The sequence below is a fragment of the Lysinibacillus sp. FSL P4-0201 genome (assembly GCF_038593425.1).
GTDB lineage: Bacteria > Bacillota > Bacilli > Bacillales_A > Planococcaceae > Lysinibacillus > Lysinibacillus capsici.
The window spans coordinates 3,051,017-3,108,687 of record NZ_CP151995.1; the positions used below are offsets into that span (position 1 = coordinate 3,051,017).

The 57,671-nt window shown below is 37.6% G+C and carries 54 protein-coding genes and 1 riboswitch (1 of these 55 cut by a window edge); of the genes, 13 read left to right on the forward strand and 41 right to left on the reverse strand.

Annotation, left to right across the window (positions count from 1 at the left end; genetic code table 11):
* On the reverse strand, window positions 1–1,430 hold the 5' portion of the coding sequence (gene kdpB / locus MKY76_RS15365; protein WP_257960670.1) for a potassium-transporting ATPase subunit KdpB. Its footprint begins 634 nt before the window's first position; the window shows 1,430 of its 2,064 coding nt (coding positions 1–1,430); its start codon is at window positions 1,428–1,430; the stop codon falls past the left edge of the window.
* Window positions 1,431–1,445: 15 nt separating this feature from the next.
* Window positions 1,446–3,140, reverse strand: a complete 1,695-nt coding sequence (kdpA, locus tag MKY76_RS15370; protein WP_257960669.1) for a potassium-transporting ATPase subunit KdpA — start codon at window positions 3,138–3,140, stop codon at window positions 1,446–1,448.
* Between the two features lie 373 nt (window positions 3,141–3,513).
* Between kdpA and MKY76_RS15375 the strand changes: the two genes are divergently transcribed.
* The 4 genes from MKY76_RS15375 (at window position 3,514) to MKY76_RS15390 (ending at window position 8,620) form a co-directional block, all read left to right on the forward strand.
* Entirely contained in the window at window positions 3,514–6,219 is a 2,706-nt protein-coding gene (locus MKY76_RS15375; RefSeq protein WP_342556820.1) for a sensor histidine kinase KdpD, read from the forward strand.
* Window positions 6,212–6,919 (forward strand): response regulator transcription factor, encoded by a 708-nt coding sequence (locus MKY76_RS15380; protein WP_004227221.1) that lies wholly within the window; start codon window positions 6,212–6,214, stop codon window positions 6,917–6,919. The genes MKY76_RS15375 and MKY76_RS15380 overlap by 8 nt, the downstream gene beginning before the upstream one ends.
* 161 nt (window positions 6,920–7,080) lie before the next feature.
* Window positions 7,081–7,575: a VrrA/YqfQ family protein gene (gene vrrA / locus MKY76_RS15385; protein ID WP_004227219.1), complete on the forward strand. Its 495-nt coding sequence runs from the start codon at window positions 7,081–7,083 to the stop codon at window positions 7,573–7,575.
* A gap of 76 nt (window positions 7,576–7,651) precedes the next feature.
* Window positions 7,652–8,620: a 4-hydroxy-3-methylbut-2-enyl diphosphate reductase gene (locus MKY76_RS15390; protein ID WP_257960666.1), complete on the forward strand. Its 969-nt coding sequence runs from the start codon at window positions 7,652–7,654 to the stop codon at window positions 8,618–8,620.
* A gap of 47 nt (window positions 8,621–8,667) precedes the next feature.
* Here MKY76_RS15390 and MKY76_RS15395 read toward each other — a convergent pair whose 3' ends face one another.
* Complete coding sequence (locus MKY76_RS15395; protein ID WP_112118225.1) at window positions 8,668–9,369, reverse strand: response regulator; 702 nt, start codon at window positions 9,367–9,369, stop codon at window positions 8,668–8,670.
* Between the two features lie 18 nt (window positions 9,370–9,387).
* On the reverse strand, window positions 9,388–10,929 hold the full coding sequence (locus MKY76_RS15400) for a sensor histidine kinase (protein WP_167444839.1): 1,542 nt from the start codon (window positions 10,927–10,929) through the stop codon (window positions 9,388–9,390).
* A 150-nt stretch (window positions 10,930–11,079) separates the two neighbouring features.
* Here MKY76_RS15400 and MKY76_RS15405 point away from each other — a divergent pair, with 150 nt between their 5' ends.
* The 3 genes from MKY76_RS15405 to MKY76_RS15415 all read left to right on the forward strand — a co-directional run bounded on the left by MKY76_RS15405 (window position 11,080) and on the right by MKY76_RS15415 (window position 14,343).
* Window positions 11,080–12,129: a TRAP transporter substrate-binding protein gene (locus MKY76_RS15405; protein ID WP_016993522.1), complete on the forward strand. Its 1,050-nt coding sequence runs from the start codon at window positions 11,080–11,082 to the stop codon at window positions 12,127–12,129.
* Window positions 12,130–12,392: 263 nt separating this feature from the next.
* Window positions 12,393–13,652 carry a dicarboxylate/amino acid:cation symporter gene (locus tag MKY76_RS15410; RefSeq protein ID WP_048392206.1) on the forward strand — a complete coding sequence of 420 codons (1,260 nt, stop codon included), beginning with the start codon at window positions 12,393–12,395 and terminating at the stop codon, window positions 13,650–13,652.
* Window positions 13,653–13,806: 154 nt separating this feature from the next.
* Entirely contained in the window at window positions 13,807–14,343 is a 537-nt protein-coding gene (locus MKY76_RS15415; RefSeq protein WP_279495604.1) for a hypothetical protein, read from the forward strand.
* 73 nt (window positions 14,344–14,416) lie between these two features.
* Here MKY76_RS15415 and MKY76_RS15420 read toward each other — a convergent pair whose 3' ends face one another.
* A complete protein-coding gene (locus MKY76_RS15420) occupies window positions 14,417–15,043 on the reverse strand; it encodes a hypothetical protein (RefSeq protein WP_112118222.1) in 627 nt (208 codons plus the stop codon).
* Between the two features lie 261 nt (window positions 15,044–15,304).
* On the opposite strand from MKY76_RS15420, the gene MKY76_RS15425 reads away from it, so the two are divergent.
* Window positions 15,305–15,484, forward strand: a complete 180-nt coding sequence (locus tag MKY76_RS15425) for a hypothetical protein (protein WP_054550103.1) — start codon at window positions 15,305–15,307, stop codon at window positions 15,482–15,484.
* Window positions 15,485–15,549: 65 nt separating this feature from the next.
* Here the strand turns inward: MKY76_RS15425 and MKY76_RS15430 are convergent, their stop codons facing one another.
* The 11 genes from MKY76_RS15430 to MKY76_RS15480 form a co-directional block, all read right to left on the reverse strand.
* Complete coding sequence (locus MKY76_RS15430; RefSeq protein WP_048392202.1) at window positions 15,550–16,089, reverse strand: NADPH-dependent FMN reductase; 540 nt, start codon at window positions 16,087–16,089, stop codon at window positions 15,550–15,552.
* A gap of 214 nt (window positions 16,090–16,303) precedes the next feature.
* On the reverse strand, window positions 16,304–16,552 hold the full coding sequence (locus MKY76_RS15435) for a DUF2164 domain-containing protein (RefSeq protein ID WP_048392201.1): 249 nt from the start codon (window positions 16,550–16,552) through the stop codon (window positions 16,304–16,306).
* A 112-nt stretch (window positions 16,553–16,664) separates the two neighbouring features.
* Window positions 16,665–16,889, reverse strand: coding sequence for a hypothetical protein (locus MKY76_RS15440; protein WP_048392200.1), 225 nt, complete (start codon window positions 16,887–16,889; stop codon window positions 16,665–16,667).
* Window positions 16,890–16,903: 14 nt separating this feature from the next.
* The gene (locus MKY76_RS15445; protein ID WP_342556821.1) at window positions 16,904–18,025 is read right to left on the reverse strand and encodes a Nif3-like dinuclear metal center hexameric protein; all 1,122 of its coding nucleotides are present in this window, start codon (window positions 18,023–18,025) and stop codon (window positions 16,904–16,906) included.
* A gap of 1 nt (window position 18,026) precedes the next feature.
* Window positions 18,027–18,719, reverse strand: a complete 693-nt coding sequence (locus MKY76_RS15450; RefSeq protein ID WP_342556822.1) for a tRNA (adenine(22)-N(1))-methyltransferase TrmK — start codon at window positions 18,717–18,719, stop codon at window positions 18,027–18,029.
* Between the two features lie 164 nt (window positions 18,720–18,883).
* A complete protein-coding gene (gene cccA / locus MKY76_RS15455) occupies window positions 18,884–19,246 on the reverse strand; it encodes a cytochrome c550 (protein ID WP_016993532.1) in 363 nt (120 codons plus the stop codon).
* Window positions 19,247–19,707: 461 nt separating this feature from the next.
* Window positions 19,708–20,274: a hypothetical protein gene (locus MKY76_RS15460; RefSeq protein WP_004227167.1), complete on the reverse strand. Its 567-nt coding sequence runs from the start codon at window positions 20,272–20,274 to the stop codon at window positions 19,708–19,710.
* Window positions 20,275–20,519: 245 nt separating this feature from the next.
* Window positions 20,520–21,647, reverse strand: coding sequence for an RNA polymerase sigma factor RpoD (rpoD, locus tag MKY76_RS15465; protein WP_004227165.1), 1,128 nt, complete (start codon window positions 21,645–21,647; stop codon window positions 20,520–20,522).
* A 32-nt stretch (window positions 21,648–21,679) separates the two neighbouring features.
* Window positions 21,680–23,512, reverse strand: coding sequence for a DNA primase (gene dnaG, locus MKY76_RS15470; RefSeq protein WP_082148142.1), 1,833 nt, complete (start codon window positions 23,510–23,512; stop codon window positions 21,680–21,682).
* Window positions 23,513–23,718: 206 nt separating this feature from the next.
* Window positions 23,719–24,531: a pyruvate, water dikinase regulatory protein gene (locus MKY76_RS15475; protein ID WP_342556823.1), complete on the reverse strand. Its 813-nt coding sequence runs from the start codon at window positions 24,529–24,531 to the stop codon at window positions 23,719–23,721.
* A gap of 15 nt (window positions 24,532–24,546) precedes the next feature.
* Window positions 24,547–25,179, reverse strand: coding sequence for a helix-turn-helix transcriptional regulator (locus MKY76_RS15480; protein WP_004227151.1), 633 nt, complete (start codon window positions 25,177–25,179; stop codon window positions 24,547–24,549).
* A 427-nt stretch (window positions 25,180–25,606) separates the two neighbouring features.
* On the opposite strand from MKY76_RS15480, the gene MKY76_RS15485 reads away from it, so the two are divergent.
* Entirely contained in the window at window positions 25,607–26,992 is a 1,386-nt protein-coding gene (locus MKY76_RS15485) for a glycine--tRNA ligase (protein ID WP_004227145.1), read from the forward strand.
* A gap of 45 nt (window positions 26,993–27,037) precedes the next feature.
* Here the strand turns inward: MKY76_RS15485 and MKY76_RS15490 are convergent, their stop codons facing one another.
* Window positions 27,038–28,756, reverse strand: a complete 1,719-nt coding sequence (locus tag MKY76_RS15490) for an HD domain-containing phosphohydrolase (RefSeq protein ID WP_342556824.1) — start codon at window positions 28,754–28,756, stop codon at window positions 27,038–27,040.
* An 839-nt stretch (window positions 28,757–29,595) separates the two neighbouring features.
* Between MKY76_RS15490 and MKY76_RS15495 the strand changes: the two genes are divergently transcribed.
* Window positions 29,596–30,996: an S-layer homology domain-containing protein gene (locus MKY76_RS15495; RefSeq protein WP_342556825.1), complete on the forward strand. Its 1,401-nt coding sequence runs from the start codon at window positions 29,596–29,598 to the stop codon at window positions 30,994–30,996.
* A gap of 24 nt (window positions 30,997–31,020) precedes the next feature.
* Here the strand turns inward: MKY76_RS15495 and recO are convergent, their stop codons facing one another.
* From recO to rpsU, 13 genes are all read right to left on the reverse strand, one after another.
* Window positions 31,021–31,806: a DNA repair protein RecO gene (gene recO, locus MKY76_RS15500; protein WP_048392194.1), complete on the reverse strand. Its 786-nt coding sequence runs from the start codon at window positions 31,804–31,806 to the stop codon at window positions 31,021–31,023.
* A 218-nt stretch (window positions 31,807–32,024) separates the two neighbouring features.
* A complete protein-coding gene (gene era, locus MKY76_RS15505; protein WP_004227129.1) occupies window positions 32,025–32,942 on the reverse strand; it encodes a GTPase Era in 918 nt (305 codons plus the stop codon).
* Window positions 32,929–33,342 (reverse strand): cytidine deaminase, encoded by a 414-nt coding sequence (locus MKY76_RS15510; protein ID WP_081011012.1) that lies wholly within the window; start codon window positions 33,340–33,342, stop codon window positions 32,929–32,931. Before MKY76_RS15510 ends, era begins: the two co-directional genes overlap by 14 nt.
* Window positions 33,343–33,401: 59 nt before the next feature.
* Window positions 33,402–33,752 carry a diacylglycerol kinase family protein gene (locus MKY76_RS15515; RefSeq protein ID WP_048392193.1) on the reverse strand — a complete coding sequence of 117 codons (351 nt, stop codon included), beginning with the start codon at window positions 33,750–33,752 and terminating at the stop codon, window positions 33,402–33,404.
* Window positions 33,753–34,226, reverse strand: a complete 474-nt coding sequence (gene ybeY, locus MKY76_RS15520) for an rRNA maturation RNase YbeY (RefSeq protein ID WP_048392192.1) — start codon at window positions 34,224–34,226, stop codon at window positions 33,753–33,755. It lies immediately after the preceding gene.
* 8 nt (window positions 34,227–34,234) lie between these two features.
* The gene (locus MKY76_RS15525; RefSeq protein WP_004227107.1) at window positions 34,235–36,355 is read right to left on the reverse strand and encodes an HD family phosphohydrolase; all 2,121 of its coding nucleotides are present in this window, start codon (window positions 36,353–36,355) and stop codon (window positions 34,235–34,237) included.
* A gap of 518 nt (window positions 36,356–36,873) precedes the next feature.
* Window positions 36,874–37,830 carry a PhoH family protein gene (locus MKY76_RS15530; protein ID WP_016994096.1) on the reverse strand — a complete coding sequence of 319 codons (957 nt, stop codon included), beginning with the start codon at window positions 37,828–37,830 and terminating at the stop codon, window positions 36,874–36,876.
* 2 nt (window positions 37,831–37,832) lie between these two features.
* Entirely contained in the window at window positions 37,833–38,945 is a 1,113-nt protein-coding gene (locus tag MKY76_RS15535; RefSeq protein WP_342556826.1) for a sporulation protein YqfD, read from the reverse strand.
* A complete protein-coding gene (locus tag MKY76_RS15540; RefSeq protein WP_048392190.1) occupies window positions 38,935–39,195 on the reverse strand; it encodes a hypothetical protein in 261 nt (86 codons plus the stop codon). Before MKY76_RS15540 ends, MKY76_RS15535 begins: the two co-directional genes overlap by 11 nt.
* Before the next feature lie 54 nt (window positions 39,196–39,249).
* Window positions 39,250–39,726, reverse strand: coding sequence for a hypothetical protein (locus tag MKY76_RS15545; protein WP_054550098.1), 477 nt, complete (start codon window positions 39,724–39,726; stop codon window positions 39,250–39,252).
* Between the two features lie 25 nt (window positions 39,727–39,751).
* On the reverse strand, window positions 39,752–40,756 hold the full coding sequence (floA, locus tag MKY76_RS15550; RefSeq protein ID WP_016994103.1) for a flotillin-like protein FloA: 1,005 nt from the start codon (window positions 40,754–40,756) through the stop codon (window positions 39,752–39,754).
* A 3-nt stretch (window positions 40,757–40,759) separates the two neighbouring features.
* Entirely contained in the window at window positions 40,760–42,088 is a 1,329-nt protein-coding gene (locus tag MKY76_RS15555; protein WP_048392188.1) for a nodulation protein NfeD, read from the reverse strand.
* A gap of 312 nt (window positions 42,089–42,400) precedes the next feature.
* Window positions 42,401–42,574 (reverse strand): 30S ribosomal protein S21, encoded by a 174-nt coding sequence (rpsU, locus tag MKY76_RS15560; RefSeq protein WP_004227078.1) that lies wholly within the window; start codon window positions 42,572–42,574, stop codon window positions 42,401–42,403.
* Between the two features lie 252 nt (window positions 42,575–42,826).
* Window positions 42,827–42,968: riboswitch (cyclic di-AMP (ydaO/yuaA leader) on the forward strand.
* A 116-nt stretch (window positions 42,969–43,084) separates the two neighbouring features.
* Here rpsU and MKY76_RS15565 point away from each other — a divergent pair.
* Window positions 43,085–44,422, forward strand: a complete 1,338-nt coding sequence (locus tag MKY76_RS15565; protein WP_342556827.1) for a TrkH family potassium uptake protein — start codon at window positions 43,085–43,087, stop codon at window positions 44,420–44,422.
* 25 nt (window positions 44,423–44,447) lie between these two features.
* Window positions 44,448–45,104 carry a TrkA family potassium uptake protein gene (locus tag MKY76_RS15570; RefSeq protein WP_004227067.1) on the forward strand — a complete coding sequence of 219 codons (657 nt, stop codon included), beginning with the start codon at window positions 44,448–44,450 and terminating at the stop codon, window positions 45,102–45,104.
* Between the two features lie 51 nt (window positions 45,105–45,155).
* Here MKY76_RS15570 and MKY76_RS15575 read toward each other — a convergent pair whose 3' ends face one another.
* The 4 genes from MKY76_RS15575 to deoC all read right to left on the reverse strand — a co-directional run bounded on the left by MKY76_RS15575 (window position 45,156) and on the right by deoC (window position 47,040).
* Complete coding sequence (locus tag MKY76_RS15575; protein ID WP_004227065.1) at window positions 45,156–45,725, reverse strand: manganese catalase family protein; 570 nt, start codon at window positions 45,723–45,725, stop codon at window positions 45,156–45,158.
* A 24-nt stretch (window positions 45,726–45,749) separates the two neighbouring features.
* Window positions 45,750–46,013 carry a spore coat protein CotJB gene (locus tag MKY76_RS15580; RefSeq protein ID WP_016994107.1) on the reverse strand — a complete coding sequence of 88 codons (264 nt, stop codon included), beginning with the start codon at window positions 46,011–46,013 and terminating at the stop codon, window positions 45,750–45,752.
* Window positions 46,006–46,233 carry a spore coat associated protein CotJA gene (locus MKY76_RS15585; RefSeq protein WP_004227061.1) on the reverse strand — a complete coding sequence of 76 codons (228 nt, stop codon included), beginning with the start codon at window positions 46,231–46,233 and terminating at the stop codon, window positions 46,006–46,008. Before MKY76_RS15585 ends, MKY76_RS15580 begins: the two co-directional genes overlap by 8 nt.
* 135 nt (window positions 46,234–46,368) lie before the next feature.
* Window positions 46,369–47,040 (reverse strand): deoxyribose-phosphate aldolase, encoded by a 672-nt coding sequence (gene deoC, locus MKY76_RS15590; protein WP_048392186.1) that lies wholly within the window; start codon window positions 47,038–47,040, stop codon window positions 46,369–46,371.
* 313 nt (window positions 47,041–47,353) lie between these two features.
* On the opposite strand from deoC, the gene mtaB reads away from it, so the two are divergent.
* Complete coding sequence (gene mtaB / locus MKY76_RS15595; RefSeq protein WP_048392185.1) at window positions 47,354–48,703, forward strand: tRNA (N(6)-L-threonylcarbamoyladenosine(37)-C(2))-methylthiotransferase MtaB; 1,350 nt, start codon at window positions 47,354–47,356, stop codon at window positions 48,701–48,703.
* A 216-nt stretch (window positions 48,704–48,919) separates the two neighbouring features.
* On the opposite strand, the gene MKY76_RS15600 is transcribed toward mtaB, so the two are convergent.
* The 7 genes from MKY76_RS15600 to dnaK form a co-directional block, all read right to left on the reverse strand.
* On the reverse strand, window positions 48,920–49,687 hold the full coding sequence (locus MKY76_RS15600; protein ID WP_054550096.1) for a CsxC family protein: 768 nt from the start codon (window positions 49,685–49,687) through the stop codon (window positions 48,920–48,922).
* Window positions 49,688–49,812: 125 nt separating this feature from the next.
* Window positions 49,813–51,294 (reverse strand): BC_2427 family protein, encoded by a 1,482-nt coding sequence (locus MKY76_RS15605; protein ID WP_257960656.1) that lies wholly within the window; start codon window positions 51,292–51,294, stop codon window positions 49,813–49,815.
* 310 nt (window positions 51,295–51,604) lie between these two features.
* On the reverse strand, window positions 51,605–52,405 hold the full coding sequence (locus tag MKY76_RS15610; protein WP_257960655.1) for a CsxC family protein: 801 nt from the start codon (window positions 52,403–52,405) through the stop codon (window positions 51,605–51,607).
* A gap of 279 nt (window positions 52,406–52,684) precedes the next feature.
* Window positions 52,685–53,422 (reverse strand): 16S rRNA (uracil(1498)-N(3))-methyltransferase, encoded by a 738-nt coding sequence (locus MKY76_RS15615; RefSeq protein WP_342556828.1) that lies wholly within the window; start codon window positions 53,420–53,422, stop codon window positions 52,685–52,687.
* 81 nt (window positions 53,423–53,503) lie between these two features.
* Window positions 53,504–54,445: a 50S ribosomal protein L11 methyltransferase gene (prmA, locus tag MKY76_RS15620; protein WP_004227050.1), complete on the reverse strand. Its 942-nt coding sequence runs from the start codon at window positions 54,443–54,445 to the stop codon at window positions 53,504–53,506.
* 21 nt (window positions 54,446–54,466) lie between these two features.
* Window positions 54,467–55,585, reverse strand: a complete 1,119-nt coding sequence (dnaJ, locus tag MKY76_RS15625; protein WP_016995416.1) for a molecular chaperone DnaJ — start codon at window positions 55,583–55,585, stop codon at window positions 54,467–54,469.
* A 233-nt stretch (window positions 55,586–55,818) separates the two neighbouring features.
* Window positions 55,819–57,660: a molecular chaperone DnaK gene (gene dnaK / locus MKY76_RS15630; protein WP_048392179.1), complete on the reverse strand. Its 1,842-nt coding sequence runs from the start codon at window positions 57,658–57,660 to the stop codon at window positions 55,819–55,821.
* Window positions 57,661–57,671: the final 11 nt, after the last annotated feature.

Sequence of the window (57,671 nt, forward strand, 5' to 3'; positions counted from 1 at the left end):
GGATTATCTCCCGTACACATAATGGTTTTAATCCCCATTTCACGAAGCTGTTCAAAACGTTCCTTTAGTCCAGCCTTGACAATATCCTTTAGATAAATAACGCCTAAAATTTTATCATTCAGTGCTACGACCAGAGGCGTCCCCCCTACTGTAGATACTTGTTGAACCAGCAACTCTAGATTTGAAGGAATACTGTACCCTGCCTTCAAACTCTCTCTTTTTATCGTATCATAGGCACCTTTTCGAATTTTTGTGCCATCCACCCTATCCAAGCCACTCATTCGTGTTTGTGCAGTAAAGGGAATATGTTTACTTGTCTGGATAATGCTTTTTTCACCGTCCGTATTCACCCCTAATTCGCAAGCAAGCGATAAGATAGATTTTCCCTCAGGTGTATCATCTGTTAGAGAACTAAGCCATGCAGCTTGCATTAACTCTTCCCTGGCAACTCCTTTTACTGGTAGAAACTCAGCTGCCATTCGATTGCCATATGTTATCGTGCCAGTCTTATCTAAGATTAATGTATCCACATCTCCACAGGCTTCCACCGCTCTCCCAGACATTGCGATGACGTTAAATTGTGTTACCCTATCCATACCTGCAATACCAATTGCGGATAATAATCCACCAATCGTTGTAGGAATTAAACAAACTGTAAGTGCTATTAATGTTGCGATAGAAATTGGCACATTCAAATAAATAGTCATTGGATAGAGGGACACTACCACTAACAGAAAGATAATTGTTAAACTTACTAGAAGTGTATTAAGGGCTATTTCATTTGGTGTTTTCTTACGGCTAGCCCCTTCAATTAGCGTAATCATTTTATCCAGAAATGATTCGCCAGGCAATGAAGTAATTTCAATCATCAACCAATCACTCGTAACCGTCGTACCACCCGTAACGGATGAAAAATCGCCACCTCGTTCTTTTACAACAGGGGCAGATTCACCTGTTATTGCCGATTCATCCACAGTAGCAATGCCATCAATGACTTCTCCATCATTTGGAATTACCTCTCCAGCTTGAACTAATACAATATCTCCTTTTTTTAGGTCATGGGCCTGTTTAAGGATTTCCGTACCATCATGAAGCAACACACGAGCCTTTGTCACTGTCTTTGTTTTTTTTAAAGTTTGAACTTGTGCTTTACCTCTTCCTTCTGCAATTGACTCTGCAAAATTAGCAAATAGAATTGTAACAAAAAGTAGGATAGCAACTATTCCATTGTATAATCGAGCATGTTCTTCTACTACACTCCCAAACATATTTGGAAAAAGAACTAATAGCAGCACAAACAAAAATCCTACTTCTACAACAAACATAACAGGATTTTTTAGCATATAAGTGGGACTAAACTTTTTTAAAGCGTCTATCATTGCATTTTTTAGCATCTTACTTGTCAAAAAACTCTTTCTTACTGTTTCCATATGCTCTCTCCTCCATTAAGAATAAAGTTGTAAATGCTCTGTGATTGGACCAAGTGCTAAAGCTGGTAAAAATGTTAATGCACCAATCATTAAAACGATAGCCACTAGTAAAAAAGTAAAAGTAGTATTATCCGTTTTTAATGTTCCTATTGAATCACTGTGCCAAAATTTTTTGGCAAGTAGTGACGCAATCGCAAGTTGAATGATAATGGTTAAATATCGTCCAAAGAACATTGCAAGTCCTGTTGTTACGTTCCAAAATGTGGAGTTATCTGCTAACCCTTCGAACCCTGAGCCGTTGTTGGCAGAGGCTGAAGCAAATTCATATAAAACCTGTGATAATCCGTGAGCACCTGGATTCGTTATTCCTGCTATTCCTGTTGGTGTTACAACTGCTAGTGCTGAAAATAGCAAAATAATAGCCGGATGAATTAAAATGCATAGAGCAATTAATTTCATTTCTTTCTCTTCAATCTTTTTACCTAAAAACTGAGGAGATCGCCCAATCATTAAACAGGCAATAAAAATTGTTAGTAGAACATACATCATCATGTTCATCAGGCCGACCCCTTTACCACCAAACACAACATTTAGCATCATATTAAACATCGGTACTAGACCCCCAAGAGGCGTCAATGTATCGTGCATATTGTTAACAGATCCTGTTGTAAACGCAGTAGTGACAGTGGTAAATAATGCTGATTGTACTACACCAAAACGCATTTCTTTTCCTTCCATGCTCCCTAGCTCCTGTGTTATACCGAGTTCACTTATAATTGGATTACCAGCCTTCTCTGCTATGTACACAGTCACTAATCCGAGTAGAAACAATATACTCATTGCTGCAAAAATAGCTAAACCTTGTTTTCCAAAAATAGTTTTCTTTTTTCTATAAGCAATCATCAAACTAAAGGCAACTACACAAGCGCCCGGCAATAGCATCATCGATAACATCTCCACTATATTTGAGAGAACGGTTGGATTTTCAAAAGGTGTTGTTGAATTGGCTCCGTTAAAGCCCCCACCATTCGTACCTATATGCTTGATCGATTCTAGAGAAGCGACAGGTCCAAGTGCAATATCTTGTAATTTTCCTTCGATCGTTTGTACTGTTTTATTTGCACTTAAGGTTTGTGGTGTCCCTTGAGATACTAAAATAATGGCAACAACGATGGAGATAGGCATTAAAATACGCGTAATAACACGAACAAAATCAATAAAGAAATTCCCAATAGTATCTGTTTTCGCAACAAGGCGACGACAGAACGCCATACAAGCTGCATAACCAGTAGCTGCAGATGTAAACATCATGAAGATAATGACTAGCATCTGTGATAAATAACTGAGTCCAGACTCACCGCTATAATGTTGAAGATTTGTATTGGTTATAAAAGAAATAATCGTGTTAAATGAAAGTGTAGCTTCCATACTGCTAATATTATTTGGATTTAAAAACAGGAATGCTTGAATGCGCAACAAAAAATATCCAATAAAAACCATAACTGCATTTGAAAGTATTAATGAAAGTACATATTCTTTACCATTCATATCTACTTGTTTAATGCCACACAATTTATAAATTACTGCATCAACTTTGTCTAGAATAGGATCAAGCCATGTTTTTTGATGTAATGTTACCCGATATAGATAATGCCCAGTTAAGATAACGAGCGGTAAATAAATAATTAATACTATGGCTATTTGCCACATAGTGCATTACCTCCTAACAGCCTTTAATAATTTTCAGGACAAAGTAATGCATGCCCTAGATAACCAAACAAGAATACAAGTACAATCCCGATAAAAATCCACATTCCTATCTCCTCCTTATTGCTCATCCACTAGCTTGAAGCACCATGTAGTTAATGACAAAAGACTTCCGAAGCTTATCAGTAACAATACAACCATATAAAAGTCCATCAATAAAATAACCCTCCTTCATTTAGGTTGTTTTCATCATACTGACTTTCAAATTAATGTAGTGTTAGGAAATCTACTTTTCTATTAAGAAAGCATAAAGAGGCAAAATCTTTATACTTTCTTAATGGGAGTTAACGCTATAATACAAATGAGGTGAACGAGGATGGAAAATACACGTCCAACTCCTGAGATGTTTTTAGCAAGATTTCAACAGGAGCAACAAATTTTAGGGAATTTAAAAATCTTTCTCGGTTATGCTGCTGGAGTAGGTAAAACTTACGCAATGTTAGATGCAGCACTTCAAGCTCAAAAATTAGGTAAAGATGTGGTGGTTGGCTATGTAGAACCACATCCTCGTCCAGATACGTTAGCTTTACTAGAAGGGCTTGAGCAAATTCCGACGAAAAAAATAACCTATAGAGGAAAAGCTTTTTATGAATTAGATATTGATGCCGTATTGCAGCGCAAACCAGAAATTGTTCTTATTGATGAATTGGCACATTCCAATGTTCCAACAATGCGGCACAAGAAGCGTTTTGGAGATGTTGAAGAACTACTGTCAAAGGGGATTCATGTTTATACAACTGTAAATATTCAACATATTGAAAGCCTTCATGACTTAGTAGAAGAAATTACTGACATTAAAGTACGAGAGCGTATCCCTGATTACTTAATTGATCAAGCTTCTCAAATAAAAGTTGTAGACATTGAACCAGATGAACTAATACAACGCCTACAAGAAGGTAAAGTTTATGCAAAACAACAAGCGGAAAAAGCACTGCATTCTTTTTTCCGTAAACAAAATTTAGTGTCATTACGAGAAATCGCATTACGTAGAGCAGCGGATACAATCAACTATAAACAAATAAACAACCATGAATCTGTCAAACACCCTGTACAAATTGAAGAACACCTACTAGTTGGTATCAGTAGTTCTCCTACAAATGCAAAAGTTATTAGAACCACTGCAAGACTTGCACAAGCATTACACGGTAAATTTACTGCTCTTTATGTACAAAACCTGCAGGAGCAAGAAGGAAGTAGTGCAAATTCAGAACGATTACAACAACACATTAAACTTGTGGAACAGCTTGGCGGCCATGTCGTCATCGTTCAAGAAGACGACGTAGCAGCAGCCCTTGCTAATTATGCTCAAATTAGTGGGGTCACGAAACTTGTTATCGGACGAACAAGTATGAGGAAAAAATGGTGGCGACCAAGCACAAAAATAAGTGACCGCCTGAATGAATTTGTTCCGAACTTAGCCCTACACATAGTACCAGATCAAGAAAATGAACCATTTTATTTTCCTAGTATAAGTAATAAATTATCATTTGAATGGCTTGATTTGTTCAAAATGTTTATCGTATTTTGCTTCATATCAATTGTCGGCTTATATCTATATACAATTGGTATAAGCGAGTCAAACATCATTACAATTTACATTTTAGGGGTCCTCATCCTTGCTATTTGGTCAACTGGATCGATGATGAGTATTATTAACTCCATTATTGCTGTCTTACTTTTTAATTACTTTTTTACAGAGCCTCGATTTTCATTTGATGCTTATCATCGTGACTATCCAATGACATTTTTTATCATGTTTATCTCTGGCGTAATTACGAGTAGCTTAACAAAAAAGATAAAGGAGCAAACCATTATAGCCATTCGAAAATCTTATCGAATGGAGGTGCTCCTTGAAACAAATCGTAGGCTTCAACATGCTAAGTCTATTGAAGAAATAATAGTTGAAGGCATGTCTCAAATTGTTAAATTAGTAGAAAAGCCTGTACAATTTTTCGAAATAAATAACCAGGTAATTGAGAAATCATCTTTCTTTCGTACTGAAACAATGTCTAGTAGTGAAAATCAAAAAATAGCTGTACTTTTCGATAATCCAAATGAATGTGGTGTTGTTAGTTGGGTTACAAATAATAGGCATGTAGCAGGTGTATCTACAGACATCTTTCCTGAAGTGAACGCTTATTATATACCTGTTATTTCTAATGGAGATGTGAAGGGTGTTATAGGTATTGCCCTATCTAAAGTTTCCCCATTGCCTGCATTTGAGCGCAATATTTTGCACGCCATTATTAATGATTTTTCATTCGCTTTGGATAAATGGTATTTACAGAAACTTAATGAGGAAGTAGCGCGAGAAGCTGAAATGGAACAGATGCGAGCTAATCTTTTACGTGCAATCTCTCATGACCTTAGGACACCACTCACTGCTATCTCTGGAAATGCAGATATCTTACTCAACAATGCACCATTAATACCAGAGATTGAAAAAAATAAATTATATGAAGATATTTATAAAAATTCAAAATGGCTTGTACAAATGGTTGAAAATTTACTAGCTGTATCTAAGTTAGAGGATGGGCAATTTGCGTTAGAAATGCAAATTGAACTAGTAGAAGATATTATTCAAGAGGCACTTTCCCATGTTATTCCTCAAAACAATACACATAAAATATCTTATGAAATTAAACCTGAGTTTTTATTTGCTTTAATGGATGCTCGACTCATCATACAAGTTTTCATTAATATTATCGATAATGCATTGACTTACACCCCACCAGGTAGTGCCATTATGATCATAGTGAAAGAATCAGATGGATTCGTAAGTTTTAGTATTTCTGATAATGGGCCTGGAATCGATGACGCTTTAAAAAGTAGCTTGTTTGAACCATTTACAACTGGAAAAGTACAACGCAGTGATAGTAGACGTGGTCTTGGTTTAGGCTTAGCACTCTGTCAAACAATTTTAAAATTACATGGTAGCAGCATAAACGTTTCAGATAATAAACCGCAAGGAACGATTTTTAACTTTTCGCTGAAAAAAGGAGTAATGAAATTTGATGAGTAAAAGAATTCTAGTAGTTGAGGACGATGTAGCAATTGCCAATTTAATTAAAATGACATTAGCGACAAACCATTATGAATTCGACATTGCACGTGATGGTAATAGTGCTCTTCAAAAGGCTCTTACCATAAAACCTGACGTTTTTATTTTAGATTTAGGTCTACCAGACATAGATGGCGTAGAACTAATCACTAAAATTAGAAGTTGGAATCAAACACCAATTATTGTCGTAAGTGCTCGTGGAGAAGAACATGATAAAATTAATGCTTTGGATGCAGGTGCAGATGATTATGTAACAAAGCCATTTAGTGTGGAAGAATTATTAGCAAGAATTCGGGTTGCCTTAAGAAGAATGGCCTATGAACAACCACTTGAAAAAGAGAATCCCATTTTCACAAATGGTTATCTTCAAATTAATTATGTTGATCATACAGTATTTGTAAATGGAAAAGAAATACATGTGACGCCGATTGAATATAAACTTTTAATTGTTTTATCCAAAAATGTTGGGAAAGTTCTAACACATAATTATATTTTAAAGGAAATCTGGCAAAATGCTCTTCAATCAGATGTTCCAAGTTTACGAGTTTTTATGGCTACACTTCGAAAAAAAATAGAAGTTAATCCAGCACAGCCCAAACTTATTCAGACACATGTACGGGTAGGCTACCGAATGCTTCGCTATCATGAAGAGGATGAATGAATATGGAGCCTAAGGTCTAGCTGTATTTGGACTTCTACTTTACAAATTCCATATTACATTTTGCTTTTATGTAGCTTTATTGAACCCTCCTATTAGCCTTTGCATATCATAGCTATAGTCAGGTATGTCATCAATGAAAAACAAGTAGAAAGGAGATCATTATGGTATTTCGACCACCTTATCCATACCCAATGTATCCGGGTGGCATGAGAATGCCCATGCCCATGCAAACACCTCCACAGATGTCGCCACAGTCCTTTTTCCCGCCTGGAGGCTTCCCTGTTCAACCACGAATTCCAGGCGGCTTTCCAATGGCTAATGGAATAGGTTCATTTGGAGGGCAAATGCCGATGCCACCTGTGCAAGAAGCTTCGAAAGTCGGTTCATTTTTACAGCAAGCCAACAGTTTATTTAATACAGCCAAAACCTATACCCCTTATATCCAACAAGCTATGCCGATGGTGAAAAATATTCCATCACTTTTAAAATTGTATAAAGGATTCCAAGGACTTCCTTCCGCTGGCGGTGGAGCAACAGAAGCAGCAGGAAGCGATAGTAAGGCTGCTGGAAGTAGACGGTCATCTAGGCAAAGTGCATCATTTACGCCTCCCGAGCCACTTCCATCTAAACCACGTATTTTCCAACCACCAATGTAAATGAACGTTTCTTTGTATTCACTGTCACTGTCCGTTATAATGTAGATAGGTAAGCTTGAAAGGAGTCACAACCACCATGCAAGTATTAAAAATTAATCCACGTGGCTATTGCTACGGTGTTGTGGATGCGATGGTGATCGCTCGTAACGCCGCACTTGATAAAACATTACCAAGACCTATCTACATCTTAGGGATGATTGTGCATAATAAACACGTCACAGATGCGTTTGAAGAGGATGGTATCATCACGTTAGATGGTGACAACCGCCTAGAAATTATTGAACAAGTTGAAACAGGTACTGTCATTTTTACAGCACATGGTGTTTCACCGGAAATTCGTGAGATTGCGAAGCGAAAAGGCTTAGTGTCCATTGATGCTACATGTCCTGATGTAACAGTTACCCACGATTTAATTCGTGAAAAATCAGCAGAAGGCTATGACATTATTTATATTGGTAAAAAAGGACATCCCGAACCAGAGGGTGCTATTGGCGTTGCCCCGGATCATGTCCACTTAGTACAGTCTTCTAACGATATTGATGCTTTACAATTAACGAATGATAAATTACTTGTCACAAATCAAACGACAATGAGCCAATGGGATGTCGCCCATTTAATGGATAGTTTAAAAGAAAAATTCCCACATATTGAGGTACACAAAGAGATCTGTTTAGCTACACAAGTACGTCAAGAGGCTGTTGCACAGCAAGCAGGTGAAGCGGATTTACTTATTGTTGTAGGTGATCCTAAATCCAATAACTCGAACCGCTTAACACAAGTTTCTGTAGAAATTGCAGGAACACCATCCTATCGAATTGCAGATGTTTCAGAGCTAAAAGTAGAATGGTTAAAAGGTATCAACATGGTTGCTGTAACAGCAGGTGCTTCTACACCAACACCAATTGTAAAAGAGGTTATTAACTTCCTTGATCAATTTGATGAAAATGATCCATCTACACACGAGATTAAGCGTACAGTAACACTAGATAAAATTCTGCCAAAGATTAAGACACCAACACCTGTTGATAAAATCATGCCCTATTAGTTACTCACAAAAAATCCTGATTGTTATTATGACAATCAGGATTTTCTTTATTTACTAAAGTAATAGTTTATAGGACGACCAATGCCACCATAATGGACATCCATTGTGATTTCCTCTTGTTTTTCAAGGTAATCTAAATATCTTCTAGCTGTTACGCGGGCAATGCCAATTCCACTGGCTACTTCTTCCGCTGAGGCACCATCCACCGATTGTAAAAAGTGCACAACCTTTTCAAGTGTTGTACGATTAAAACCTTTTGGGAGATTTTTTTCGGATTTCAATGTAACAGATTGATCCAACATAGTTTGTCCATCACGATAATGAAATAACTGATCTAATTCTCCCTGTGTGAGCTCTCGTTCTGTTTGAGTTTGCTTGTTAAAGCGTAAATAATTGTCAAGTGTCCCTTTAACACGTTCAAAAGAAAAGGGCTTCATAATATAATCAAAAACACCTAGATGCAGTATCTGTTTCACTGTCTCCATATCATTTGCGGCCGTCACGGTAATAACATCTACTGGTAGATCGAGCTCACGTATTTTGCGTAAGCTTGTAATACCATCTTGCTCTGGCATAAAAATATCCATAAAAACTAAATCAGGCTTCAGTTGACAAATTTGCGTAATGCCTTCTAACCCATTAGGTGCCTGTCCAACCACTTGAAAATGCTCTACCTTTTCAATAAATTGACGATTTACCTCTCGTACCATTGGATCATCCTCAATTAATAATACTCTAATCTGTGTCACTGCTAGCCCTCCATCCCATTATGAATAATAAAAGGTGATTAAAAAACTTGTTCCTTTGTTAGGCTCACTGATGACTTCGATGTCACCCTGCCCTTTTTCGACAATTTCCTTTATTAAAAATAACCCTATTCCACGGTAGTTTTTCTCTTTTGTAGAATAACCATTATCAAAAATGTGCTGCTTGACCTCTTCCGTCATGCCAACACCATTATCGGTTACTAATATGGCTAATACGTCATCATCTTCATCCACAGAAACATGAATCACCTTCTCCTCGACCTGTACATCCTTTAATGCATCAAACGCATTTTCTATCAAATTACCAAAGAGAATGACGAAATCATGATGATCCAAATTAGCTGGAAATGATGTAAATCGGCTTTCACGGTCAATTTCCAATCGAATTCCTTGTTCCTTCGCATAGGAAATTTTACTGAGCAATAGCCCAGAAATATTTTCATTTTTTATTCGTTCGTTTAAAAAGTTAGTGATTTCATCATGCTCTTCCTTCACTTGTGTTAAGTAAGAAAGTGCCTGTTCATGATGACCTAGCTGTAAAAGACCCGCTATCGTATGCAGTTTATTTTTATGTTCATGTGTTTGTACACGAAGGGCTTGGACAAATGCTCTAACGCCTGTTAATTCTTCGGCAAGCTTTTTCACTTCCGTACGGTCTTTAAACATGGCCACTGCCCCAACAGTTTCGCCATTAACCTGTATCGGAATTCGATTACTCATAATACTATGATTATTAATATACAGCTCACGATTAAATAACGGCTGATCCAGCTCTAAAATTTCAGGAAGTCGTGTATCTGGCAAGACATGAAAGATTTTCTGTCCAATCAATGTAGAGGGTTTTTCATAAACGCCTAAGATATCACAGGCTTTTTCATTAAAAATCGTAATGGTCAAATCATTATCGATAGCAATGATGCCTTCGTGCATGGCATTAAACGTTTCTGTCCGTTCTACATACATTTTGGCAATTTCATGCGGCTCTAACCCAAACATTTGCTTTTTCATATGAAGCCCCAATGTTCGTGCTCCCCATACACTAAATAGTAACGATAATAGTACAGTAACCATTAGTTCGGTTTGCATTGTTTGCAGTAACTCCACTACCGTAAGAACACTGTACCCTACTACTGTAACACCTATTTGTTGTCCTTCATGGTTCATAATCGGAACAAACGCACGAACCATATTACCGTGTTCTCCACGTGCAATCGACGTATAGTAATGCTCTGAAAAAGCGGCGTTTAAATCTCCAGATTGAGATATTCGACCAAGTTCCTGGCTATTAGGATGGGAATATTTTCGTCGTTGCATATCAAGAACAACAATATATTTTGCCCCATTGATATCACGGATTTCCTCTACAACAGGATTAATATGCTGTACGGCATCATAGTAATTTTCACTAGCAATATATGTTTTTATTTCAGGAAGCTGAGAGACGGTTTTTGCTACAAGGAGTGCTTGATCACTTAGTTTGGTCTTTTGCTCATTCATGACAAAACCTAACAAAAAAGTACCGCCAATGCTAAAGGAAAGCATGAGAATAAAAAAAGTCAGAGACATAATTTTTCTTTGCATGGATAACTTCTGAAATTTCAACTGACCGCCTCCCTCCTACTATATTTTAGCTTACTCCATATGTTAGAATAACAAAAACATCAGAAAATACGAATTAATTGGGTGTATACAATGAAAAAATTTATTATTGGTACGATTATAACTGTGCTTGTGTTAATCCTCACTATCAGTGTTCAACAAGGATTACTATTCGCCAAGCCACTTCCCTATGATGATGAGCAAAAGGGTTTAGACACACAGATAACAATTCATTTAAGTCATGTCGTCGCTGAAAATACCCCTAAAGGCCAAGCTGCCAACAAATTTGCTGAGCTAGTAGAAGAAAAAACAAACGGGAAGGTCAAAGTACATGTCTACTCCAACTCCTCTTTATTTAATGATGAAAATGAATTTCAGGCATTGCAAAAGGGAGAAGTGGAAATGATCATCCCTACTTTTTCTAAAATGACAGCTTATGTTCCTAATTGGCAGGTGCTTGATTTACCCTTTCTATTTAATACAAATGAGGAAGTAAAGGAAGTCTTAACGGGTTCTATTGGTGAACAATTGGTTAATGAGCTAGAGCCGTTCCATATTAAAGGGCTTGGCTTTTGGTACAATGGGTTTAAGCATCTAACCTCTGTTGAGCAGCCTATTCATACTTTTGAAGATTTACAGGGCTTACGAGTGCGTACGATGCCAAGTAAAACATTAGAAAAGCAATTTGAAGTGGTCAAAGCAACACCTATACCTATTTCTTTTAGTGAGGTCTTTTCGGATTTAGAGAAGCATGCAATAGACGCACAAGAAAATACCGCTTCTAATATCTATTCAAAGGGTTTTTACAAAGTACAAAAGCATATGACTATCACTCAGCATGGGATTTTAGGCTATGCTGTGCTAATGAATGAAACCTTTTGGAATTCTCTACCTATCAAAATTCAGCATCAGTTGTTGGATGCTATGAAAGAAACAACCGATTGGCAATTTGAGCAGGCTGAACTTATGAATGAACAAGATATGGACAAGCTGAAACAGCTAGATGATTTTGATGTGTATACAATGAGTCCCCAAGAAAGACAGCGCTTTAAGGAACAACTTGCACCTGTTTATGATTTTTATAGAGCCCATATTCAAAACGATCAAATCTTAGCAGAGATTGAAAAAATCGTTGATCCCTAATACTTTTGTTCATTAATGAAAAATCCTTACAAAACGTAAGGATTTTTTCTATTGTATTATAATAGATTCGCGAATATCAAAACTACTATAAAACAGCTTAAAACCCTTGATATTACTAGCCTTAATACCCCCTTTTCTCAGAATGAACAAAATGAACAATACAACCATTACGGTCATAAACACTATTGTCGGAAAATTTCAGCTATGATAACCACATGAAAGCGTTCACACAATATTCATAGATGTTGTAGGGGGAGAACTATATGCGGATAAATTTTAAAAACTTAACAGTACAAGTATTGATTGCCATTGTACTAGGGATTATCGTCGGAGCAACATTCCCAGAATTCGGGGCAAAGCTCAAAATCTTGGCGGATATATTTATTAAACTTATTAAAATGTTAATAGCACCAATTATCTTCTTAACAGTCGTAATCGGCATTGGTAGCATGGGGGATGTCAAAAAGGTTGGTAAAATTGGTGGAAAAGCTTTAATTTATTTTGAAATTGTTTCAACTTTTGCCCTTGCAATTGGCTTAATCGTTGTCAATATTGTTCAACCAGGTAAAGGTTTTAATACAGATGCAGCAAGCGGTGCTGATGTTTCACAATATACAGACGCGGCGGCTGCAGAGCATGGTTTAGGTGCATTTATTATGCAAATTATTCCTGAAAATGTAGTTGGTGCTTTAGCAAATGGTGAATTATTACCAGTCTTGTTCTCAGCTGTTTTATTTGGACTAGCTGCGGCGGCGATTGGTGAACCAGCTAAACCTGTTATTAAATTTTTCGAGCAAGTTGCAGATATTTTCTTTAAAATCGTTAACATGGTGATGAAAATTTCTCCTATTGGTGCGTTTGGTGCCATGAGTTATACAATCGGAAATTTTGGACTTAAATCATTAGGAAACTTAGGATTTTTAATGCTATCTGTTTACATTACAATGTTCATTTTTATTGTTGTGATCATTGGATTGATTACCCATTATTTTGGCTTTAGTATTTTTAAATTTATCAAGTACATTAAAGATGAAATCTTTATCGTTATCGGAACATCTTCATCTGAATCTGCATTACCTTCCATGATGCGTAAGCTTGAAAACTATGGTTGTTCAAAGCAAGTGGTTGGGCTAGTGATTCCTACAGGCTATTCATTTAACTTAGATGGAACATCCATTTACTTATCAATGGCTGCTATCTTTATTGCGCAAGCCTATGGTGTGGATTTAGATGTTTGGCATCAAATTACGTTATTAGCCATCTTAATGCTTACTTCTAAAGGGGCAGCTGGTGTAACAGGCTCTGGCTTTATTACACTTGCAGCAACATTAGCAGCATTCCCGATGATCCCAGTAGAGGGGATTGCCCTTTTAATCGGCGTAGATCGTTTCATGTCAGAAGCACGTGCAGTTACAAATCTAATTGGTAATGGTGTAGCAACAGTGGTCGTGTCAAAAATGGAAAAAGAATTTGATACAGAGCAGGAAAAGCGTGCTCTATCCGGTCATACCCAAATGTCATAAAATGAACAGGCTGCTGAAAGCGGAAATAATTTGCTACTTCAGCAGCCTGTTCTTTTATTTATAAAGAGGCAAGTAGATAAAAAACACCGTAGAGCTAGTTTCTTGAAACCTCCTCGACTACCTACTCGTATAAATAATGACTGGAGGTTTCTTTATGACAACTTTTACACTTACCTATCCGAAGGGCTTTAAAAGCTTCACTGATATTCCAATCGTGAATGAACACAACGAAACAGTATGTGTACTTCAAAAAATGGAGCGTACCTCTGCTGGTAAAGTACTGAATGCTGTCTTGCTGGTAGCTGCACAGCAAACATTACCGTACCGTTATGAGACACGAACTACATTAGGTGCACCACTTTTTCAAGTACAATCTACCCTGTTAACAAAAGGAGTCAGCCATCAAATTGTTATGCCTGATGGCAGCTTGATACCCATTCAACGGAAAACAGTGCAATTATTAGAATCCTCTTATTCATTTACAATGGACGATTTAGAATTTCGTTTTGAAAAGGATTTTACCTCTACTGCTTATTTATATTGCAATGATGAAAAGATTGCGAGTGCAAGCTCTATTGAGACTGAGCTAGTACAGATAGGTATACAGTTTAAGCTTTTCCAAGCGGATGATATGCGCTTTGTTGCACTCCTAGCAACTCTTTATCAAGCTCTCTTTGCAACAACTACATAGCTGCTTTAAACATGTCAAAGGCATCGAGCATTAAAATCTCGATGCCTTAATCCTATGTTATTTTTCTACACAGCTAATTTATTTTTTCTCGTTGGGTATTTAATATGTTAATAACATAGGAAGTATTTTGTGATGCTTTTGCTTGTACAATCTTCTTGATGGCTTCTTCCATCCTTAAAGCTAACTCAAGTGCCTCATGCGTAGCGCCCTTTATCGTTGTTTGTATGGTAATGGTTGTTCGATTTTCAATAACTAAATATTCATATACGTCAAAAGCTTCTAAGCCCGCAATTAAATCTTCCATCAAAAGGTTCATATCATCCCCCATTATCTTGTTGTTATCAAGCAAGGAGGTAAACTCCCATCTTTCAAAAACTATGGGATAGTCCTTTAAGGGAGACGTTTTTAAAGCATTTTTTGCTATGGATTCCATATCTTTTTTAATTGACTGGAAATAGTCTTCTCCGCCTACAACTTGGATTACTAATTCCTTTTCTTCCGTCGTTTTAACGTCAATGCCGACATACTTTTCAAGTAGCTTATCCTTCAATCGAGCCAGACTCAACTCTTCATTTGTTATAAGCGATTGAGCCTCTTTATTTGCTTCTGACCTTTTCTCTCCTGCAAATCTATCAAATAGGACCAACATAGATATAATGACTACCAACAGTCCGATGACAAGCCCAAACCGTTTACCCATTGAATCCCTCCTGATAGGAAGGTATGTCCCCTTTTACTACAATATTCGCTTTTCTAGCTTGAAACAGCACATACTTTTCATACTAAAATGCAGTTTCCATACAGTATCTCCACTCTTCATAAGGGAAATTGTATCGCTTATTTTTCCCTATATATTCCGGGATGCGAAATAAATTTGCTTTGTTTTGTCCTTTCTGTGTCATGCTTCTCAAAAAGGAGTACACTTAAGAAGTAGTAATTCTATCATTATGGAGGGTTTTATATGGCATCAAAAGCAGCGGATATTAAAAATATACTAACATTAAATCTGCTTGTACAAATCTTAGAGGAACGTGGCATTATGACAGATAAAGAACTAAAAGAGCGTCTCACCAATACAGTAAAACTATCTTCGATGGAGAATGATTTAAAGGAAAAAGTCCTTGAAGAAATCAAACATTAATGGATTTTACCTCATCAAAAAACGACCGCTTTCTGAAAGCGGCCGTCTGAATCAAAGCTTTAAGTTTAGGATCGAATTGTTTTCAAAGCAGTTGACCATGGCACAAGCTGATCTAACATTTGATGAACTGAATCTGCTTGCACCTCTTTTGGTTTAAAGACAGAGCCGTTTTCAAAATCAGTAAATAATGATAATGCTGGATGTACTCGAACATCTGCAACTAGCAATTCTCCGAGAATTCCTCGTAGATGCTCTGCTGCACGCGCACCTCCAACAGAACCATAAGAGACAATACCAGCAGCTTTATTGTTCCATTCAACTCGTAAATAATCTAATGCATTTTTTAATGCACCTGTAATGGAGTGATTGTACTCCGCAACAATAAAGACAAAGCCGTCACAAGCTGCTACTTTTTCTGACCATGCAGCTACCCCAGAAGTATCTCCACCTGGCTCCCCTAAAAATGGTAATTTAAATTCAGCGATATCAATTATTTCATATTCCGCATCACGACGTTTTTCCGCAACTTCCTTTACCCAAGCTCCAACTTGTGGGCTTACACGACCTTCTCGCGTACTTCCTAAAATAATACCGATTTTTAACATATGACGCCTCCTCTTATCATCCATTCTTGTGACTCCATCACGGTTTATCGTACGTGTTCGCCACTCGTAACCATTTTGGTCAGAAAAATATCCCTTTATTCATCACCCGTTAATTAGCTCTGAATAGTTAGAATTGAATTATCTCTAATTCAAGATTAAGGTATCATCAACCCTTCTTTCCTGTCAAATATTTAATCTAGAGGGATAAAGAGGATTATTTTGTTTTAATGGGCTGCTCCAATGCCTCTAATTCCTCTTCAATAGAGGCGTATTGTCTTTCCACAACATACTTGGCATCTGACAAGGCAGCATTATAAATATAGGGGGCAATATGCTCCTTGATAAAATCTAACATACGTTCAGCTTCAAATTCACTAATGTCTTCATCACGCTGATTATAAAAAAAACGTTGAATATCAGCAAGAATCATTTCCTGCTGATCTTTAGATAAACGAATAAACAAGACAACTCTCTCCACTTCTGTTAATCAATTTTATCTACATCTTATCACTGTTCATAGATTCCTTGCATTCAAAAAGGCTGAAACACTAGTACTGCTAGCGTTCAGCCCCATCTCATTGTTTACATTCAAATGAGTAGCTAGTGGATAAAAAGTTTTTCTCCTTTGCTACAATTGCTTGTCCACCATCATCTTCACATTGCTGTGTCATTGCATCGATTTTCTTATCATTGACCATATTGGTCATCACCGTCATACCAATACCAAAAACAACGATGAATAAACCAATCATGATCCATAGCTTGCCTGCTTTATTACCAGCTGGTCTTTCATTAGCCATATTAGTTCCCTCACTTATACAAATAAAAATGGTTCTGTATGGATCGTTGATTGGATGAATTCAACCAAATATTTTTTATCCTCACATAGTTCAGCCATTTTTTTTGCTACTCCTGCAATCATTACCTTTTCTACATGATGACCAGGATCTACTATTTGCAGATCAATGGCTTGTGCGTCCTGAGCTGTATGGAAGTACATATCGCCTGTCAAGAAAACATCAGCTCCTGCACGTTTTGCCGCATAGATATATTTATTACCATCTCCACCAACAAGCGCAACCTTGCTGACCTTCGAATGTAAATCACCCACTACACGCACAGCTGGCACATCTAGTTGCTGTTTAACGAATTCAGCAAATTGTTGTAACGTCATGTCCTTTGTTAAGTAACCTACACGCCCTAATCCCATCACATTTGTTTGCTGCTCAAGACGTATAACATCATAGGCAGGCTCCTCATAAGGATGACTAGTAAGCATGGCCTTTAACACGCGGCCTTTAATGGATTCAGGAAAAACAACTTCTACCTTTACTTCTTCCTCCACATGTAATTCACCAACAGAGCCAACGAACGGATTAGCTCCTGCTAATGCACGGAACCGACCTTCTCCAGTCGTTGTATAACTACATGCTTCATAGTCGCCAATACGACCCGCCCCAGCTTTTGCAAGCGCCTCACGTAATGCTTGTGCATTAGCAGTTGGTATAAAGACTGCCAGCTTCAACAAATTCTCAGCATACGTTTCTTCTAATATTGAACGGTTTTTTAGCTGTAGGGCATCTGCTAATAAATCATTTACCCCACCTTCGGCTACATCTAAATTTGTATGAGCGGCATATACAGCAATATCGTGTTTAATGAGCTTTTCATATAAGCGCCCTGCTGGATGATCTGTGCGGATATTCGCTAGGCGTCTAAAGATTGGTGGATGATGTGCGATAATCAGCTCACAGCCTTTTTCTATTGCCTCATTTGCCACGGCTTCATTGACATCTAACGTCACCAAAACTTTACTTACAGGTTTGTTGAGGGTCCCTATCGCTAGTCCAATTGGATCATTGTCCATACAAGCTAGTTTTTTGGGCGACCATGCTTCGAACACTTGAATAACTTCTTGGCCATTTACCGTTTTCATCTTACAAAACTCCTTCTACTAAATGTATCAGAGCCGTTAACTCTGCACGCTTTTCTTCAATTTCAGGTGTTTGTTCTGCTCCTTCAATGGATTGTAATACACGTTGCCAATTGTCTTTTTCACGCAACCATTTTTTCATAAATGCTGGTGATTTACGCAGGCTTAGCTTAGGTCCAAACAAAATCTCTGCTGTAGAGAGCTCCATTTGCCCTCTTTGTAACACAAGGATTTCATAGATTTTATCATCTTCCTCTAAAATTTCTTCATCAAGAATCGCCCACTGATGTGCTAAAGCCCACTCACGGATAACCTTGGCGTGAATATTCGGTTGTAGGATTAGACGTGTGACACCTTGAAGCTTTTCTGGATGCTTCTCTAGAATGGAAACAATTAATGGTCCACCCATGCCAGCTATTGTCACCGTATCCACATGGTCAGCTTCTTCTATCGCTGCTAAACCGTCTGCAAGGCGTACTGTAATTTTTTCAGTTAAGTTTTCCTTCTGTACTTGTCCTACCGCCGATTCATAGGGTCCTTTTACAACTTCCCCTGCTATGGCATATGAGGCAGTCCCTTTGTGAATTAAATAGCATGGTAGATAGGCATGGTCACTACCAATATCCGCCATGACTGCTCCTGTAGGAACAAATTTCGCTACTGCTTCTAATCGCTTTGAAAGTTTTTGTGCGTTCATTTTTATACCGCCTATCTTCAATAGAGTCCATTAATAGTATGGATGATGTCGTGAAAAAAAACAAATGGAGTTGTCTCACATTTCTATGTGGACAACCCCATCTTTATGATGCTTAAATCTAAAAAGTAGCTGTACTATTTCAGTACAGCTACTTGTCAGTTTTACTATTCTAAAGTAGAAATGTATTCAGCGATTGCTTTTGCTTCCTCTTCAGTTTTCATGTTTGGTTGCATTGGAGTACCTTCGATACCCTTTGTTAAAACTTCTACGATATGTGCTTCATCTAAGCCATGTAGATTTGGACCCATACTACCAGTTAAGTCACCACCATGACAACCGATACAAGATTGTACTAGTGCTGAACCATCAGCTTCTGCATCTGTTGTTTCTGTAGTAGTTTCGCCACCACCCTCATGTTCAGCAGCAATTTCTTTCTTGTTATCTGCACCTTGTAAAGACATGAAGAAAATAAGACCAATACCAAATGCCAGAATTAAGATGTAAGGAACGACTGGATTGTTTTTCATAAGTTTCCCCTCCTCATTTTAAGTCTACTTCTATTATAATATAGAATCAGTCAACATCTAATATTGTACTTCATTAACAAAGAAACGAAAAGCCCTATTCGCTAAGTTTTCCTTTGTTTGTAACAAATTCGACATTTCTGTATCTATTGGATAAAATATGTCTTGCCAACATCCAAAATTGGTCAAATTTATCCTTTTATACAATTTCTTTTTCATTATATTTATGCTGTTATCATACCCTTTTCACTCATTGATATACCCAAAATTAAAAAATCTGTACGTTTTTAATTAGCGTACAGATTTTGAATCTTCTGAGGTAAAAACTTTAACATGATACTGACCCTATATAGATAAATTGTCACAAATTATGGTTTTATATAAACACTAAAGTTCAATTAAGTTTCTAACCTGATTTAGTAGATGGAGTTCCTTGTACATCGATAGAAATACCATTTGCTAAATCAGGATAAATTTATGATATAGTACCCAACTAGTGCTATTAATCCTAAAGCACCTGAGACTGTGAAATATAGAAGTTTCATTTTAATACCTGACAAAAGCCAAATGACACAATTTGCTGCAATCAAGCAAAATAAAACCGTATTATTTCCACTAAAATATGTAGTACAAATGCGGATCGACATACTAAATAACAGGATGGCTGCTAGTACATGAAAAATGGGAGCTAGTAGATGTTTTTTTCGAGCCATTTGCCACGCAGCAATAAATAGGATGCATGCGCCTACTCCCACGATTACTGTAAAAATCAATGTTAAAGATTGCATTGTAAAATAGAGTGCCAAAACAGCCATTATAGCGATACATAGACCCACTACCAATAGGATCATTTTTCTTTTTTCTGATGGCAAGACCGCTTGTTTAGGATGTTGCACTGGTTCTAACTCCTCTATGTCAGCCCCCTCTGTATAAAGAGCTGCTAAAAAGTCACAATAGTGCTCAGGTAAAAGTTTATTTTGCTTCCAAAACAAAATTTCATTAAGGATTATTTTTTTGCGAGGATTTGTCATAGTGTTAGCTCCAAACATTGCTTAATAATGGTTGTATTACAATTTTATCTCACACTATTTGAAAACACATCTGTATAAAGTCGCAAATCTAGCATTTCCCTCATTCTAATTATCTATGATTGCATAGCATCGATAGGTGAATAGCAGGGCTAATTTCTTTTTGTTGACTTTTCAAGTCTATAAAAAAGGAGCTATACCAATTAGTCATTTTCTCACTACTTGGATAGCTCCAGCTATTTTAAATTTTATTCTAAGAAGTCTTTTAAACGTTTACTACGAGAAGGATGGCGTAATTTTCTTAGTGCTTTCGCCTCGATTTGACGAATACGTTCACGCGTTACGCCAAAGACTTTCCCAACCTCTTCTAATGTACGTGTGCGACCATCGTCTAACCCAAAACGTAAACGAAGTACGTTTTCCTCACGGTCTGTTAACGTATCTAGTACATCTTCTAATTGTTCTTTTAACAGTTCATAGGCTGCATGGTCGGAAGGAGATTGTGCTTCTGAGTCCTCAATAAAGTCTCCTAAATGGGAATCATCTTCTTCTCCAATTGGTGTTTCAAGAGATACTGGTTCTTGTGCAATTTTTAAAATTTCACGTACTTTTTCAGGTGTTAAATCCATTTCTTCTCCAATTTCCTCTGGAGAAGGCTCACGACCTAAATCTTGTAAAAGTTGACGTTGTACACGTATTAATTTATTAATGGTTTCGACCATATGAACAGGAATACGAATCGTACGCGCTTGGTCAGCGATTGCGCGTGTAATCGCCTGACGAATCCACCATGTAGCGTAAGTCGAGAACTTAAATCCTTTACGGTAATCGAATTTTTCAACAGCCTTAATAAGACCCATATTTCCTTCTTGAATTAAATCAAGGAATAACATTCCACGACCAACATAGCGTTTTGCAATCGATACAACTAGACGTAAGTTTGCTTCCGCAAGGCGTTTACGCGCTTCCTCGTCCCCTTGCTCAATACGTTCAGCAAGTGCAATTTCTTGCTCAGCAGATAATAAATCTACTCGGCCGATTTCTTTTAAATACATACGTACAGGGTCATTGATTTTAACACCTGGTGGCACACTCAAATCATTTAAGTCGAAAGTTTCCTCGTTCGCTTCTTCTTTCATTAGACTTTCTTCTTCAAATTCTTCTTTTCCAATGATTTGAATATCTTTATGCTTTTCAAGATCCTCAGCAAAATGGAAAATTTCTTCGTTTTCCAATTCATAAGGTGTTAGTTTCTCTGAAATTTCTTTCATTGAAATTTCACCCTCTGTTTTTGCTTTTTCTTGTAGGAATTTTTTTGCATCATCTAATGTAATTTCTACTTCTATCTCTTTTGAACGTTCTGACTTGTCCGCCATAAACCTTCCTCCTTCTAAACAACCGAATCGGGTTAAATCGCCGATAACGATTTTCTTAAATGAATAATCTGTTGGGCGATTTCAAGTGCACGTGCATACTCATGCATCTTCTCCGCTTCCTTTGACTCATGCATCTTTTGATAAATTTCTTGCTCAATTCTATATTTTTGAAGCTGACGGATAGAGTCCATAACCTCTGCCTCTGCTTGATCAGGATCTCGCTCCACTAAAGCCGCTTCCATGACAATTTTTCGTAATTCAGCGTCATCCAAAATTTCCACAAAACGTTGATAATCAGGATGACCATACTCCTCATAAAATCCAACTAAGCGAACAAAAACTGCCATATAGGCATCTCGTACAAATGGCTCTTTTTGCTCACTACGTAATACCCTGTCCACTACATCTATATTATGAAGCATATGAGCCAGTAATAAACGTTCGGCACGTTCGGCTGCGTCCATAGGCTTTTGTTGTTGCGTGACTGGCATTGAAGGTATCTGTGTAGGCATTTCTACTTTAGCAGAACGTACCTGATTAGCCTCCAGTTTTCGGAATTGGGCATAAATGGCTTCTTCCGAGATGTTTGTTTCATTTGATAGCTGTCGTATATACAAATCTCGTTCAACTGGTGAAGATCTTCCCACTAGCTGCTCAAGAACTTCTTGAATATATTGAAGCGTATCATTTTCAAATTGAAAGTTCTTATTGCGTCTAGCATGCATCATCATAAAAGCAATATACGCATGAGGTTTTTCCAAAATTTGTTCCTTAAATGCTTGTCCACCTAAAGTGTGAATGTATTCATCAGGATCTAATTTTTCTGGCAACACGGCAATATCGACTTTCATTCGCTCTGTATGCAGTAGCTGCGCCGCTCGTTTCGCTGCATCAAATCCAGCATTATCACCATCATAGCAAATCGTAATTTGCTCTACTAAGCGCTTTAGCTTTGTGATATGCTGATTTGTTAACGAAGTACCCATTGTCGCAACAACATTCATGACACCTACAGAGTTGGCTGCTAAAACGTCCATAAATCCTTCCATCAATACTACTTGACGATTTTTTCTGATAGAAGTTCGTGCTTTATCTAGGTTATACAGCACTTCACTTTTTTGGAAAATTGGTGATTCTGGACTATTTAAATATTTTGCTTCCTCACCATTGGATGAAAGAACACGTCCTGAGAAGGCAATAATTTTACCATTCTCATCTCGAATAGGAAACATGATACGTCCTCTAAAACGATCAAAATAACGCTCTTCTCCCTCTCTTTTGATGATTAAGCCACTTTCGGCAATTTCTTGTAAGTTATAACCTTTTCTTTCAAGCAATATTGTTAATGCATCAAAGCTTGGGAGAGACCAACCAATGTTATTAGATTCGATAAGTTCCCTTGTAAATCCTCTTTCTAGCAAATAATTTAAAGGTTCTTCACCATCTTCTGTATTCAACAGTAAATGATGAAAAAAATCTGCTGCAAAAGCGTGTGCTTCTTTCATCCTTTCTTCCGCTTTAGATATCTTTTTCGTTCCTCCAGGGAAACTTGGCTCAACATCTAAGTGTATGCCAACACGTTCCCCAAGTTTCACAACTGCATCAGGAAAAGAAATGCCTTCAATATCCATTACAAAAGTAATGGCATTGCCCCCTGCACCACAACCAAAGCAATGAAAAATTTGCTTGTCTGTAGATACAGAAAAAGACGGTGTTTGCTCTCCATGAAATGGACAGAGACCAAACCAATTTCGCCCACGCTTAGTAAGCTGCATGTATTCACTAATAACATCAACGATATCTGATTGTGTGCGAATCTGCTCAATTACTTCTTCTGGAATCTTCCCTGCCAAATCCATCACCATCTTTAATATTTGCGTTCTAGAAACACAATTCGCTATTCGTTTTAAAATTCCTTTATTTCTCGACAAAAAATTAGGATTTTTCTCTTATAAATATTTTTACCACAATTTTATTATTATAAAACAAAAATTAGTTTTTATCTATACCATTTTCAAAATCCACTCAAAAAAACCGCCTCTGCTAACCGAGGTGGTTTAAAATTCTATCCTTATTTACAGGTCAAAATATGTTCGATAATCGTATTTGCTGTCTCTTCAACAGCTTTATTTGTCACATCGATAACTTTACAACCTATTCTACCGACAATTTTTTCAAAATGCTGAATCTCATCAAGAATTCTTTCATGCTGTGCATAGATAGCTTCATCATTCAAGCCGAGAGACATTAATCTTTCTTTCCGAATTGAGTTTAACTTCTCAGGGGAAATAATCAATCCAAAGCATTTTTTAGGGTCTATCTGTAATAGTTCTTCTGGTGGTTCTACCTCTGGCACTAAAGGTACATTCGCCACTTTATATTTTTTATGGGCTAAATATTGTGATAGTGGTGTTTTAGAAGTTCGTGATACACCAACTAGTACAATATCAGCCTGTAATAATCCTCTTGGATCTCTACCATCATCATATTTTACCGCAAATTCAATCGCTTCAATTTTTTTGAAATAATCATCATCCAGCAGATGAACAATACCAGGCGTTTCTAATGGATTTTCTTCCATAAAAGCTGCCATTGATTGTAAGGCTGGCCCTAAAATATCAACAGCCTGAATTTTTTCTTGTTCACATAAATCATGTAATAATTTACGCATTTCTTGGCGAACAAGTGTATAAACAATAAACGCTCGCTGTTGCGAAGCAAGAAAAACAATTTTACGGATAAGCTCCTCTGATTGAATATGTGGAAATCGACGAATCACAGTATTTTCAAGACCCGGTCGGAACTGGCTAATAACCGCTTTTGCAACTTGATCACCAGTTTCACCGACAGAATCAGACACAACAAATACGCGTAGTCTTTTCATGCAGCTCTCCTTCATTTAGACATTTTGTGCAAGAGATAAGAAAGCCCGTGTAATCGTTGTTTTTGTAAGACGACCAACAATCGTTAAACCACCCTCTTGCGGTTCAACTACTGGTAGTGAATCAACCTCACGTTCAATAAGTTTGTTCGCTGCAACAATTAAAGAATCTGATCTTTCACAGTACGAAATATTTGGCATACGCGTCATAATAATATGTACTGGAATTTTATTTAAATCCTGCGTGCCAATACTTGTACGCAGTAAATCTTTGCGAGATAGTACGCCTGTCAAAAACTCATTCTTATCTACGACAAAGAGTGTACCAACATCTTCTGAAAACATAAAGCAAATTGCATCATAAACCGTCATTGTTTCAGGGACAACTACTGGCCCTGAATGAAAATCCTTCACTTTTAAATTGTGAATACTATCTATTAATGTAACAGATGCCTTCTTACCTGAATAAAAATAACCAACCCTTGGTCTTGCATCCAGAAATCCTGCCATTGTTAGGATTGCTAAATCCGGTCTTAGAGTTGCTCTTGTCAGATTGAGACGTTCGGCAATATGTTCCCCCGTAATAGGGCCATTTTCTTTCACAATTTGTAATATGTCTTCCTGACGTTTATTGAGTTCGATTGGACTCACCGCCTCAAATCTAATAGTGTTATACTTATGCTCAATTATTATATACTATTTTAATAATTATTGCGAATTAAAGAACTACATGCTACAATATTGACACATACGCTTGCTCTATCTGTATTTTCGAGCAAATTGCGTTATACAGGCGATGATGGGAAAAAAGTATCTGTTCCATTCTATAGCGAGTAGAAGATGGTGAAAGTCTACACAGCAACAGAGAAAAGGCACTCCCTGAGCTAACTTTTTGAAAAGAGGTTTTAAACTACTCGTTTAAAACAATCAGGGTGGAACCGCGGGTATTAGCACTCGTCCCTGGGCATACAATGTGCCCGGAGACGGGTGCTATTTTCATTTAGTTGCAACTGAATGAAAAAACTATGGCGTTTTTACCGCTAAAACAACGTATTAAAAATTTAAAGGAGGCTATTTTATGGCTAACAAATCAATGGAAACCATCGTATCTTTAGCGAAGCATCGAGGCTTTGTCTTCCCTGGTTCTGAAATCTACGGAGGTTTAGCAAACACGTGGGATTATGGTCCACTAGGTGTCGAATTAAAAAATAATATTAAAAAAGCATGGTGGCAAAAGTTTGTTCAGGAATCTGAATACAATGTAGGTATTGATGCTGCTATTTTGATGAATCCAAAAGCTTGGGTTGCTTCTGGTCACGTAGGAAACTTCAATGACCCAATGATCGACTGTAAATCATGTAAGGCCCGCCACCGTGCAGATAAAATTATCGAAGACGCTGCATTAGCGAAAGGCGATGAAATCATTGTTGATGGTATGACATTCGACCAAATGAAAGAAACAATGATTAAATATGACGTAGTATGCCCTGATTGCGGAAAGGCTGATTTCACAGATATTCGCCAATTCAACCTCATGTTTAAAACATTCCAAGGTGTAACGGAATCCTCTACAAATGAAATTTATTTACGCCCAGAAACAGCACAAGGTATTTTCGTGAACTTTAAAAACGTTCAACGTTCTATGCGTAAACGTACACCATTTGGTATCGCACAAATCGGTAAATCTTTCCGTAACGAAATTACACCGGGTAACTTCACATTCCGTACACGTGAATTCGAACAAATGGAGCTTGAATTCTTCTGTAAACCTGGTGAAGACCTTGAATGGCATGCATATTGGAAAGAATTCTGTAAAAATTGGTTACTAAACCTAGGCATGAAAGAAGATTCGATGCGCCTTCGTGACCATGAGGATGATGAGCTATCTCACTACTCTAACGCTACAACAGATATCGAATTCAAATTCCCATTTGGCTGGGGAGAGCTTTGGGGTGTAGCAGATCGTACAGATTACGACTTAAAACAACATATGGAGCACTCTGGTGAAGATTTCACTTACATTGATCCTGTATCAAATGAACGTTATGTTCCTTATTGTATTGAACCATCATTAGGAGCTGATCGTGTAACATTAGCTTTCCTGTGTGATGCCTATGATGAAGAGGAATTAGAAGGTGATGATAAACGTACGGTTTTACGTTTCCACCCTGCTCTGGCTCCATTTAAAGCTGCTGTGCTACCACTTTCTAAAAAATTATCTGATGAAGCTACAGATGTTTGGGCTGAACTGCGTAAAGCCTTCCCTGTTGATTTTGATGAATCACAATCAATTGGTAAACGTTACCGTCGTCAAGATGAAATTGGTACACCATTCTGTATCACATATGATTTTGATTCAAAAGAGGATGGCCAAGTAACAGTACGTCATCGTGACTCTATGACACAAGTTCGTATGCCTATTGCTGAAGTAAAAGCATATATTGAAAAACACCTACAATTCTAATCACTTAAAAAAAGAGGGGGTAGCCAGCAGGCAACTCCCTCTTTCTTATGCTTTAAATGTTGAAAATAAGCGCTCTTGCATTTTTTCCTCGAATGAAAACTTTTTCATGCTCAAACCTATTAAGCTCACTAATAGCTCCTCAATATCCGCTAGTGAGTAATAAAGGAATGTACCTTCTCGCATTGGACGAACCCGTTTGTCAAAAGTTAGTTCATCTTCAATAAAGTAAGCGACATTAACATCACAATGTTCCATCAATTGTGTAATACGTTGATCATCACCTGGGTTTATAAAGAATGGCACAATTTTATCAATATACAAAATACTTTGAACAAGCTTAATGAAGAAATTTTCACGCAACGATGTCTCCACAACTAATATGGTCGTTTGCTCATGTTGATAATCCATATATAAAACGTTTAATTGCTCCTCTAGTAGCGATTTTAAAATACCAATAGAATTGCGATACTTTGTCATATCCGTTTGGATTTCCCTTGTTAGTAAACGTAAAATACGAAAGGCTGGCAGAAAAATTTTTAAGACAATTTCTTTAGGATGTAAATGGTCAATTAATTTATTAAAATGAATTCTCAGATTATTTTCGTCACAGCGGATTAATTGCTCTACAAATAAGTTGAAAATCTCTTCAAAGCTATTAGCTCGATAGTCGATCATTTTCATAATTCTCACACTATAGTTCAAAGGAAGATTCATTGATTTTTGCTCATCTAACAATCTTACTTTTGGTAATGTAGGAAATAAATCATAAACAAGTTCTACTTGTGCACTGCGATTATCGGATAACATAACAACAGAGTTTACTGGGTAAATCCCTAAACATTCTACAAATTTATGCATAAAGCTCTCATTATATAAATGTCGATCTCTGTATAAGACAGCTAAAGCATCTGTAGCACCATAGCCAACATGATAGACTCTCTTGGATGTCATTGCTGAATATACATCAACAATTTGTAATAATTGTACACCCTCACTCATATCATCCGCACAAAGTTGATTTGGATAGCCCTTTCCCGCAAAACGTTCATGATGATCTCGTGCCAAATAGGCAATGTCTTCCTCGTTATGTTCAATGAGTAGCTCGTAGCCTTTTGTTGTGTGCGTCTTTACAATATCGAACTCATCTTCAGAGAGTTTACGTTTCAGATTTAATATTTCTTGGGGTATAAAAACCTTCCCGATATCATGGAACAGGTAGCCCCTAGCTAATGTTTCAATATCTGTTAAACCTAGGTATCTAGCAAAAATTGTACCTAATACAAACACATCAAATGAATGGACAAATGAATACTCGTCCCATTCCTTTAAACGCATAAGTAGCTCATAGCGATGTTTTTTTTCCAAAATCTTTTCAAAAACACCTCTTACATAAGCCGTATCCTGTATGCTTTTAAGAATTTGTCCATAGCGTAATTCGTGCACGACATTCTCCAACGTTGTCATAAAAAGCTGACTAACTGTCTCTTTATAATCATCCACAGGATCTCTTTTTTCAATTAATGGGGCAAATAGATCTTCATATTCTCTTGTTCGTTGAGCACTTAAATCATGGACAACTCGAACTGAATCAGATGGCAGATAGACAGATAATTCATCTACTTTACGAAGTTTAAGTAAGGCAATAATTCGCTCCGTTAAAACTAAATCCTTTTTAGCCAATAAACGATACTCTGAAAAAATATCTTCTGCTAATATATCATTTGCTTCAACTTCATGAATACTTAAGGTTACTTTTCGTAGCATATATTTTGCCACATACGCAATGTACTAAGCACTATGTGACTCCCTCCTTCTTCCATAGGACTGCGCTATTCTGATAAACGTATAAAAAATACGTTTTGCTGATAGAGGCTTTTATATTTCATAGGCATGTCTAAAGTGATCTAGCGTACATCAGTTTCGATGGAGATTAAACGACTTAATTATATTTAAAAAATATAATTACCATTATCTATACCATTTACAATATCATAGGTTAAAATGCCTTTTCAACTAGTATATGGGTCTCGAATGAACAGTTTCTACCACTTATATAATGAAAACTAAACAAAAATACAAATCTTTTTACCTATTAAAATACTTATAAATATATAGATAAATAAAAATATAGATAAATAAGACTTCATATTATTCATTTAAAGACGGAAAAATAACAAATAAAATTAAATTTACGCAAAAATTTTATTTTGTAAAAATTGAAATTTATTCATTAAAAAGAAAGGTAATCTAGTTGCATCCTCCTATAAAATCGAAGGTATTTCTTTTTATTTAAAAGATAAAATGAAGCGAGTTCTGCGCTATGCAAGTTAATTAGTTTTAGCTCCCCCTTTTTACATAAGGTATAATCGATTACCGAACAGTCATGATATGGATGAAATTCCCTCTATGCGTTGTTCCATCTTTTTGGTATAAATAAGTTATTATAGTTAGTATTAGCTGTTAAATAATGAATAATTGACAGGCTAAAGACACATCACCTTTTAACATTCATTCGTCCGGAAGTTTGAACTGATACATAGGAAGGTCTGACCAGAAATATATATACTATAAAATTTTCTATTGTACTTTTTGGAGGAATTTAATTGCAGTCTCAACGTTTATTTCAACTAGCTATGGCTTCTGCTTTAGCAACAAGTGCGATTATTATCGCAGCACCCGCACATGCAGCATCATTTTTTCCTGATATCAACCCAACCAATGAAGAAGGTAAGGCTATTATTCAATTAGCAGAGCGTGGCATTATTTCAGGCTATATGGATGGGACATTTAAACCCGCTAATCCTATTACACGTACACAGGCTGCGAAGATTTTAGCAGGAATTTTAAAGTTAGATACAGTTCACGTAAAAAATCCCCAATTCAAAGACATCAAACCTGGCGATGAAAACTACGGAGCCATTGCAGCATTAGCAAATGCTGGCATTATTAATGGTGCAAATGGTTATTTCTACCCTACTCAAAATATCACTCGCGAGCAAATGTCTAAAATGATTGCGAAAGGCTTTGGATTAATAAGTACGAGTAACACGCAATTACCGTTTACAGATGTTAAAAAGGGGAATGAATTTGAGCCTCATATTAAAGCATTGTTTGCAAATGGGATTACCAAAGGAACATCTGCAACGACTTTCGGCCCAAAAAGCAATGTAAAGCGCTCTCAGCTGGCTGCTTTTGTTGTACGAGCTGAAAAGTTGCTAGGCAATGCAACCGTCTATGCAAGTCAATTTAAACAGGACTATATTTTTGCTTCTTATGGTGGTCTTGAGCCAGCAGAGGATATTTTCACATGGAATGAAGAGGAAGATATGACAGAGTCTATCACGATTACCCCTATAAAAGAAGGTACGGGTAAATTAGTGATTACTGGATTGACTGATGATTCAGAGGATTTTATTGACATTTTTTATTTAGTACATGTCAAAAATGTCAATGGTAAGCTGAAGGTAACACTTGAAGAAGTAAAAGAAGATGATTATATCGAAAATTTACCACTCGATTTGTCTGAGAGCAAATTACCATTCATACCAACAGAGGTGACGGTTCAAAACGCGAATGGACAGCCACTCGCTTCAAATTTCTATAACTTTAATCAACAAGATCAAACACTGTCCATCTCGCAAAATGGACAATACATTGTTACATTTTCAGATGGGACGCAACAACAAAAGATGGCCGCAGATGTGTATTCCTATGATTTTGTTCGCAGCATTGATTTATATCATTTGACAGATGAATTAATACTGACAGCGCAAGAATTACCTTTCGAACCAACACATGTAGCACTCGAAAGCTTTGGTTTTGAGCCAGTGCCTGTAAAAGCGACAATTCTTGACGGGCAACTACATATTACGCCAAAAGCTGAAGGTCTAGCGATTCTCCATTTAACAGGTAAAGACAATGAAACAGCATACCTTTATATTGAAAGTAAAAAAATTGCTGGACAGTGGGCCTTTTTAGTGACAGAGGATGAGGATGAATTTTAAATAACGTGAAATGCCAGATGAACATTAAGATTCATCTGGCATTTTGTCTTTCGAGCGTATTTGCAGTTCAGGGGTACGTTCTAGTTGCTCTATAAATTTTCTCGTCTTAAACCGAATACCGGTTTGTTCTTCATAGATGGTTGTTATAATTTTTTTAATGAAATATTTTGTTTCTTTTTTTAGTTCTATTTTCCCAATTTGGTCGATAGGAACAGTGTAGAACATCCTGATAAGTTTCAGCTGTGTTGGCGTTAAGCGAATGATATAGGGGTCATGTTGATAACAGCGATGGCATAAGAATCCTCCTTGAGCAAAGGAAAAAGCGAATTCCCCATCTACTGCGCCACACGCAGCACAGGCATGTAAAATAGGTTGTACACCTGTATAGGGCAACATTTTCCATTCAACAAATAACGTAATAGCTTCAGGATCATAGCCATCCTCAATTGCTTGTAGTGCATGTAGTAAAACATCGAACGCAAATGGCTCTGGCTTTCCTTCTTCCACAACTCGCTCCACTAATTCCATAATATAGCTAGCATAAGCAGTAGCCATAATATCCTCACGAATATGGCGCATTGAATTTAAATGTTCTCCCTGTTGCAAAGTTCCCATGCCTGTATGATGTTGTACCATAAACATCCCATAGGTAAAGGGTTGCGTGATGGAAGCCAATCTACTAGAAGGTTTTTTTGCCCCTCTAGCCATCGTAGCCACTTTACCAGCTTCCCGAGTTAGCAAAATAACAATCTTATTAGATTCCCCATAAGCGCGAACCTTTAATACAATCCCCTCCCATTTATGAAGCATAATCCCCCTCCTTTCTTAAAAGAACTATCCATGCAAAGAGAGCTGCCCAAAATAATTTTGGACAGCTCAAAAATAAAAATGATCAAATACTTCTAGATCCTTTTGTGCCTACAAGAAGAAGTTAACCTAAAACCGTCAATTCAAAATTTGGCGTCTATTCCTGATTCAACGGGCAATGTTCGCCAACGTTACAATTCATTGGCTAAGCCAGTAAAAACTTAATATTCATCATCACGGAATCCAAAATCGCGTAAATGTGTAGCTTTATTACGCCAATCTTTTTGCACCTTTACCCATAGCTCTAAATAAACTTTAGACCCTAGAAGCATTTCGATATCCTTTCGCGCACGTGTCCCTACTTCTTTTAGCAAGGCTCCACGTTTTCCAATAACTATCCCTTTTTGAGAATCACGCTCCACAATAATTGTAGCCGCTACATGAATTTTATCCTCATTTTCTTCATCACGACGAATTTTATCAATTACCACCGCGATAGAATGGGGAATTTCTTCACGCGTTAAATGTAGGACTTTTTCACGAATAAGTTCAGATATAATAAATCGTTCAGGATGATCTGTCACTTGATCAGCTGGGTAATACTGAGGTCCTTCTGGTAAATACTTCGCCAATGTCACTAATAAATTTTCAACATTATTGCCTTGTAGCGCAGAAATCGGTACAATCTCCGCAAAGTCATAGCGCTCTTTATAGCTCTCAATAATTCCCATTAGTTCATCTGGATGAATGGCATCAATTTTATTGATGACCAAAAAGACAGGTGTTGGGTTTCCTGCTAGCATTTCTAGAATAAATTCATCACCTTTACCGAGTTTTTGCTCAGCATTAACCATAAACATAATAACGTCTACTTCACGCAATGTGTTTTTAGAAACCTTCAGCATGAAATCGCCTAGTTTATGTTTTGGCTTGTGAATACCTGGTGTATCAATAAAAATCATTTGGCTATCATCTGTTGTTAGTACGCCTTGTACTTTATTTCGTGTTGTTTGTGGCTTATCACTCATGATCGCAATTTTTTGGCCAATGACACGATTTAAAAATGTCGATTTGCCAACATTTGGACGACCAATGATGGAGATAAAGCCTGATTTATAGCCATTTTTAGTTTCCTGCATTCTCTAAATCCTCCGTCGTAAATGCAAACGGTAGTAATTCGCCCACTGACGTTACCGTCACATCACCTTTTAAGTTCGTTAAATAAACAGGCATAGTTGGAGCACAAAACTCCATCATGACCTGGCGACATGCTCCACATGGGGCGCATGGTCCGTCCGTATCAGCTACAATGGCAATGGCCTCGAATTCGTAAATCCCCTCCGATACTGCCTTAAAAAACGCTGTACGTTCAGCACAATTTGTCATACTATAGCCTGCATTTTCAATATTACAACCGTGAATAACCTCTCCATCTTTTGTTAGTAGAGCTGCCCCTACTTTAAATTTTGAATAAGGAACATAGGCTTTTTCACGTGCCTTTTTTGATTCTTCTAATAATGCATGCATATCCATTGTCATCTATACTAATTCTCCCTCACATTTATGGTTTATTTTCAATTAGAAGACACTCATTTCCATTAAAACCATTTTGGCAGAAAGATGAGTAATCCGATTATAGCACTGAATAGCGCAAATACAAGCACTGCACCTGCTGCAATATCTTTTGCTTGCTTAGCAAGCGGATGTATCTCAGGGGAAGCTAAATCGACTACCCGTTCGATAGCTGTATTCATCATTTCCAGCGCAAACATTAGTGCTATTAATAGTAGCACAATATACCACTCCATACGAGATAAACCTGTCAAATAACTAGCCAGTATAACAATGATTGCACTTACTATATGTGATTTCAAATTTTGTTCTTTACTTGCAGTTATGATGCCTTCAAAAGCATAGCCAAAAGATCGCAAGTATTTTCGCAAATTCATCTAATCTCGACCTAAGCCAAAAGTTTGGAGAATCTCATCTTGCTTTGCAAACATCACTTTCTCTTCTTCTGGCTCCATATGGTCATAACCAAGTAAATGTAAAAAACCATGTACAGCTAAAAAGCCTAATTCTCGCTCAAAGGAATGATTATATTCCTCTGCCTGCTCTTTTGCACGATCAGTCGAAATAATGATATCACCTAATACACGTGGCATACCTTCAAAAGTAACTTCCATTTCCCCTTCACCTAGCTCCTCTAGTGCAAAGGAAATAACATCTGTGGGCTGATCTTTGCCACGATATTCACGATTAATATCTTGAATTGCCTTGTTCGTTACAAACGTCACCGAAACCTCTGTTTCTGGCTCAATATTTTCTACACTTGCAGCATGCTGTAATAGCTTTTCAACAAGTTCGATATGTTGTGCTCCCACTTCATTTGTTTCATCCGTAAAATCAATTGTTAAAATCATAGATCCTCCTACTTATCTGCCTTTGGATATTCAATACGTGAATGGAATATCCCATTCAACGTTTCACAAAGTACTCTCTCTATACATTTTAACTCTTTTATTGAAATATCGCATTCATCAAACTGATTATCTTGGACGCGATCATCGATAATCGCTCGTACTAGCTTCTGAATTTTCTCTGCATTTGGCTCTTTCATAGAACGTACTGCTGCCTCGACACTATCCGCAACACTTATAACAGCTGCTTCTTTTGTTTGTGGTTTGGGCCCTGGGTATCGGAACTTTGCCTCATCAATATTTTTTCCTTCTTCCTTTGCTTTAAACAAGAAGAATTTTAACAAACTTGTGCCATGATGTTGTAAAGCGATATCAATAATTTCTTGGGGCATTTTATAACGTTTTAACATATTGGCACCATCTGTCGTATGGGCGATAATAATCTCTGCACTTGTTTCAGGTGGTAACGAATCATGCGGATTGATGCCCGACATCTGATTTTCGATGAAAAAGGAAGGTCGTTTGGTTTTACCAATATCATGATAATAACAACCTACACGCGCTAATAAACCGTCAGCACCAATCTCTTCACACGCAGCTTCCGCTAAGTTCGCTACCATCACACTATGATGATATGTCCCTGGAGTTTCCATTAATAATTTTTTTAATAATGGATGGTTGGGATTGGATAGCTCAATTAAGCGTAAAGACGAAAGCAAGCTAAACGCCGATTCAAAGAATGGTAAAAGTCCCATCGTTAATGCCCCTGAAAGCAAGGCTGATAACATCGCCGCTATTAAGTAAAATGCTAATTCTGGTAAGCCATAGGATGATTGTGTCATTAACAAATAAAACGCAATAAATGCCATGTTTACAAGGGAAATCACACCAACCGCATGTAAAATATGTGAGCGTTTTTCCACACTACGCAAAAAGAATAGGCTTGCAAACCCTCCGAATATGATATACAGCGTAATTTCCATTTGCATAACTGAAGAATAGCCTTCTTGAAAAATTACTCCTGCTGAAGCAGCCGTCATAACTGTAATTAATACGGCTGCTCGCTCATCTGCTAGCAATCGTACAAGCATCGTCGCTAGTGCTGTCGGGAATAAAAAGGCAATCGTCACATCAAAGCCACTAGAAACTAAGCTAATAAATTTCATTAGCAAAATAGACAAGCTATAAACAATCACTGTCACTAACAGTGCATTACGTTTTTTTCGTTCGTTCGTCTCCCAACGCTCAAATAAAATATACATAAACATCATTTGCAGTAGCGTTAAAATAATAAGCCCTGCTATCGGCTTAAAGGAGGCTTTATTACTAACCATCCCTAATAGCTCTAATTGTCTAAAAGCCTCATTGTCAATAATTTGGCCTTCTTGAACAATAATCTGACCTTGTAAAATTCGTGTCGGCTCTACACTTTCTTTGGCCTGCTGTTTTCGAATCTTTGTTTGTTCTTCGTTAATTGTTTCATTTTCAATAATGCTTGTACGTCCTATTAACACGACAGTATTGAATATTTTATCAGGATATCCTCGTTGTCCACGAATCTTTGTTTCAAAATCATTTTGTGCAACAAAGACGTTCTCTGGTCGGATGGATTTTTGTAAATATTCCTCTACAAATTTAGATAATTGCGTACTTGTTCTAGTTAAATCATCTTCACTTTGTACTAATAGACCTTCCAGCTGAGAATCTGTAAAAATTAACGGCATCTGGTCTTCGTCAATGGATTCAAATTTTTTTCGAAGCTGTGTAACCTGGTCTGCAATAGGAATAGGTTCCTTACTATTTGCAACATCTTTTTTCACTTCCAAAACATAATCAAATAATGATGTTACAATCGCTGCTCTTTGCTTGGCGACATCCTCCGAAAATTGATAGACTGAATCCACTGCATTGGCAGCTTTTTCTCGCTCTAGCTGTGTTTTATAAGTGTCTTCAATCGTTTTAGTAGATCGTACGGTTTCAGGCGCAAGCTGTAATGGTTTGAAATCATATGTAACTCCTTTAACATTGCCATACATGAACCCAAATTGTAGGCCACCTGTTAAAATGAGAATGATGATAAGAAAGTAGCGAAAACCGATAAGCTCTGTAAATTTTCGAAGTTGTTTCTCCATCTGGCACCTCCTCTATCTACCTACTATCATACCAATTCAACATACATTTTTCTCGAAAAATGTATAAGAAAGCAAAAAACAGCTATGCATTTTTGCATAGCTGTCACATTTTTTTCCATATTTTGATTAAATTCGTGGTTTAGGTTTTAACTATACGGATGTTTTAAACCTCGTTACCCCTGTCGCTTCGCTTTCGGGGCAGACTTTAAAACCTGTTGCCCCTGTTGCTTCGCTTTCGGGGCAGACTTTAAAACCTGTTGCCCCTGTCGCTTCGCTTTCGGGGCAGACTTTAGAACCTGTTGCCCCTGTCGCTTCGCTTTCGGGGCAGACTTTAAACCTCGTTACCCCTGTCGCTTCGCTTTCGGGGCAGACTTTAAACCTCGTTGCCCCTGTCGCTTCGCTTTCGGGGCAGACTTTAAACCTCGTTGCCCCTGTCGCTTCGCTTTCGGGGCAGACTTTAAACCTCGTTGCCCCTGTCGCTTCGCTTTCGGGGCAGACTTTAGAATTGCTACGCAATTCTAAAGTTGCTGTTCTTCGTAGGCTTGAATGATTTTGGCTACGATTGGGTGACGTACGACATCGCCTTGTTCTAGTACTTGGAAATGGATAGATTTAACATACTTTAATGTACGTTCTGCTACAATCAAGCCAGATTCTGTATTTTTGGGTAAGTCGATTTGTGTTTTATCACCTGTGATGACCATTTTAGAGCCGAAGCCTAGACGAGTTAGGAACATTTTCATTTGTTGATGTGTTGTATTTTGTGCTTCATCTAAAATAACAAAGGCATCATCTAATGTACGGCCACGCATATAGGCTAAAGGGGCGATTTCAATCGTTCCGCGTTCAATTAGCCGCTGTGTTTGTTCTGAGCCGTAGATGTCGTTTAAAGCGTCGTAGAGAGGTCGTAGATATGGATCAACCTTTTCCTTTAAATCTCCTGGAAGAAAGCCTAGAGACTCTCCAGCTTCAACAGCAGGGCGAGTTAAAATAATTCTCTTAACATGGCCGTTTTTAAGTGCCTGTGTTGCCATGACTACCGCTAAATACGTTTTCCCAGTACCAGCTGGACCAATACCGAAAACAACGTCTTTATGACGGATTGCTTGTATGTATTCTCGTTGACCAATTGTTTTTGCACGAATTGACTTACCTTTCGTCGTGCGTGCTATTTCTTCATCATATAGTTCTGCAAAATACTCGATTGTTCCTTTTTGTGTCATTTCAATAGCTGTTGTAACATCACGTTGATCAATATTAATTCCTTTGCGAATGACCTTCAATAAAGCATGCAGAAGAAATGTTGCCTGTTCCTTAGCATTTTCTTCACCCGCAAGTTGAATTTGTTCACCACGCGTAATGATATGAACATTAAGTGCTTCTTCAACTAATTTCATATTTGCATCGGAAATACCTAGTAGCATAACCGCTTCGTTTGGATTATCCACCTGTAATACAGTTAACTGTTCTGACATAATCATTCTCCTTGTAGGCCTTGTATTGGACTTGCAATGTTTTCATTGACTAAAAATAGAACTTTCCCTTCAACTGTACCATTCCCCCACTTTGCCTGTAAAAGGTTTTCTTTCTTGATGATTGTTTTTGCAGGTAACGAACGTAATACTTTTTCATGCAATAAAGGAATCAGCAATGACTCAATTTTCGATTCATCCAACTCTACTTGCATCGTTTTCGTCTGTTGCTCCTCTACAATTGAAACATAGGGGGATAGCCAATTCGGTAAATCTTTTCTTTGTACATAATCCACCTTTTCCTGATGTATACCCTTTATCAACACTCGCCATTGCTTTTGCTGCAAGGTTTCCACGGTAATTTTTGTTGGAATTTTAAATGAACATTCAAGCCAATAGTCTGCATAAACCTCTCCCTTCGCCCCTACAAAAACTTGATCTGTGCCACTTTCTAATACACCACTTACGAGGACGTCACCCTCGTAGGCTGTATCATTTACTGAAATTTTTCGCTCGCCATGCTGTATATTAAAGTGTGTAATGACACCACTTTTCGTTGCTACTATATGGGAGGCTAATTTATCAGTTGTTTGCTCTGTTTGTTTAGGTGATTCTTGTGGTCTCAAAATTACTCGTCCGCCATGTTTATCAATATGAACCCATGATAGCTCTCGGTGTTGCTCTAACAGCTTTTGTCGTATAGCCGTATTGGAAGGTAACTTTTTTTGAGATAAAGGGGTTTCTAATTGAAAGGTTTCATGAAAGGTCTTACCTAAACGCTGCTCTAGTTCTGGTGTTGCGGCTTCTATGTCCACTCGCCATATGACTTGTGCACAAAGAATTGGAATAGCAATCATAAAGGCTAAGCCCAATAAAGTCCAAATTTGCGCTCGAAAAACTTGAAGCTCATCTGCATAAAATACAGCCATTTTTAAGCGAAAACGTCTTCGTACACGGCGAATTTTTGGTAGATAATGCATCGTCGTTTCAAAGGAAACTTCCTGCTCACGAAAGACAACACGCTTTAATGGGACATGTTGAGCGTGCAATGCTTGAATAAAAGGATGAACATTTTCATGGCGCTTTATACGTATAATAATTGGCCGATTATTCCACATTTTTGCTCACACCCATATTCTTTGTCATTTTCATATGAAGCTCCTGTAGATTGTCAACAGTGAGATGTAGCATTTCTTCTTTGAGCGCATTGATTGTCACTGAATCCGCATTGACAGTAATATGATAATCTGCATAGACAAACGAACAGGTCGTCGCATCTGCATGAATAAAACGGTAGGGTCCAATAATTTTTAATGATTCGTATTCTAACAACTCAAGTAGTGGCGTTAATTGAAATAATTTTTTCATAAAAAATGCCTCCTTCTTCGGCAATATATGCATCGAAAAAGGAGGACATGCTAGTTATTTTCTTTTTGATTTCGGTGGCCCTAATATTTCAGCCATCACGATTGCTTGCATAAGATCATTTTTAGATTGAGGTAGTTGTAAAGTCGAATTTGTGCCAACTGATTGCACTTCTTTTTTTCCAGCAGCTAATCGTCCTCGACCTTCTCGATTAGAAGAACGGCTAGGGATATCTGCTGGAATGACAGCTGGAGCAACATAGCTTGGTATTTCCCTTTTCACTTGTTCTTCAACAAATTTTTTAGGCTCCTCGACTTTCTCATTTTCTGGAATCCAATCTCCTATAAATTCTCGTGCAAAATCTTCAAAACTCTGTGCTTTCCCAGTACGATGTGGTGCTTTCTCCGTAACTGGAGGCTCCACCACGGTGTCTTTATTAAAAGGAGGCATCTGCTTCTGAGGCTTTTTATTTTTTGATTTTCCGAAAATAGAGCTGACTATGGCTATTATGGCGAAGATTATTAACTGTTCCATATGTTAGTTTCGCTCCTTTCCGTTATTAAGCATTGGGTTCATTTTTTTCAGGTTTATCATTGCTTACTTTTGAGATAGAGTCGCGCATCGCTGTATCTGCTTGGATATTGCGATAGTTCATATAATCCATAATGCCAAGATTACCAGAACGTAAGGCTTCAGCCATCGCTTGTGGTACTTCCGCCTCTGCTTCTACTACTTTTGCCTTCATCTCTTGAACACGTGCAATCATTTCTTGCTCGTTTGCTACAGCCATTGCACGACGTTCCTCAGCTTTTGCTTGCGCAATGTTTTTATCAGCTTGTGCTTGTTCAATTTGTAATTCAGCCCCGATGTTTTTACCGATATCTACATCCGCAATATCAATGGATAAGATTTCAAAGGCTGTTCCTGAATCCAAACCTTTAGATAAAACCGTTTGTGAAATCATATCTGGATTTTCTAATACTTCTGTATGACTAGTAGCCGAACCAATTGTAGAAACGATCCCTTCCCCTACACGGGCAATAACTGTTTCTTCACCAGCACCACCGACTAAACGCTCGATGTTGGCACGCACGGTAATACGAGCCTTTGCTTTTACCTCAATCCCGTTCATTGCTACACCTGAAATGAAAGGTGTTTCAATAACTTTTGGATTAACAGACATTTGAACAGCTTCTAATACATCACGCCCAGCTAAATCGATTGCTGCACAACGTTCAAATGACAGCTCAATATTGGCACGGTGAGCCGCAATTAAGGCATTCACTACACGGTCAACATTACCACCTGCTAAATAGTGACTCTCTAACTGATTAATCGTTACAGGTAAACCTGCTTTATGTGCTTTAATCAACGGATTAACAATTCGAGAAGGGATTACACGACGCAATCGCATCCCAATTAATGTAAAAATGCTCACACGTACACCTGCTGCTAATGCAGAAATCCACAATGCAACGGGTACAAAGGTAAAGAATACCGCAAGCACAATGAATAAAATAACTAGGCCAGCAATAGGACCAATCAAAGCTAAATCAAAACCCATTTTCTATTCCTCCATCTCTTTATCTGTTTGTCTCACAACAATGCGTGAGCCTTCAACTTTAATAATTTCTACATGTTGATTGGCATCGATATAGCCACCTTCTGATACAATATCAATGCGTTCACTACCAAGTACCATTGTTCCAGATGGACGAAGTGGTGTAAGCGTTTTCCCAATTTTTCCTAACAGTTCTGTGCGATTCACATTGGATACATACCCTTCTTCTGTCGTGGTTGCATCCATTAACACAAGCCTGTTTAAGACATGCAGTTTTTTTCCGAAAAATTTCATCAGAATCACCATTCCTATCATCGCTATCACAAGCGCAATGAGAATTGCTACTATCATTTGCATCATATTTGCACCTGCCAGTATCAGACTTAGTACTATTAAGACACCACCTAAAATACCAACAATTCCACCGGGGACAAAAAACTCTGCAATTAAAAGGGCTAAGCCAACAATAAATAACAATAATGTTTCATATCCCGCAAAGCCGGCCACCATATGTCCAAAGAAAAATAAACCAAGTGCTGATAAGCCCATTATACCTGGAACACCAAATCCTGGCGAATAAAGCTCCATCACAAGTCCTAAGCTAGCGATAGACAATAGAATAGGTACAATGATGGGATTTGTAATAAAACGAGCTAACTTTTCAGAAAAGGTTGGTTCAATGGGAACAACATCACTACCATTCAAGTTGGTTACTTCTAAAAGCTCCTGAAAATCTTTAACCGTCCCTTCAGAATATTTAACCTTTGCTGCCTCTGAGGCTGATAGGGTTAACAAATTCTTTCCGCCAGCACGGTATTCTGGTAGTTCATAGTTGGTATCTGCCATTGCTAATGCATACTTAGGGTCGCGCCCTGACGTTTCAGCTGCTGCTTTCATTTGTGCAAGCCAAGCGCTATTGGCCTTTAGGTCGGCTGCATTACCTGCTGAATCGATAACTGCCGCTGCACCGATTGTTCCATTTGGAACCATGTAGATCTCATCCGCATGTAAGGCTAAAAACGCTCCTGCTGAGTGCGCATCCTTATTAATATAAGCAATCGTTTTTATTTGCGTTGCATCCATAAGCATGGCGATATCGCTTGCTGCATTCACAAAACCGCCAGGCGTATGTATTTCTAAGATAATCGCCTCTGCATTGTTTTCTTCAGCCTCTTTAAAAGCTCGTTCTAAAAATGCATGAAGTCCTCGCTCTACTTCATTATGAATCGGAACATGATAAACCTTATTACTGGCAAAAGCCGAAGTTAATGGAAACGCTAACAAAAAAGTCATCCATATCACTAGTAAATAGCTGAGGATTCTCCGTTTTCGCATCTTTTTCCCTCCCTTCTAACATGCCTCTCCTCTGTATATACGGTCAATCATGCGAAAAGTTTCACAAATCTTAAAAAATTTATTAATTATTTATCATTCGATCTAATGCCAATTACTAACACTTAGTATGTGCAAAAAAGCCGAATGAATCAAAGTGATTTCATTCGGCTTTTTCATATGTACGTAAAGTTGAGCAATGTAAAATACCTGAAATTAATCAAAAATGTGATTAATTTCAGGTATAACTTTGTCTGCTCAGTGAATCATACAATTGCGTGTTATGAACGTAGGGATTTTTAATGGGAAATTAAATTACCACTTACGTTTACGTGCAGCTTCTGATTTCTTTTTACGTTTTACGCTAGGTTTTTCGTAGAACTCGCGCTTTCTAACTTCTTGAATTGTACCACTTTTTGATACAGTACGTTTGAAGCGGCGAAGAGCATCTTCAAGCGATTCGTTTTTGCGAACGACAGTTTTTGACATCTCTCTTTCCCTCCCTCCGAACACACGTCAATACACAATTAGGCAAATCACCTTCTGTTGTGTACTAAAAAATTATATCGTATTGTCTAATAATGGTCAATAGAAAGTATGCGAAATTATCAAGTGAATTTTTGGTTTTATTTTTGCTCGAATTATTCATACACAATTCGCCCACAATAAAAATAATTACATTTTCCTAACAATTAAGGGGTTTACAAAAAATAGAATAAGGGCGTAGAATAATCACATTCAATTTCATATCGGCCAAATCTCAACTATTTGAGAACGGAGGAACCAATCTTTTGGGGTTAATTCTGCTTTAGCAGAAGGGATGAGAAAGCTCTTTCGCCATCCTACCCGTCAGCTAACTTCGTCGGCTAAAGCGAAGGAGGTCGTTATTGACCACCATTATTAGCATGCTTTCTACCCTTTTCATGCTCTAATCGTAGGTCTTTTTATTATGCCATCTAACAAACAGTTGTTTACTATTCAGAATTGAGGAAAAATTAAATGAACAATTTTAAAAGAGCATTAAATCCTCCCAAAATTCTTGTATTGGGCTTTGCCCTTATCATTGCCATAGGTACGTTTCTTTTAACAATGCCATTTTCTACTGAGGATGGGAAGGGTTTGGCCTTTTTAGATGCTTTATTCACTGCTACATCAGCTACTTGTGTCACAGGTTTAATTGTAGTTGACACAGGTGATACCTTCTCTATTTTTGGCGAAGTGGTCCTTTTATTCTTAATCCAAATTGGCGGTTTAGGATTTATGACATTTGCCACATTATTATTTTTACTGCTTGGAAAGAAAATTTCATTAAAAGAAAGACTGCTGCTTAAAGAAGCATTTAATAATATCTCCATTGCTGGTCTTGTTCGATTAGTGAAAAGAATATTACTCTTTACAGCATGTATTGAAATAATCGGTGGTCTAATTCTATCGATTCGTTTTTCTTTTGATATGCCTATTGGAAAGGCCCTTTATTTTGGATTTTTTCATGCCATATCCAACTTCAACAACGCGGGCTTCGATTTAATGGGTGGCTTTAACGGAATGACTGCCTATGTTGATGACCCCTTTGTTGTTTTCACCATCTGTGCTCTTATTACAATCGGTGGATTAGGCTTTATTGTGATGAATGAATTGTATGAATATCGTGTAACTAAAAGGCTTTCTGTCCATTCAAAAATAGTCTTAGTAACGACACTTTTGCTCACTGTTAGCGGAACCATTTTGATATTTTTGTTTGAGTATGGCAACCAAAAAACTCTTGGACCATTATCCGAATGGGGTAAAGTATTAGGTTCCCTTTACCAAGCAGTTACACCACGAACTGCTGGCTCCAATACACTGGCTATTGGGGACTTAACGCATTCTACATTATTTTTAATGATTCTTTTCATGTTTATTGGGGCAGGCTCTGGGTCGACTGCTGGAGGTATTAAAATCACAACCTTCGCTGTTTTAGTAGCTACTATGTGGTCACAAATTCGAGGAAAAGAAGATGTCGTTCTCTTTAAACGTAGAATTGTTACTGAAACTATCTTAAAGGCTTTGACGGTTACAATGTGTGGAGGATTAATTGTTGTAGTCGTGACGATTATTCTCAGTATCACGGAACAGCATCATAGCTTTATGATGTACTTATTTGAGGCTACCTCTGCGTTTGGTACTGTTGGTCTTTCTATGGGCCTAACTCCAGAGCTAACACCTGCTGGTCGTCTTCTTCTGATTATTACAATGTTCGCAGGAAGAGTAGGACCATTAACCATTGCTTTTGCCATTGCAAAACGAAGAAAAAAAGAGAGTTTCCGCCACCCAAAAGGAAATATTATGATTGGATAACCAAATGAGAGGAAGACAGAACGCTATGACCATTAAACAATACGCTGTGATTGGCTTAGGTAGATTCGGAACAAGCGTCGCTCGCAGATTGCATGAAGCTGGACAGGAAATATTAGGAATTGACATAAATGAAGAAAGAGTAGAGGATGCCGAACCCTATGTGACTCACGCTGTGGTTGCAGATACAACAGAAGAAAAAGCCTTAAAATCGATTGGTATTGGTAACTTCGATTGTGTTATCGTAGCGATCGGTAATGATATGCAATCTAGTATTTTAACCGTCTCTTTATTAAAAGAGCTAGGGATCAAAAAAGTGATCGCAAAGGCACTTGGTAAAAGACATGGGCAAGTGTTAGATAAAGTAGGAGCTGATTGGATTATTTACCCAGAAAGAGATATGGGTGAACGTGTAGCCAATCAACTCCTATCCCCAAATATGTTGAATTATATCGAATTATCAAAGGAATACAGCATTGAAGAAATTATGATTCCTTCCAAAATGGCCGGACAAAACCTTCGGGATTTAGACTTGCGCGCAAAATATAACGTCAGTGTAATTGCGATTGTGCGCGAAGGTGAAATTATTATCTCCCCTTCTCCTGAGCAAATTATTGAAAAGGAAGATTTATTAGTAATGATTGGTCATCGAAAAGATCTTAGCTTATTCTCAAATATTCAGTAACCGCAAAAAGGCTGTGTCAAGTTCACCTTGATACAGCCTGCCATTTTTGTCTTAGAAAACTTTCTTTTGATCTCTATCATCTTTTAAAATTTCAACAGCCTCTCTAAAGCGCTGAGAATGAACAATTTCCCGTTCACGTAAAAACTTCAAGCTATCATTTAAATCCGTATCATCTGATAAGTCAATAATCCATTGATATGTGGCACGTGCCTTTTCTTCGGCTGCTATATCCTCATACAAATCCGCGATAGGGTCACCCTTTGCTTGAATATAGGTTGCTGTGAATGGTACCCCCGAGGCGTTTTGATAAAATAGAGCCCGATCGTGATTTACATAATGATCACCCAATCCAGCTTCTTTCAGCATTTCTGGTGTTGCATCTTTTGTTAGCTTATAAATCATCGTGGCAATCATTTCTAAATGTGAAAATTCCTCTGTTGCTATATCGGTCAATAACCCTACTACTTTGTCAGGAATCGTATAGCGCTGATTCATGTAGCGTAGAGCTGCTGCCAGTTCCCCATCCGCTCCTCCATATTGTTCAATTAAAAACTTTGCAAGCATTGGGTTACATGTACTAACTTTTACCGGATACTGGAGTTTCTTTTCATAATACCACAAAGATTTTTCCTCCTAGTCTTTTGTTTAGACTTGCCATGGCCATGGTGTATCAATCCAGTTAAAAGGATAATTCGAATAACTTCTCCCAAAATTCATGAGTGGTCCATATTTTTGCTCAAAATCAATTTTAAGTTTCATACTTTTCTCTGTATTTTCATTAAATTGCTGAATGGCGTCATAATCGTGTGGATGAGTGTCTAAATAGAGGTTTAATTCAACAATGACGAAATCAATTGCTTGTATTTCTTCTAATTGCTTATAAAATTCGGGCGGCATCTTTTTAGTCATGCTTCCTCCCTCCTTTTAGGGGAAATGGGTATGGGCTAAACAACTGTGGCCATAGTGTTCCTGCCATTAGCGCTTCTCTTGCGGTTGGAAATTGTGGAAGTCCAGGTGGTTGAAAACCCATATATAGTTGTGGGGGTGTTGCATAATACTTAACTTCTATAGGCTTACAAGGATCAAAGGGGCTAATATAGGGCCTCCAAGACTTATACTGTGTAAACATGACATCCTCCTTTCTGTATTTACATTCATCAGTGGAGTATATGTGCATAGAAAATTATTATGCTGATTAAACACAAAGAAGCCATAAGCTCATGTCAATGTACACATGAGCTTATGGCTCTATAAAAAGATAATATTAATAGTTGGAGTCGGCAATTAAACCATTCATAATAGCTACACCAGAGCTAGCCCCAATACGAGTCGCACCTGCTTCTACCATTTTTTTCATGTCCTCTAAGCTACGAACACCACCTGATGCTTTTACACCAAGTTCTGGACCTACAGTTTTACGCATAAGCGCGATATCCTCTGCTGTTGCTCCACCAGTAGAAAAACCTGTAGATGTTTTCACATAGTCAGCACCCGCTGCTACAGCTAACTCACATGCCTTCACTTTTTCTTCGTCTGTTAGTAAGCATGATTCAATAATGACTTTTACAAGTGCGCTATCTTTAGCTGCTTCTACCACTGCTGCGATATCTGCTTGTACAAGGTCATAGTTTTTATCTTTTAACGCACCGATATTAATAACCATATCTACTTCTTTTGCACCGTTAGCAATGGCGTCTTTTGCTTCAAATGCTTTGACTGCTGGTGTATTGGCACCAAGTGGGAAGCCGATAACCGTACAAACTAACACGTCTGTACCCTGTAATAATTCACTGCTTCGCTTTACCCAAGTTGGATTTACACAAACAGAAGCAAAGTTAAATTGTTTAGCTTCAGCACATAATTTTTCAATTTGTTCTTTTGTTGCCTCAGCCTTTAATAATGTATGATCAATCATACGTGCAAAATTTTTTTCCATTGTTGAACGCTCCTTCATTAAATAAGATGTACGTACCTCTTCGAATCATATCATTTTTTTGCGATGGCGTCTAATTTCTTTCTATATAATGAACACCCAAATATAAACATTACAGAACGAGTCATGTTTATCTGAAGTCCTCAAAAGATTATATAGAAAGTGATAACTTAATTATTTCACAAAAAAATCTTATATGTACTGATTTTATAAGGATTATGTTATCATAAATCACGTATCTAAAATATGTACAACGAAAAACTTATTAAATGTTTGGAAACACAAGGTAATGTGAATTGAAAGGATGATATATATCATGAGTAACGAGCGATCAAAAATCGTGAGTTTTCATACTCTAGGTTGTAAAGTAAATCATTACGAAACAGAAGCAATTTGGCAGCTGTTTAAAGAAGAAGGCTATGATCGAACAGAATTTGATCAACAAGCAGACGTTTACGTCATTAATACATGCACAGTTACGAATACTGGAGATAAAAAATCACGTCAGGTTATTCGTCGAGCAATTCGCCAAAATCCGGATGCAGTTATTTGTGTAACGGGATGCTATGCACAAACATCCCCTGCAGAAATTATGGCAATCCCTGGTGTTGATATTGTTGTTGGAACACAAGATCGTACGAAATTACTTGGTTATATTGAACAATATCGTGCGGAACGACAACCGATTAATGCTGTACGTAATATTATGAAAAACCGAGTATACGAAGAATTAGATGTACCAGCATTTACAGACCGTACACGTGCTTCGTTAAAAATCCAAGAAGGCTGTAACAATTTCTGTACATTTTGTATTATTCCATGGGCACGTGGTTTAATGCGTTCTCGTGACCCACAAGAAGTGTTACATCAAGCACAGCAATTAGTAGATGCTGGTTATCTTGAAATTGTCTTAACTGGTATTCATACAGGTGGCTATGGTCAGGATTTAAAAGATTATAATCTTGCTCAATTACTACGTGATTTAGAGGCCAATGTAACAGGCTTAAAGCGTCTTCGTATTTCATCTATTGAGGCTAGTCAATTAACAGATGAAGTAATTGAAGTACTACGTGAATCAAAGATTGTCGTGAATCATTTACACATCCCTATTCAATCTGGTTCTGATACGGTATTAAAACGTATGCGTCGTAAATATACAATGGAGTTCTTCGGTGAACGTTTAACAAAATTACATGAGGCTTTACCTGATTTAGCTGTTACTTCTGATGTAATCGTTGGTTTTCCAGGTGAGACAGAGGAAGAGTTTATGGACACATATAACTTTATTCGCGATCATAAATTTTCTGAGCTGCACGTTTTCCCATTCTCTCCTCGTACAGGAACCCCTGCTGCACGTATGGAAGATCAAATTGATGAAGACATTAAAAATGAGCGTGTGCATCGACTCATCTCTTTAAACGATCAGCTAGCAAAAGAGTATGCTTCTCGTTTTGAAGATCAAGTGCTAGAAGTTATCCCTGAAGAATTTGTGCATGATGACAGTGAAGAAGAAGGCCTTCTAACAGGCTATACAGACAATTACTTAAAAGTAGTTTTTGAGGGTCCAGAAAGTCTAATCGGACAACTTGTAAAAGTAAAAATTACACAAGCAGGCTACCCTCACTCAAAAGGACAATTTGTACGCGTTTTAGAAACAGTGAAATAAATAGTGAAAAAAGGGTTGCCCATTTTATATGGCAACCCTTTTTCCTTTTAATGAAGCTAATCATTCACTTGTATTTGATTTTTCATAATATTGATAAATGCTTTTAAAGATTGACAGCTCCTATAAGAAAATTAGTAGTACAAACAAAATATCCATCTGTACTACCAGCTTTGTTAATATATTATAATATTCTACTGTCCTCTAAACTAGCATTTATCAAGGACTAGGAGGAGGTGTAAGTCCTAAAAGAACAGGCGTTATTACGCTACTGCCAGCACCAAGGCGGATTTGTTGAACTTGCAATACTTTTACAGTAAGTTCTAAGACAATTTTTTCACGTAATGTGCTGAATGTCCCTTCAGGAGCTGCCATAATCGGTGAAAAATCAAGTTCAAAGAAGTTGGCAGCTACTAATTCACCAAATGGTTGTTCATTGTATTTAACAAGATTTTGGAAGAAAGCCTTATCTAATCGAGCATCCATTTGTGTTCTTTCGTTAAGGAAGTTCGCTTCAGCAAACTCGGAAATGCCTAAGATTGGTGTTGCGCCTCCAGGTGTTTGTGGGAAAATAAGATCTGTAAAACCAGAAAACGGAACGTCAGCAATTCTATCTCGAAGTGCCCCATTACATGCTGATGAAGCATATTCTATATTTTTCCGAATATGTCCTGCTACAAATAATTTAGCTCGTGTTACTCTAAAGAAATCAGTGCCACCAATACGTGCAAAGCTGACTGGTACAAGTTTCACTTGATTTAGGAAGACATTCTTTTTCACTCGTTTGATTTCTGTAGCAGCAGGGCTAAGTGTAATATCCGACTCGACAACGATTTGCAGTGTTGGTTCTGCCAATACAACTGGAACTTTGATAGTTGGCGTTGTAACTGGTGTAGTGACTACTGGTGTAATCTCATTCGTTAATGGAATTTGTTCAGTTGATGTTACAGGACAAGGTTGAAATTGGCTTTCTAATTGATCGCTCAAAAAATTCCCTCATTTCATTTTTTTAGTATTAGAGAGCTCTCCTATCGCTAGAATATGTAGCATTTAAATCTATACATGGACGTATATATTAGTTTTATTTTTTATTTGAATTAAGGGATAAATTTCTATAACCCTCCATTACCTTGCCAGTCAAACAGTACTTTAATTTTTTGTACTTGTAACATTTGGATAATTAATTCTAATACTATATTTTGACACAATCGATTGGGATGAATGGCTGACTTATTTTGCGTATTAGATACCCTATACTCAATATTATGCTGTATGTAGCCTTCTATAAATAAATTCCCCTTTAATACAGTTCTTGTTCCATTTCCCAATGACTGGGATCTATGAATAGGTACAAATCTACAATCGGATAGTACTACCTCATTTGTGATCTCTTTAACCTCTTCAATTCCTTTATCAAAAGCAATTTTTTCCTCCATACATATTTCTATTTTGTATTCCCCTAGCACAACAGGAACTCGTATATGTATAAAAGGCTCAGAGGAGTTAATTTCTCCTTTTTTAATTGCTTGTGAGTTATGTAAGGGAACTACTACTGATTTAAACGGATGCTGCTCACTACCATTTTTTTTATTAGTATCCGTTCTCATTAAAGAAATCATTTGATTAATGTTGGAGCTAACCAAACGACAATCTGGTTGTTCAGGGTAAATCGAAATCGTTTGGAGTAGCTTCGTCTGAAGTTGGGGAGATAGGTTATCATTTAAATCAAGAAAATCAAATATTGTATTTTGAACATTTTCACCATAAATAGGAGCATGAAGAAAATCGTTAATTTCTACATAAGTAGAAAAGGGACTTTTTTGGATAATGGTGCATACTTCTCCTTGTAAAGACTTTGCAATCTCTTTATTACGATTTGGAGGATTGTTTTTCTCCTTTTCTGCTATATCATCCAAATGCATATTATTTTCAGCCTCTGACAGAGCTCTATTGAAAGATTTTGGATTATTGTCTGATTGGGCTGTTGAATTTTGTTCTTCAAGGGAGTTCTCATCACTATCTAGTAGATGGTCAATTTCTACCTTTGTTGGACTGGGTACACTTTGATTGCATGCTATCTGGTCTAAAGTTAATTCCTCTACATGGTTCTCATCCATATGTCGGAAATTTTCTTCGTTCTCCTTAACATTCGCTTCTATAGGTATGGGTATGGACGCTAATTGCTCTATTAAGGTCACTTTTGTGTGACTCTCATCGATATCTAGAGGATGTTCGTTTTCTTGCTCAACATTTGTTTCTTTAGATATAGGTAGATCTTCATTAGATGCTAATAGCTCTGCTAAGCTAGCATCCTCCCTGAAATTCTCAAAATTTGGGTGATGTTCGTTTTCTTCCTCAATAATCGGCTCCATAGGTTCGGGGAGCTCTTCATTAGAGATTATATGGTCTGTTAAAGTTGATTCCTCTGTAATTGGTTTATCTTCTATTTCATCAAGCAGATTATTATTTCCATTAAAAGTCTGTTCAAATGGAGATTCGTCATCTATTTTAGTTTGATACCTCCACTCAGTGTATTTATTTTGTTTAGAGGATATTTTTTTCATCTCTCTAAAATTAATCCATGGAGTTGCCATTCATTCACTCCCAAATAATGATTTGACAAAAAAAGCATAACAATCAATTTTTAATCCATTAGCTAATTCTTCTGATGCGATTATGTTAGGACAATTGAAAATCTACAATACTAATTACAATCCATATTATGCAATATTTTTACTTTTGTCACAGTCCCACTATGAGATACAATTGGAAGGCGCATGTCCTTATCTTGCCAAAAAAAAGCAGTTAAAAGTTCGAGTAAAAGTGAACTTTCAACTGCCCAACAACATATTTGATTTTATATCAGTATTATTGTTACCATTTTTACTCCACTACATAAAAAAATTAACAAGGCTCAGTAGGCGGAATAATATCAGGAACAATTGGTGTTGCTGGTGGAGTAAGCCCTGGTAGAACAGGTGTTACTACACTACTTCCAGCGCCCAAACGGATTTGTTGAACTTGCAATACTTTTACAGTAAGTTCTAATACAATTTTTTCACGTAATGTGCTGAATGCTTCTTCAGGAGCTGCCATAATCGGTGAAAAATCAAGTTCAAAGAAATTGGCTGCTACTAATTCACCAAATGGTTGTTCATTGTATTTAACGAGATTTTGGAAGAAAGCCTTATCTAATCGAGCATCCATTTGTGTTCTTTCGTTAAGGAAGTTCGCTTCGGCAAACTCAGAAATGCCTAAAATTGGTGTAGGGCCTCCTGCTGTTTGCGGAAATATAAGATCTGTAAAACCTGAAAACGGAACATCAGCAATTCTATCCTGAAGTGCCCCATTACATGATGATGAAGCATATTCGATATTTTTCCGAATATGTCCTGCTACAAATAATTTAGCTCGTGTTACTCTAAAGAAATCAGTATTAGCAATACGTGCAAAGCTAACTGGTACCAATTTCACTTGATTTAGAAAGACATTCTTTTTCACTCGTTTAATCTCTGTCGCTGCAGGACTAAGTGTAATGTCCGACTCGACAACGATTTGCAGTGTTGGTTCTGCCAGTACAACTGGAATTTTAATAGTTGGCGTCGTAAGTGGTGTAGTAACTAGTGGTGTAATCTCATTCGTTAAGGGTATTTGTTCAGTTGATGTTACTGGACAAGGTTGAATCTGATTAAATTGTTCACTCAAAAAATTCCCTCATTTCAATATAGTATTAGTGAGCTCTCCTATCGCTAGCGTATGTCGCAATTAAATCTATGTATGGACATTGAACTTGTTCTTTTACATATTTTATTTGGAATGTTTGAGGTTGTGATTTTCACGGTTGATCTTACACAATGGGCTAAAACTCCATTTAAGCAGGGATTTAACGCAGAACCCCTTCAAATATGATTTACGTAAAAAAACCACTTAATAATGTTAAGTGGCTTTCTCTAAGTTATGTTGATAGTAAATTATACATAGCTGTTATTCAAATTCATAGGATATGGCAGACAGTGCGTATAATGGCGCTGTTTCTGCTCGTAAAATTCTCGGTCCTAATGACATCGTTTGAGCGCCTGCTTGTAATAGCGCTTCTGATTCTTGACGAGAAATGCCCCCCTCAGGACCAAAGATAATAAGCATTGATTTCGATTTCTTATCATACACGTTTTTGAGCTTCTCCGCAAATCTTGTCCGCTTTTCAGCCTTTGCATCCTCTTCATCAGCAATAAAAACGGCATCGAATTGATCTATTTGTTGTACTAGCTGTTTAAATGATATGGGTTCAAAAACTGTTGGAATATGCGTACGGTGAGCTTGTTCCGCAGCTTCCTTAGCAATTTTCTGTAATCTTTCTTGCTTTTTTGCTCCTTTTTTCTTGTCCCATTTCACAATGGAGCGCTCTGCTTCAAAGGGTAATAAAGCAAACATTCCTAGCTCTGTGGCTTTTTGGGTAATAAGCTCCAGCTTATCACCCTTCGGTAAACCACATGCTACTGTTACTTGAATGGATAACTCTGGGGAAGGGATTGTTTGTCCAGTCGCTTCAATGACAACCTCATCCCCTTCAAATCCTTCAATTGTGCATATATACGCAGTGTTTTGTGCAACAACTACAATGTTGTCGCCTTGCTTCATACGCATCACTCGTTCAATATGCCGTGCATCTTCTCCACTTATACGTGCATTTTCGATAGCTGTCTCAATAAAGTAACGTTGCATGTCACACAGTCCTTTCTAGCAAAAAAGGAAAACGCCAAATCACAAGCACACGGCTCACGATTTGGCGCTTCCTCAGTCATGTTATAGTGGACGACGGGCAATAATGGCTACCCAATCTTCCATTAATAATACTTCTTCAATCACAAAGCCTGAAGCTTCTAGTGCTACTTTCACATCATCTCGTTTTGCACCGATGATGCCCGAAGTGACATATAATCCACCTGGTTTTACAATTGTATAAGCGTCATCTGTGAAGGACATGATGATTTCAGCCAAAATATTAGCGACTACTACATCTGCTGGTTCTTTTACAGTATCCAATAAGTTACCATGGAACACTGCCACCTTATCTTCCACTTTATTTAATGCTACATTTTCTCGCGCTGAACGTACAGCAACCTCATCTAAATCAAGCGCATGCACACTTTTGGCACCAAGTAATGCTGCACCAATAGACAATACACCCGATCCTGTACCGATATCAACAACTGTATCCCCTTCTTTAATGACCTTTTCAAGTCCTTGTAAACACATTACCGTTGTTGGGTGGGTACCTGTACCAAATGCCATACCAGGGTCTAATTCAATAATTAGTTCATCTGTTGAAACAGGTGTATATTCCTCCCATGTCGGTACGATAGTAAAGCGTTCAGAAATCTTAACAGGATGGTAGTATTGCTTCCAGGCAGTTGCCCAATCTTCTTCATTGACTTCCACAATGGATACCACGTTTTCACCGATATCAATGTTAAAGTTCGTTAAATTTGTGATAGCTGCTTTTATTTCTTCGACTGTTTCATTTAAAAAACTAGACTCTGATAAATAAGCTTTAACAATCACGCCATCTTTCGGAAAATCATCTTCATTTAGCGCATAAATTTCACCATATTGATCTTCACGTGGCTTCGCAAACTCTGCAGAATCTTCGATGACAACACCACTTGCACCTGCTTCATGCAAAATATTCGAAATTGCTTCTACCGCATCATTTTTTGTATGAATGGATAATTCTGACCACTTCACGTAGCTCTTCAGCTCCTCTAATTATTCACCTTGGAATTTTTTCTTAATTTTATCAAATAGTGAACTACCTTGTTCTTCAGGGATATCGCCACTAATTTCGGCAAATTCTCGTAGTAATTGTTTTTGTCTTTCCGTTAATTTTTCTGGTGTCATAACTTTTACTGTCACATATTGATTACCCATACCATAACCATGAACATTTTTAACACCTTTATCTTTTAGACGGAATTGAGCACCTGACTGTGTTCCAGCTGGAATACGTAATTTTACTTTCCCATGGACTGTTGGTACTTCAATTTCATCCCCAAGTGCTGCTTGAGGGAATGTTAATTTCAACTCGAAGTAAATATCGTCTCCATCTCGTTCGAAATCCTTGTGACCTTGAACGCGGAACATAATATATAAATCCCCTGCAGGTCCACCGTTTATACCTGGTTCACCTTGACCAGATACACGAATTTGTTGTCCATCATCCACACCTGCTGGAATCGTCACTTTAATTTTCTTACGTTTTTGGACTTTTCCTTCTCCACGACAAGTCGTACATTTTTCTTTAATAATTTTACCTGTTCCATGACATGTTGAGCATGTACGACGATTCATCATACGACCAAATGGTGTATCCACTGCTTGATTGATTTGACCTGCACCTTTACATGTCGAACATGTTTCTGGTTGCGTGCCTGGTTTTGCTCCTGAACCGTGACATGTTTCACACGTTTCATCTTTCGGGATTTCTATTTCTGTTTCTTTTCCAAAAATTGCTTCCTCAAATTGGATGTTCATACGATATTGCAGATCATCCCCTTTACGTGGAGCATTTGGATCTTGACGGCGACCACCTCCGCCAAAGAATGAACTGAAAATATCCTCGAAGCCGCCAAAGCCGCCCCCTCCAAAGCCACCACCAAAACCAGCATTCGGATCCTCATGACCAAATTGGTCGTAGCGTGCTTTTTTCTGGTCGTCACTTAATACTTCATATGCTTCAGCGATTTCTTTGAATTTTTCATCTGCACCTGGCTCTTTATTAAGGTCAGGGTGATATTGTTTTGATAATTTACGGTATGCTTTTTTAATCTCATCTTTTGTAGCCGATTTTGTTAAACCAAGCACCTCGTAATAATCGCGTTTCTCCATGATTCACACTCCGCTCTGTTTGCATAAAATCTATTGTAACATGCAGTTGAAAAAACTGCCTCATTTTTTCGATTAAAGGTTCTATAAGTTCCAAAAATGAAGATACTCACTTCCTAGCAGCTAACGTATGCAACTATCCCATAAATGGTGCATTTACGTGAAGTGACCTCACATCATGACAAAAGCCAAAGCCGCAAGCGGTCTTTGGCTTTTTCACTTTACTGTGTTACTTCTTATTTATCATCTTTTACTTCTTCGAATTCAGCGTCTACAACACCGTCATCTTTTTTACCAGCACCAGTGTCTGCACCTGCATCGCCACCTTGAGCTGCTTGAGCAGCTGCTGCCGCTTGTTCGTAAACTTTCATCACTAGTGGCTGTAATACGCCTTCTAGTTTTTCTTTAGCTGCTTTAATACCTTCTAATTCACCAGCTTCAAGCGCTTTTTTCAATTCATCACGAGCATCTTCCACAGATTTTTTCTCGTCTTCTGTAATTTGCTCACCAAGGTCAGCAATTGTTTTATCCACTTGGAATACTAATTGGTCTGCTTCGTTACGAAGATCTGCTTCTTCTTTACGTTTAGCATCTGCTTCAGCATTAGCTTCAGCGTCTTTTACCATGCGTTCAATTTCTTCCTCGGATAAACCAGAATCAGATTGAATCACAATTGTTTGCTCTTTGTTCGTACCAAGATCTTTTGCTTTTACAGATACGATACCGTTTTTATCAATATCGAATGTTACTTCGATTTGAGGTACACCACGAGGTGCTGGTGGAATATCTGCTAATTGGAAGCGACCTAATGTTTTATTGTCAGCTGCCATTGAACGCTCACCTTGTAGAACATGAATATCTACTGCTGGTTGGTTATCAGCTGCTGTAGAGAAAACTTGAGATTTTGAAGTAGGAATAGTTGTGTTACGGTCGATTAATTTTGTGAACACGCCACCCATTGTTTCAATACCAAGTGAAAGAGGTGTTACGTCAAGTAATACAACGTCTTTCACATCACCTGTTAATACGCCACCTTGTACTGCAGCACCCATTGCAACAACTTCGTCAGGGTTAACACCACGGTGAGGCTCTTTCCCTGTTTCTTTACGTACTGCTTCTTGTACTGCTGGAATACGTGTAGAACCACCCACTAAAATAACTTGGTCAATTTCAGAAGTTGACAGACCTGCATCAGATAATGCTTGACGCACTGGTCCTACTGTACGATTTACTAATGGTAAAGTAATTTCGTCAAATTTCGCACGCGTTAAAGAAATTTCTAAGTGTAATGGACCTGCTTCTCCAGCTGTAATGAATGGTAGAGAGATTTGAGTTGATGTTACACCAGATAAATCTTTTTTCGCTTTTTCAGCTGCATCTTTTAAACGTTGCATCGCCATTTTATCTTTTGATAAGTCAATGCCATTTTCTTTTTTGAATTCAGCTACTAGATATTCGATAATTGCGTCATCGAAATCATCTCCACCTAGTTTGTTATCACCAGCTGTAGCTAGTACTTCAAAGACACCGTCACCTAACTCAAGGATAGACACGTCAAACGTACCGCCTCCAAGGTCAAATACTAATACTTTTTGATCTTGATCTTGTTTATCTAATCCATAAGCAAGAGCTGCAGCAGTTGGTTCGTTGATGATACGCTCTACTTCTAGACCTGCGATTTTACCAGCATCTTTAGTTGCTTGACGCTGTGCATCGTTAAAGTAAGCAGGAACTGTAATAACTGCTTTTGTCACTTTTTCCCCTAAGTAGTCTTCAGCATAGCCTTTTAAATATTGAAGAATCATTGCAGATACTTCTTGTGGCGTGTAGTCTTTATCTTCTACTGTTACTTTTTCAGCCGTACCCATTTTTGATTTAATAGAAATGATTGTGTTAGGATTTGTTACTGATTGACGTTTCGCCACTTCACCAACTTGACGTTCACCATTTTTAAAGGCAACAACAGATGGCGTTGTACGGTTTCCTTCTGGGTTTGGAATTACTTTTGGTTCTCCACCTTCAAGTACAGAAACGCAAGAGTTTGTTGTTCCTAAGTCAATACCAATAATTTTGCTCATTAAAATTTCCT

What these genes read in the sequence shown, in the direction of transcription:
- kdpA (WP_257960669.1), bottom strand. Translation starts at nt 3,140, where the DNA reads ATGTGGCAAATAGCCATAGTATTAATTATTTATTTACCGCTCGTTATC.
- MKY76_RS15375 (WP_342556820.1), top strand. Translation starts at nt 3,514, where the DNA reads ATGGAAAATACACGTCCAACTCCTGAGATGTTTTTAGCAAGATTTCAA.
- MKY76_RS15380 (WP_004227221.1), top strand. Translation starts at nt 6,212, where the DNA reads ATGAGTAAAAGAATTCTAGTAGTTGAGGACGATGTAGCAATTGCCAAT.
- vrrA (WP_004227219.1), top strand. Translation starts at nt 7,081, where the DNA reads ATGGTATTTCGACCACCTTATCCATACCCAATGTATCCGGGTGGCATG.
- MKY76_RS15390 (WP_257960666.1), top strand. Translation starts at nt 7,652, where the DNA reads ATGCAAGTATTAAAAATTAATCCACGTGGCTATTGCTACGGTGTTGTG.
- MKY76_RS15400 (WP_167444839.1), bottom strand. Translation starts at nt 10,929, where the DNA reads ATGCTTTCCTTTAGCATTGGCGGTACTTTTTTGTTAGGTTTTGTCATG.
- MKY76_RS15405 (WP_016993522.1), top strand. Translation starts at nt 11,080, where the DNA reads ATGAAAAAATTTATTATTGGTACGATTATAACTGTGCTTGTGTTAATC.
- MKY76_RS15410 (WP_048392206.1), top strand. Translation starts at nt 12,393, where the DNA reads ATGCGGATAAATTTTAAAAACTTAACAGTACAAGTATTGATTGCCATT.
- MKY76_RS15415 (WP_279495604.1), top strand. Translation starts at nt 13,807, where the DNA reads ATGACAACTTTTACACTTACCTATCCGAAGGGCTTTAAAAGCTTCACT.
- MKY76_RS15420 (WP_112118222.1), bottom strand. Translation starts at nt 15,043, where the DNA reads ATGGGTAAACGGTTTGGGCTTGTCATCGGACTGTTGGTAGTCATTATA.
- MKY76_RS15425 (WP_054550103.1), top strand. Translation starts at nt 15,305, where the DNA reads ATGGCATCAAAAGCAGCGGATATTAAAAATATACTAACATTAAATCTG.
- MKY76_RS15430 (WP_048392202.1), bottom strand. Translation starts at nt 16,089, where the DNA reads ATGTTAAAAATCGGTATTATTTTAGGAAGTACGCGAGAAGGTCGTGTA.
- MKY76_RS15440 (WP_048392200.1), bottom strand. Translation starts at nt 16,889, where the DNA reads ATGGCTAATGAAAGACCAGCTGGTAATAAAGCAGGCAAGCTATGGATC.
- MKY76_RS15445 (WP_342556821.1), bottom strand. Translation starts at nt 18,025, where the DNA reads ATGAAAACGGTAAATGGCCAAGAAGTTATTCAAGTGTTCGAAGCATGG.
- MKY76_RS15450 (WP_342556822.1), bottom strand. Translation starts at nt 18,719, where the DNA reads ATGAACGCACAAAAACTTTCAAAGCGATTAGAAGCAGTAGCGAAATTT.
- cccA (WP_016993532.1), bottom strand. Translation starts at nt 19,246, where the DNA reads ATGAAAAACAATCCAGTCGTTCCTTACATCTTAATTCTGGCATTTGGT.
- MKY76_RS15460 (WP_004227167.1), bottom strand. Translation starts at nt 20,274, where the DNA reads ATGACAAATCCTCGCAAAAAAATAATCCTTAATGAAATTTTGTTTTGG.
- rpoD (WP_004227165.1), bottom strand. Translation starts at nt 21,647, where the DNA reads ATGGCGGACAAGTCAGAACGTTCAAAAGAGATAGAAGTAGAAATTACA.
- dnaG (WP_082148142.1), bottom strand. Translation starts at nt 23,512, where the DNA reads ATGGTGATGGATTTGGCAGGGAAGATTCCAGAAGAAGTAATTGAGCAG.
- MKY76_RS15475 (WP_342556823.1), bottom strand. Translation starts at nt 24,531, where the DNA reads ATGAAAAGACTACGCGTATTTGTTGTGTCTGATTCTGTCGGTGAAACT.
- MKY76_RS15485 (WP_004227145.1), top strand. Translation starts at nt 25,607, where the DNA reads ATGGCTAACAAATCAATGGAAACCATCGTATCTTTAGCGAAGCATCGA.
- MKY76_RS15490 (WP_342556824.1), bottom strand. Translation starts at nt 28,756, where the DNA reads ATGCTACGAAAAGTAACCTTAAGTATTCATGAAGTTGAAGCAAATGAT.
- recO (WP_048392194.1), bottom strand. Translation starts at nt 31,806, where the DNA reads ATGCTTCATAAATGGGAGGGGATTGTATTAAAGGTTCGCGCTTATGGG.
- era (WP_004227129.1), bottom strand. Translation starts at nt 32,942, where the DNA reads ATGCAGGAAACTAAAAATGGCTATAAATCAGGCTTTATCTCCATCATT.
- MKY76_RS15510 (WP_081011012.1), bottom strand. Translation starts at nt 33,342, where the DNA reads ATGACAATGGATATGCATGCATTATTAGAAGAATCAAAAAAGGCACGT.
- MKY76_RS15515 (WP_048392193.1), bottom strand. Translation starts at nt 33,752, where the DNA reads ATGAATTTGCGAAAATACTTGCGATCTTTTGGCTATGCTTTTGAAGGC.
- ybeY (WP_048392192.1), bottom strand. Translation starts at nt 34,226, where the DNA reads ATGATTTTAACAATTGATTTTACGGATGAAACAAATGAAGTGGGAGCA.
- MKY76_RS15525 (WP_004227107.1), bottom strand. Translation starts at nt 36,355, where the DNA reads ATGGAGAAACAACTTCGAAAATTTACAGAGCTTATCGGTTTTCGCTAC.
- MKY76_RS15530 (WP_016994096.1), bottom strand. Translation starts at nt 37,830, where the DNA reads ATGTCAGAACAGTTAACTGTATTACAGGTGGATAATCCAAACGAAGCG.
- MKY76_RS15535 (WP_342556826.1), bottom strand. Translation starts at nt 38,945, where the DNA reads ATGTGGAATAATCGGCCAATTATTATACGTATAAAGCGCCATGAAAAT.
- MKY76_RS15540 (WP_048392190.1), bottom strand. Translation starts at nt 39,195, where the DNA reads ATGAAAAAATTATTTCAATTAACGCCACTACTTGAGTTGTTAGAATAC.
- MKY76_RS15545 (WP_054550098.1), bottom strand. Translation starts at nt 39,726, where the DNA reads ATGGAACAGTTAATAATCTTCGCCATAATAGCCATAGTCAGCTCTATT.
- floA (WP_016994103.1), bottom strand. Translation starts at nt 40,756, where the DNA reads ATGGGTTTTGATTTAGCTTTGATTGGTCCTATTGCTGGCCTAGTTATT.
- MKY76_RS15555 (WP_048392188.1), bottom strand. Translation starts at nt 42,088, where the DNA reads ATGCGAAAACGGAGAATCCTCAGCTATTTACTAGTGATATGGATGACT.
- rpsU (WP_004227078.1), bottom strand. Translation starts at nt 42,574, where the DNA reads ATGTCAAAAACTGTCGTTCGCAAAAACGAATCGCTTGAAGATGCTCTT.
- MKY76_RS15565 (WP_342556827.1), top strand. Translation starts at nt 43,085, where the DNA reads ATGAACAATTTTAAAAGAGCATTAAATCCTCCCAAAATTCTTGTATTG.
- MKY76_RS15570 (WP_004227067.1), top strand. Translation starts at nt 44,448, where the DNA reads ATGACCATTAAACAATACGCTGTGATTGGCTTAGGTAGATTCGGAACA.
- MKY76_RS15580 (WP_016994107.1), bottom strand. Translation starts at nt 46,013, where the DNA reads ATGACTAAAAAGATGCCGCCCGAATTTTATAAGCAATTAGAAGAAATA.
- MKY76_RS15585 (WP_004227061.1), bottom strand. Translation starts at nt 46,233, where the DNA reads ATGTTTACACAGTATAAGTCTTGGAGGCCCTATATTAGCCCCTTTGAT.
- deoC (WP_048392186.1), bottom strand. Translation starts at nt 47,040, where the DNA reads ATGGAAAAAAATTTTGCACGTATGATTGATCATACATTATTAAAGGCT.
- mtaB (WP_048392185.1), top strand. Translation starts at nt 47,354, where the DNA reads ATGAGTAACGAGCGATCAAAAATCGTGAGTTTTCATACTCTAGGTTGT.
- MKY76_RS15605 (WP_257960656.1), bottom strand. Translation starts at nt 51,294, where the DNA reads ATGGCAACTCCATGGATTAATTTTAGAGAGATGAAAAAAATATCCTCT.
- MKY76_RS15615 (WP_342556828.1), bottom strand. Translation starts at nt 53,422, where the DNA reads ATGCAACGTTACTTTATTGAGACAGCTATCGAAAATGCACGTATAAGT.
- dnaJ (WP_016995416.1), bottom strand. Translation starts at nt 55,585, where the DNA reads ATGGAGAAACGCGATTATTACGAGGTGCTTGGTTTAACAAAATCGGCT.
- dnaK (WP_048392179.1), bottom strand. Translation starts at nt 57,660, where the DNA reads ATGAGCAAAATTATTGGTATTGACTTAGGAACAACAAACTCTTGCGTT.